Source organism: Pseudoalteromonas sp. MMG013 (genome assembly GCF_018100885.1).
GTDB classification, from domain to species: domain Bacteria; phylum Pseudomonadota; class Gammaproteobacteria; order Enterobacterales; family Alteromonadaceae; genus Pseudoalteromonas; species Pseudoalteromonas aurantia.
Window position 1 is genome coordinate 1 of record NZ_JAGJEE010000034.1, and the last position, 56,654, is coordinate 56,654.

43 protein-coding genes and 1 pseudogene are annotated in these 56,654 nt (G+C 40.1%); 28 read left to right on the top strand and 16 right to left on the bottom strand.

The window, feature by feature from the left end; all coding sequences use genetic code 11:
- Together J8L98_RS20665 and J8L98_RS20670 are read left to right on the top strand one after the other, a co-directional pair.
- Positions 1–292 (top strand): hypothetical protein (locus J8L98_RS20665; protein ID WP_210997992.1); only part of this gene is annotated, 292 nt, incomplete at its 5' end.
- Positions 293–648: 356 nt separating this feature from the next.
- On the top strand, positions 649–1,176 hold the full coding sequence (locus J8L98_RS20670; protein WP_210997993.1) for a GNAT family protein: 528 nt from the start codon (positions 649–651) through the stop codon (positions 1,174–1,176).
- A 135-nt stretch (positions 1,177–1,311) separates the two neighbouring features.
- Here the strand turns inward: J8L98_RS20670 and J8L98_RS20675 are convergent, their stop codons facing one another.
- Positions 1,312–2,442: a serine hydrolase domain-containing protein gene (locus tag J8L98_RS20675; protein WP_210997994.1), complete on the bottom strand. Its 1,131-nt coding sequence runs from the start codon at positions 2,440–2,442 to the stop codon at positions 1,312–1,314.
- Between the two features lie 404 nt (positions 2,443–2,846).
- Here J8L98_RS20675 and J8L98_RS20680 point away from each other — a divergent pair, with 404 nt between their 5' ends.
- From J8L98_RS20680 to J8L98_RS20700, 5 genes are all read left to right on the top strand, one after another.
- Positions 2,847–3,710, top strand: coding sequence for a PhzF family phenazine biosynthesis protein (locus tag J8L98_RS20680; protein WP_192509493.1), 864 nt, complete (start codon positions 2,847–2,849; stop codon positions 3,708–3,710).
- Positions 3,711–3,998: 288 nt separating this feature from the next.
- Positions 3,999–4,289, top strand: coding sequence for a hypothetical protein (locus J8L98_RS20685; RefSeq protein WP_210997995.1), 291 nt, complete (start codon positions 3,999–4,001; stop codon positions 4,287–4,289).
- A 197-nt stretch (positions 4,290–4,486) separates the two neighbouring features.
- Entirely contained in the window at positions 4,487–5,182 is a 696-nt protein-coding gene (locus tag J8L98_RS20690) for a fimbria/pilus periplasmic chaperone (protein ID WP_210997996.1), read from the top strand.
- Between the two features lie 8 nt (positions 5,183–5,190).
- Entirely contained in the window at positions 5,191–7,650 is a 2,460-nt protein-coding gene (locus J8L98_RS20695) for a fimbria/pilus outer membrane usher protein (RefSeq protein ID WP_247682648.1), read from the top strand.
- Entirely contained in the window at positions 7,647–8,513 is an 867-nt protein-coding gene (locus J8L98_RS20700) for a hypothetical protein (protein ID WP_210997997.1), read from the top strand. Before J8L98_RS20695 ends, J8L98_RS20700 begins: the two co-directional genes overlap by 4 nt.
- Positions 8,514–8,701: 188 nt before the next feature.
- On the opposite strand, the gene J8L98_RS20705 is transcribed toward J8L98_RS20700, so the two are convergent.
- Positions 8,702–8,890, bottom strand: a complete 189-nt coding sequence (locus J8L98_RS20705) for a hypothetical protein (protein ID WP_210997998.1) — start codon at positions 8,888–8,890, stop codon at positions 8,702–8,704.
- A gap of 321 nt (positions 8,891–9,211) precedes the next feature.
- On the opposite strand from J8L98_RS20705, the gene J8L98_RS20710 reads away from it, so the two are divergent.
- The 4 genes from J8L98_RS20710 (at position 9,212) to J8L98_RS20725 (ending at position 13,139) form a co-directional block, all read left to right on the top strand.
- Positions 9,212–9,718, top strand: a complete 507-nt coding sequence (locus J8L98_RS20710; RefSeq protein WP_192509497.1) for a hypothetical protein — start codon at positions 9,212–9,214, stop codon at positions 9,716–9,718.
- A gap of 554 nt (positions 9,719–10,272) precedes the next feature.
- A complete protein-coding gene (locus J8L98_RS20715) occupies positions 10,273–10,779 on the top strand; it encodes a hypothetical protein (protein ID WP_210997999.1) in 507 nt (168 codons plus the stop codon).
- A gap of 230 nt (positions 10,780–11,009) precedes the next feature.
- Entirely contained in the window at positions 11,010–11,969 is a 960-nt protein-coding gene (locus J8L98_RS20720; RefSeq protein ID WP_210998000.1) for a DUF4350 domain-containing protein, read from the top strand.
- 387 nt (positions 11,970–12,356) lie between these two features.
- Complete coding sequence (locus tag J8L98_RS20725) at positions 12,357–13,139, top strand: hypothetical protein (protein WP_210998001.1); 783 nt, start codon at positions 12,357–12,359, stop codon at positions 13,137–13,139.
- 340 nt (positions 13,140–13,479) lie between these two features.
- On the opposite strand, the gene J8L98_RS20730 is transcribed toward J8L98_RS20725, so the two are convergent.
- Positions 13,480–14,829, bottom strand: a complete 1,350-nt coding sequence (locus J8L98_RS20730) for a sphingomyelin phosphodiesterase (protein ID WP_210998002.1) — start codon at positions 14,827–14,829, stop codon at positions 13,480–13,482.
- Between the two features lie 396 nt (positions 14,830–15,225).
- On the opposite strand from J8L98_RS20730, the gene J8L98_RS20735 reads away from it, so the two are divergent.
- Together J8L98_RS20735 and J8L98_RS20740 are read left to right on the top strand one after the other, a co-directional pair.
- Positions 15,226–15,759 carry a hypothetical protein gene (locus J8L98_RS20735; protein ID WP_210998003.1) on the top strand — a complete coding sequence of 178 codons (534 nt, stop codon included), beginning with the start codon at positions 15,226–15,228 and terminating at the stop codon, positions 15,757–15,759.
- Positions 15,760–16,250: 491 nt separating this feature from the next.
- On the top strand, positions 16,251–16,484 hold the full coding sequence (locus J8L98_RS20740) for a hypothetical protein (protein ID WP_210998004.1): 234 nt from the start codon (positions 16,251–16,253) through the stop codon (positions 16,482–16,484).
- A gap of 68 nt (positions 16,485–16,552) precedes the next feature.
- Here the strand turns inward: J8L98_RS20740 and J8L98_RS20745 are convergent, their stop codons facing one another.
- From J8L98_RS20745 to J8L98_RS20755, 3 genes are all read right to left on the bottom strand, one after another.
- Complete coding sequence (locus J8L98_RS20745) at positions 16,553–17,443, bottom strand: sterol desaturase family protein (protein WP_210998005.1); 891 nt, start codon at positions 17,441–17,443, stop codon at positions 16,553–16,555.
- Between the two features lie 9 nt (positions 17,444–17,452).
- Complete coding sequence (locus J8L98_RS20750) at positions 17,453–18,028, bottom strand: hypothetical protein (protein ID WP_210998006.1); 576 nt, start codon at positions 18,026–18,028, stop codon at positions 17,453–17,455.
- A 70-nt stretch (positions 18,029–18,098) separates the two neighbouring features.
- Positions 18,099–18,686 carry a TetR/AcrR family transcriptional regulator gene (locus J8L98_RS20755; RefSeq protein ID WP_210998007.1) on the bottom strand — a complete coding sequence of 196 codons (588 nt, stop codon included), beginning with the start codon at positions 18,684–18,686 and terminating at the stop codon, positions 18,099–18,101.
- A 141-nt stretch (positions 18,687–18,827) separates the two neighbouring features.
- On the opposite strand from J8L98_RS20755, the gene J8L98_RS20760 reads away from it, so the two are divergent.
- The 4 genes from J8L98_RS20760 (at position 18,828) to J8L98_RS20775 (ending at position 24,572) form a co-directional block, all read left to right on the top strand.
- Positions 18,828–21,917 (top strand): hypothetical protein, encoded by a 3,090-nt coding sequence (locus J8L98_RS20760; protein ID WP_210998008.1) that lies wholly within the window; start codon positions 18,828–18,830, stop codon positions 21,915–21,917.
- 1 nt (position 21,918) lies between these two features.
- Positions 21,919–22,119, top strand: coding sequence for a hypothetical protein (locus J8L98_RS20765; RefSeq protein WP_210998009.1), 201 nt, complete (start codon positions 21,919–21,921; stop codon positions 22,117–22,119).
- 21 nt (positions 22,120–22,140) lie between these two features.
- On the top strand, positions 22,141–23,292 hold the full coding sequence (locus tag J8L98_RS20770) for a Rieske 2Fe-2S domain-containing protein (protein WP_210998010.1): 1,152 nt from the start codon (positions 22,141–22,143) through the stop codon (positions 23,290–23,292).
- A gap of 113 nt (positions 23,293–23,405) precedes the next feature.
- Complete coding sequence (locus tag J8L98_RS20775; RefSeq protein WP_210998011.1) at positions 23,406–24,572, top strand: murein transglycosylase domain-containing protein; 1,167 nt, start codon at positions 23,406–23,408, stop codon at positions 24,570–24,572.
- Between the two features lie 374 nt (positions 24,573–24,946).
- Here J8L98_RS20775 and J8L98_RS20780 read toward each other — a convergent pair whose 3' ends face one another.
- Complete coding sequence (locus tag J8L98_RS20780; protein WP_210998012.1) at positions 24,947–25,804, bottom strand: alpha/beta hydrolase-fold protein; 858 nt, start codon at positions 25,802–25,804, stop codon at positions 24,947–24,949.
- 313 nt (positions 25,805–26,117) lie between these two features.
- Between J8L98_RS20780 and def the strand changes: the two genes are divergently transcribed.
- The gene (gene def / locus J8L98_RS20785; protein WP_210998013.1) at positions 26,118–26,663 is read left to right on the top strand and encodes a peptide deformylase; all 546 of its coding nucleotides are present in this window, start codon (positions 26,118–26,120) and stop codon (positions 26,661–26,663) included.
- 104 nt (positions 26,664–26,767) lie between these two features.
- Here def and J8L98_RS20790 read toward each other — a convergent pair whose 3' ends face one another.
- A complete protein-coding gene (locus tag J8L98_RS20790; RefSeq protein ID WP_210998031.1) occupies positions 26,768–26,989 on the bottom strand; it encodes a GlyGly-CTERM sorting domain-containing protein in 222 nt (73 codons plus the stop codon).
- A 300-nt stretch (positions 26,990–27,289) separates the two neighbouring features.
- A pseudogene (locus J8L98_RS20795) lies at positions 27,290–28,217 on the bottom strand (S8 family serine peptidase); the annotation flags it as partial.
- Positions 28,218–28,545: 328 nt separating this feature from the next.
- Between J8L98_RS20795 and J8L98_RS20800 the strand changes: the two are divergent.
- Positions 28,546–32,166, top strand: a complete 3,621-nt coding sequence (locus J8L98_RS20800; RefSeq protein ID WP_210998014.1) for an amino acid adenylation domain-containing protein — start codon at positions 28,546–28,548, stop codon at positions 32,164–32,166.
- Between the two features lie 352 nt (positions 32,167–32,518).
- Positions 32,519–34,972: an ATP-binding protein gene (locus tag J8L98_RS20805; RefSeq protein ID WP_210998015.1), complete on the top strand. Its 2,454-nt coding sequence runs from the start codon at positions 32,519–32,521 to the stop codon at positions 34,970–34,972.
- Between the two features lie 4 nt (positions 34,973–34,976).
- On the opposite strand, the gene J8L98_RS20810 is transcribed toward J8L98_RS20805, so the two are convergent.
- Positions 34,977–36,191: a serine hydroxymethyltransferase gene (locus J8L98_RS20810; protein ID WP_210998016.1), complete on the bottom strand. Its 1,215-nt coding sequence runs from the start codon at positions 36,189–36,191 to the stop codon at positions 34,977–34,979.
- 26 nt (positions 36,192–36,217) lie between these two features.
- Positions 36,218–37,171, bottom strand: coding sequence for a tyrosine-type recombinase/integrase (locus J8L98_RS20815; RefSeq protein ID WP_210998017.1), 954 nt, complete (start codon positions 37,169–37,171; stop codon positions 36,218–36,220).
- Between the two features lie 339 nt (positions 37,172–37,510).
- Here J8L98_RS20815 and J8L98_RS20820 point away from each other — a divergent pair, with 339 nt between their 5' ends.
- The gene (locus J8L98_RS20820) at positions 37,511–38,212 is read left to right on the top strand and encodes a hypothetical protein (RefSeq protein ID WP_210998018.1); all 702 of its coding nucleotides are present in this window, start codon (positions 37,511–37,513) and stop codon (positions 38,210–38,212) included.
- 74 nt (positions 38,213–38,286) lie between these two features.
- On the opposite strand, the gene J8L98_RS20825 is transcribed toward J8L98_RS20820, so the two are convergent.
- Positions 38,287–39,411, bottom strand: a complete 1,125-nt coding sequence (locus tag J8L98_RS20825) for an FAD-dependent monooxygenase (protein ID WP_210998019.1) — start codon at positions 39,409–39,411, stop codon at positions 38,287–38,289.
- A gap of 252 nt (positions 39,412–39,663) precedes the next feature.
- Positions 39,664–40,197 carry a methylated-DNA--[protein]-cysteine S-methyltransferase gene (locus tag J8L98_RS20830; protein WP_210998020.1) on the bottom strand — a complete coding sequence of 178 codons (534 nt, stop codon included), beginning with the start codon at positions 40,195–40,197 and terminating at the stop codon, positions 39,664–39,666.
- A gap of 540 nt (positions 40,198–40,737) precedes the next feature.
- Here J8L98_RS20830 and J8L98_RS20835 point away from each other — a divergent pair.
- The 3 genes from J8L98_RS20835 (at position 40,738) to J8L98_RS20845 (ending at position 51,987) form a co-directional block, all read left to right on the top strand.
- Positions 40,738–48,216: an ExeM/NucH family extracellular endonuclease gene (locus J8L98_RS20835; RefSeq protein WP_210998021.1), complete on the top strand. Its 7,479-nt coding sequence runs from the start codon at positions 40,738–40,740 to the stop codon at positions 48,214–48,216.
- Positions 48,217–48,679: 463 nt separating this feature from the next.
- Positions 48,680–50,779 carry a TonB-dependent siderophore receptor gene (locus tag J8L98_RS20840; RefSeq protein WP_210998022.1) on the top strand — a complete coding sequence of 700 codons (2,100 nt, stop codon included), beginning with the start codon at positions 48,680–48,682 and terminating at the stop codon, positions 50,777–50,779.
- A 44-nt stretch (positions 50,780–50,823) separates the two neighbouring features.
- Positions 50,824–51,987, top strand: a complete 1,164-nt coding sequence (locus J8L98_RS20845; protein ID WP_210998023.1) for a heparan-alpha-glucosaminide N-acetyltransferase domain-containing protein — start codon at positions 50,824–50,826, stop codon at positions 51,985–51,987.
- Positions 51,988–52,034: 47 nt separating this feature from the next.
- Here J8L98_RS20845 and J8L98_RS20850 read toward each other — a convergent pair whose 3' ends face one another.
- Positions 52,035–52,472, bottom strand: coding sequence for a GNAT family N-acetyltransferase (locus tag J8L98_RS20850; RefSeq protein WP_210998024.1), 438 nt, complete (start codon positions 52,470–52,472; stop codon positions 52,035–52,037).
- A gap of 162 nt (positions 52,473–52,634) precedes the next feature.
- On the opposite strand from J8L98_RS20850, the gene J8L98_RS20855 reads away from it, so the two are divergent.
- Entirely contained in the window at positions 52,635–53,384 is a 750-nt protein-coding gene (locus J8L98_RS20855; protein WP_247682647.1) for a DNA alkylation repair protein, read from the top strand.
- 72 nt (positions 53,385–53,456) lie between these two features.
- Here the strand turns inward: J8L98_RS20855 and J8L98_RS20860 are convergent, their stop codons facing one another.
- Both J8L98_RS20860 and J8L98_RS20865 read right to left on the bottom strand, forming a co-directional pair.
- Entirely contained in the window at positions 53,457–53,903 is a 447-nt protein-coding gene (locus J8L98_RS20860; RefSeq protein ID WP_210998025.1) for a GNAT family N-acetyltransferase, read from the bottom strand.
- 889 nt (positions 53,904–54,792) lie between these two features.
- Complete coding sequence (locus tag J8L98_RS20865) at positions 54,793–55,185, bottom strand: hypothetical protein (RefSeq protein ID WP_210998026.1); 393 nt, start codon at positions 55,183–55,185, stop codon at positions 54,793–54,795.
- 292 nt (positions 55,186–55,477) lie between these two features.
- On the opposite strand from J8L98_RS20865, the gene J8L98_RS20870 reads away from it, so the two are divergent.
- From J8L98_RS20870 to J8L98_RS20880, 3 genes are all read left to right on the top strand, one after another.
- Positions 55,478–56,110, top strand: a complete 633-nt coding sequence (locus J8L98_RS20870; RefSeq protein ID WP_210998027.1) for a LysE family translocator — start codon at positions 55,478–55,480, stop codon at positions 56,108–56,110.
- Positions 56,111–56,150: 40 nt separating this feature from the next.
- Positions 56,151–56,324 carry a hypothetical protein gene (locus J8L98_RS20875; RefSeq protein WP_210998028.1) on the top strand — a complete coding sequence of 58 codons (174 nt, stop codon included), beginning with the start codon at positions 56,151–56,153 and terminating at the stop codon, positions 56,322–56,324.
- 107 nt (positions 56,325–56,431) lie between these two features.
- On the top strand, positions 56,432–56,654 hold a 223-nt coding region (locus tag J8L98_RS20880), incomplete at its 3' end, for a hypothetical protein (RefSeq protein WP_210998029.1).

Consider the following 56,654-nt stretch of genomic DNA (forward strand, 5'->3'; position numbering starts at 1 on the left):
TCAACAGACTATAACCGCAACCTTTAACGTGGATGTCAAAACGTCGGCTTGGTATCAACTAAATTACTATGGTAGCAGTTGGCAATCAGGAGAGTATTTTAAAGTCTGGCAAAATAATAAATTAGCAGGAATTGTTAACCATGATTCATCCCGTGATGATACAAACTCAAATTATCATAGGGTTTATCTGCAGGAAGGGAGCCATGCACTCCAAGTGAGTATCACTAGAGTTGGAATGGATTACTTAGGGTTAGGGTGGCTAGATTTGCGCGAAATAAAAAGCGACAGCTAATCGTTAAAAGGGTTTTGTTATAATCGAGCGTCACTGATTTAAAAGTCAGTGACGCCTTTTTGGTATGAAGTATTATATTGCAACAGGCAAAACCGTTGACATGAATAATTACGCTAAAGTATTTAAGAATTATAAGTCGTGCTTTTTATGTGAGTATGTAAAAGCAATAGATAATGGTTTTGAGATATTTGACGATCTTGGAATCATTTAGGTATATTGTGATTCAAGTTCGCCGAAGCTGTAAGTACTTATAGCAAGCTGTGAAACAAGGACAAAATACAGCTGATCTTTGCCACTTATATTACCAAGCATTATTTGCTTATTATGACGGACGCAACAAAGCCTAAGGAGGTGTTATGCAACTTTCAGATGACAGAATTGAACTTTTACCGTTTAAAGAGTCTGATTTTGAACTCTTTCTAGAAATTATTACTTGTCCACAGATGATGGAGCATGTTTATGATCCTTTGACTTATGATGAGGCTAAATTTTCTTTTGGAGAAAGATTACCACCTTGGAAACTTGAAAGTGATAAATGGCGCTCTTTTAGTATCAATGAAATCAAAAGTGGTGAAAAGTTGGGGTATATATCGCTTAGAATTGTCAATCATAACGCTAAAGTTGCTGAAGTAGGCTTTATGATTAAAGCGAGTGCTCAGGGGAAAGGTGTTGGTAGTAAAGCGCTTAAACTTATTAAGCAATACGCATTTGATGCATTAATGCTAAATAAACTCGTTGCTTTTTGTTCTGTACATAACTCAGGCTCATTTAATTTATTAGAGAAAGAAGACTTTTCCCGTGAGCGCTGTTTAAAACAAAATACTTTAATTAATAATCATTACAGAGATGATTATGCGTATGGCTTATGTAAGCCCACTTTATAACACATATGAACCCAGATTTTTGAACCCAGATTTTTTGAATCCAATAGGTGATAATAAAGATATCACCTATTAAGCATGTTGCGTGCATTGTGGCTCAGAGTTGACTACTCAACAAAAATATCAGCTCACTACAAGCTAATTATTGAGGACAACTTTTCTGATCATACTTGCATAATCTCTGGCATCTAGGTGTTCGCTATTACAAAACACGATACTAGAATACGCTTTGTCTGGAATACGCTCATAATTAGTGACTGTGCCTAACCAGCCACCACTATGGGTATATATTTTACCAAACTCACTGTCGAGCACCATTTGCCCATTAGCGTATTCAAATCGTTCATATCTTATTTCACTATTCGGGGTTAAAAACTGTCTAAGTAATGCTGTGGGGTTATTTCCTAAGGTTGGGTTATAGAAATAACGATCCCATTTAGCCATATCTTCTACATTCGTATGTAATCCACCATCACCTACCCAAAACAAATTGGTCATGCTGTTGATATAGCCACCTTGCTCAGATGGACGATATCCACTTGCTCGTCTTTTAACAATTTCGGTTGGCTGATCGCTAAAGAATGTATGGGTCATATTAAGTGGTTTGAAAATACGCCGTTCTGCATAATCTCGTAGTGACTCGCCCGAGACTTTTTCTACCAGCATCGACAATAAGAAATAGGCATAGTTACTATACTGCCATTTTTTTTCCGGCTCATGACGCAAAGGTACTGTTTTCACGTAGTCGTAGAACTCACTAATCGTCAAATAATCTTCGTTACCTAATCTAAATTTATTGCCAGCAGATGATCGCAACTTCATTGCGTCTGGATCTTCTAAATTATCAACAAAATCATAATCTCCCATCCCTGCAACATGGCCTAGCATGGCATTAATTGTAACCTCTGACCCATAATTTCTCAGCTTTGGTAAATATTGACGTATATCTGCAGATAACGATATTTTACCTTCATCAGCCAATAGCAAAACGGCCATAGCGGTAAACTGTTTAGAAACTGATGCAATTCTATGCACATGAGAGCCATCTAATGAATTATTAAGCTCTAAATTGGCGAGCCCGTAACCATCTTGATGAACTAGTTCACCATGCTTTATAACACCAACAGAGCAACCTGGACCATCCTCAGGCATATTAGCAAATATGGCATCTATTTTATCATCAAGGTCGTCGGATTTATTATCTGCCTGAACCGAAAGGGATGCCGCCCCCATGAATAATGCCAGTGAATATTTTAATGCCTTTTTCATATTAAGTCCTTTCCTATATATTTATTAGCTTTGCTATGATTAGTCTTTGCTTCTAATGTGGTTTAGTTAAAGAATAAATACCAAATGTTAAAAATTAAATGTACCTTTTTTATGTTCTAAAAAGCAAAGACAATTTAATTAATAATTGATTTTGAGCTATATGAAAAAAGTAAAGGCATACATTTTTTCATATAGCATTAAGGTGGTTACGCTTTTTTACCTTAAAATAGTTTTGCGATTAGTTTAATAACGCCAAATACAATGCTTAAACAGGTTAACGATTAGTGAGCTATAAAATCACTAAGTGATTGATTTTAAATATCAATAACGCTATGGTGGCTCATTAATTAGAACCAATTTTAAAATGAGTAATTCTACAGACTCGTTATAAGGAGAGGGAAGCTTTGGAGCGTATCGAAGTCACGTTAGTCAATTCATTTACCGACAATGGAACAGGTGGTAACTCTGCGGGGGTTGTTTTTAACGCCGATAAATTATCAAATACGCAAAAATTGAAAATCGCGCAGGCTGTTGGGTTTTCGGAAACTGCTTTTGTTTCAGAGGATAACGAAGCGGACTTTGAAGTCTCTTTTTTTACGACTACCAGTGAGGTCGACTTTTGTGGTCATGCTACGCTCGCTGCGTTTTCAACAATGTATCAAAAAGCTATTATCCCTGTTGGAAACTATGTTCAACGCACCAAAGCTGGAATGCTTGCTGTGTGTATTGATCCAAATGGCAAGATAGTTATGGAGCAACAATTACCACAAAAGTTGCGTGATTTTTCATATCAAGAAATATCAGATGTGCTTGGTATTGAAGTTGATATCCTAGAAAGAACGACATTGCCTATAGAAGTTATTTCAACAGGACTACCCGATGTCATTATTCCTGTGCCGTTAGGCTTTTTAGATAAAATAAAGCCAAACGATCATAATATTGCCGAATTTTGTAGAAAACATAAAGTGGTTGGCTTCCATGTTTTTGAACTTTACGAACAGCAAAATACATTAACCGCAAGCTGTCGTAATTTTGCACCACTGTTTGGAATTTCTGAAGAGTCGGCAACAGGAACTTCTAACGGTGCGTTAGCCTGTTATCTCGCCGAACATTTAGACATAGGGTGCGACTACGTTTTTGAGCAAGGTAGGGCAATGAATTGTACTTCAATCATTACCGCTTCTGTGCAAATAGAAGAGTCACAAGTAATCGATGTGAGAGTCGGTGGGTTCGCTGATGTTATTGATACTGTTGAAATCTCTATATAACAAGAAATAAGAACCCTGCTGGGTAGCTAGGAACGCTATTCTAGAACTGTGAAAGTGGCATAAAAAGATAATCATTTTATGCTTGTTTTATCAATCAACGACTACGACCTTTTTGATTCACAACCCCTTTGATTCGACACACTCGTATGGTGCTGGCTTACTTTTAAGCTACCTCTCGAAACCGGAGGTGAATACCAAGGAGAATAGTTTATGGTGCTAAATTAGCTTACTGTCGGCAGTATGTCGTGTATTTTTCGTCACCGACACTTATTAACAGCGGAAGTTACAGTGATAGATAAAAAATCTGAACATTGGAAAGCACAGCATTGGTTCTTTAGAATATCAGCTTTGGGCACTGCATCACGAAAAGCTCAAATTAGAATCGAATTGGTACTTTTAGGTTTGGCTATTTTGGAAACCATCATGAGCTACTTCGATCCTATACATACACCCGTAGCACTGATATTGATGTACAGTCTTTATAGCCACGTTGTTTTTATTAGGTATGGTGATAAGAATCATGCTTGGGACACGCAAAATACAAGGCATGTTAAAAGCTCTAAAGCGGTGGGGAGATGAATTAATGATGAGGTTGTTAGTACTGATTTAAATTGCAGTGTTAAATTATACCCCTTCTAAAAGTTGCGTATATTAAGACCCTCTGGCAAATTTAAAAGACGAAGTAAGACCGCTAAATTACAATTTACGCTTGTATTAACGAATAGGCAGGGTATCGTATAGCAAAAATTCTAGCTTGTTTTTAAATTGGAAGTCTGATGCGTAAACTGTTGTTATTGCTTTTATGGTTGTCGACCCCGGCTATGGCCTATCAAGTTCAGCCTATGATCGTTGATCTTGCATCACAGGGTAAAAAGTCACTCGTCACATATCGACTGCAAAACCCCAGAGACACTGCTCTGCCGATTGAAATTGAGGTGTTCAAGCGTACATTCGATGAAAACCAAAAAGAAGTGTTGGTACCTGCAGAAGAAGACTTTATTGTACTTCCTCCACAAGTAGAAGTACCTGCAAAGAGTTATCAAGTATTTCGCGCTAAATATTTAGGCTCCCCTGAGCTAAAAGAAACCAACTCCTACCGCATCGTTTTTAAACAATTACCTTTACCTAACGAAGATGAAGAATCCGGTGTTAAAATGGTATTCAACTTTGCAACCTTAGTTTTTGTCAGTCCCGATGGCGTCAATGCACAACAAAAAAGTACACTAAACTGTGTGCAACTAGACGACTGCACATTGACGATTAGTAATGAGGGCCAACGCGTGCTAAACCTTTCGCACTTTGATTACCATTTTCATCAGGGTAAAACCATTGTGAAATGGGCACAATTTCAATCTATCACACCTGGGCGCTTTATTATGCCAGGGCACAAAGTAGAGCTAGATCTCAAGTCTTTGTTAGGGGAAAAGCCTACGAAAAGCGCCGCACTTATCAACCTATTTAATAAAAAGTAAGATAAGTGATGATTAAACTGGGCTTTTTTACTCAGCCTGCTCAGTGTAAGTGTGTCATTTTTTCACTACTACTATTTTGGGCTTGCTCACCGTTTGCGGCAACTTTCAATATGGACTTTCCCGTGCGGCTAAATGCTGCCGAAGTGGGGCAAGTTTCTGCCGCAACTAATGGGGTTCAAATTACCGCTATTGTTGCCTCTGACTTTAAAAGCAGTTTGCAAACTGTACTTAGTGATAAGGTCAATGACTGGCTAACCAAAAAAGGAAATGTGCCCATTACGGTAGAGGAATATGCAGAACAAGGCATTACTCTAAAAATGCAGGCTCAAGACCTCACCATAGAGATGGCGTTAGCAGAAACTGCGATGGCCACGGGCAGTTTAACGTATGGTAAACAAAAGCACTTCGATAGACCAACTGGTGAAACTAGTTGGGCGATGTTAAACAATTTTAACTTAAACCATGAGCGCAGTAATAATAACCATGATTACAGGTCGCAGCTTGAATGGCTGATGAATGCCAATGTTGGCGGCAGCGACGGAGTTAATATGCGAGGTTCATTGTTTTGGGACAATAGTAACAGCCAAGCGAGTGATCTATATCGCGGTGATACTGCTTTATTTTATGACATACCTGAAGCGCCGCTGCGTTTTACGCTTGGGGATACGCAATTCAACAGTACAGGACACCTCTCAGGTGCTCAGCTTGGTGGGCTTAGCATTGAAAAAGCCTATTCTAGATTACAACCTCAACGCAAGATAACGCCGAGTAATAGTCAACAGTTTGTGTTGCCTCGTGCCGCCAACCTAGAAATTTATATTAATGATTTTTTGATTTCTAGGATCAGACTAAAAGCAGGACGCTATGACCTGAGTGACCTTCCACTTACGTCAGGCGTCAATAATATTCAAGTCGTTGCAACTTACGCCAACGGTGAAACGCAAGAGTTCTATTTTACCACTCATTACAATGCAAGGCTGCTTGCAAAAGGGTTGAGTGATTACGCGTTTACCATAGGCCGCCTTTCTTCTATAGAGCAGGACAGTTACAAGTATGACGACGACCTGTTTGTTTCCGGCAATTATGAGTATGGTGTAACCGACAGGCTCACACTGGGGATGAACGGCGCAGCGCATTCAACAGGCCATGTGGTGGGCACTATCGCGACCATAAACAACTTTGTAGGCAATCTTTCTTTTCGTTATTCACAGAGCAAAGTGAATCATGCTCAGTCTGGCAATATCTATTCTATTGAAACAGAACATAGTATTTTTGGCCATGGTAATTTTGGCTCACCCAACCTGCGACTCGGGTACGAAGCTAGGCAAGATTTTACCAATACACCGTGGCAAGAATTCAGTACTATCTCTAGTAGCAAAAGGGCATTTGCAGATTATAGTTACTTTATAAATGAGCACGTGGATTTTAACCTAAGTGTGTCTCGTGACCGAGGTGATGATCATATTGTTACCGATAATGCAGCTCTTGAGCTTAACTTGCGTTATGAAGATATGCGTGTTCGCACTGGTTTTTCGCATACTGATAGCACCGACACACGCATTGTGTCTGAAAACCAGTTTTTCTTAAACTTTACCTGGAATCATTATAATCGAGACACGAGTAATAGAGCGCGAGCACAATATAGCAGCAAAGATAAAGTCGCCAGCGCAAGTTATGCAAAAACAAACAATAACTTCGTCAACGACTATGGCTATGAAGTACGGACAGAACATGGAAGTGACTTTAGACAAGAGCAAGTGGATGCAAGCTATACCGGCGCATTTATAAGAGCAGATGTGAGTGCAACCAACTTTACTCGCGAGCAACAGCAGGGTGACAGCCGTTCCAGTATCAATATATCAACCAGTTTAGGGGTTGCTGATGGCCATTTTGGCATGGGCGCCACAACAACGGCGCCCTTTGCTGTTATTAGCAAACATAACACGCTAAATGACGCAGATGTTTTAGTAAACGTGGACCGCCATGGGCGAGCTCAAACTAAACCAAGTGACCATATGGGTGCGCTTGTGGAGCTTGGTACTGGTTATACTAGCGCACAGTTGAACATTGATGTGCCAAGCGCTCCACTGGGTTATGATTGGGGCCCTGGCGTGTATGTTTTGGTCGGCGGCGCCACAACAGGACACCATATTCAAATTGGCTCAGAACTTTCTTATACAGCAATAGGAAACTTATTGGATGACAAAGGCATACCTATTGCAATGAAACGAGGGACGGTGTTTAAAAAACAGCCCCTAAATAGTAAAGATAAAGCCCTAACAGGCATCGCAATATTTACCAACCGCACAGGGCGCTTTGTTGTCGAAGGCATTGGTGTAGGCAAGTATATTGTTGAAATAGGGGGTATGATCGGGCACTTTAGTATTACTGACGTAGAGCAACGTTTTATAAGGCTTGGGTCGCTTGAACTTGCGAAAAGCCAACTGAAAGGAGGTGATAACAAATGAAGTTTATAATCTTTACTATGCTAACTCTGAACTTTTTGTTGTCTGCACAGAGCGCATTCGCAAGAGGAAATGATTGCGATGGCAATATGTTTGCTACCTCAAACCCGTCAGACATTATTGAAGAGTACAACAATCGAGTCACGGTATACATTCCAATAAAAATACAAGTCTCAGACAGTTTATTGAACTGTGCGGATGAAATATGGGTTGAGGATGTTTATTACTACTCAATGGTGTTTTCAGGCCCAACTCAAGACAAGTATGCAAAGTTGTACAATTCGCAGTTTAAAAAAATTAAGGTAAGAAATGGCATTTGGCGATCCAACCTAAAAGATCGTGCAACACAAATGTGGGTTAGACTAAGACATTATAGTTTATTCCCTGCTGGTGCCTATACGGGTCATGTCGTTGTATCTGTTGTCAAAAACAATGAAATAATTGATCAACAATACTTAGACTTAAGCTATTACTCTGAACCACAGGTTGCTATTTCGCTGTCAAATTCGAGCAAAGGCAAAGTGTCGGGTAACAATGGCAATTACCATATTGATTTGGGTGAATTGAAAAGTAATATGCGCTTTAATTGGGGCATTAAAATATTGAGCAACAGCTCGTACGATATAGTCGTTGATTCTGAATATAATGGATTACGTCACGAAACCAACAAACAAGCGCTGATAGACTATTCAATTAAGTTTGATAACTCACAAGTCTCATCGTCTGAGCGGCTCTATCGCAGCTATAATTTCTATCCTGGTGTAAAAAACAAATGGTACGGGTTTGAGTTTAAGCTTGGCAACGTTGACCTGATGCCAGCGGGAACCTATCAAGATAACCTATCGCTGACGGTATATCCTAGGTAACCTCAGCTCTGGATAAGCGAATTTGCCCAATAAAACTATTTTTTCACTCTCGGCGTTGCTTTCATTTGTAATAGCCCGCTATGACTGCATAAAAGCGCCTTGATTTTGAACGAAATATCATCATTGGATTGTACGTAAGTTTGTTTTCAAAACATTTTCAATTCCAAAACTCTTATCCAAACCTGAGGTTAGGTGGATAGTGCTGAGTCGTTGAAGAGTTGCTCTGCATGCTGCAACTGTTGGTTAAATTGCTTCATGTCAAAGCTGTATTTTACAGGCCAATTCGTATTTACTTTCTTCTGTATTTCGCTGTGCACGTGAACAAACACAGCACCTGACATACTGAGCAACCGTACTCTGTTTTCTATATCCGTCAAAATATCGACATCTAAAAAGAGCCGCCCTCAAAAGTTAATTTCTCTGCGTCAAAAATACGTGATAGGGGCTTTGATCTTTAAAAAATTAGGCTGCGGCTAATGCTCTCAGAAATAGGATGATTATTTTATCTTTTTTAGAATACTTCTAAGTTGTTGTTATTCATTTATTTAATTGATTGTTATTGGCATAAATAAAAAATAATTAATTATTTTTTCATTCTTGGTATGGCTATTGCTTTTAAATAATCAAAAGGTGAGAACACCTCATCATCAAAAACCAAATAAAAACTAATCCAGTGTTTAGTTAAAAGGGAAAAAGCCATGAATACATTACTAAAATCGTTATTAGCTGCAACTGCAATCACTTCAATGGGCGCTGCGGCGGCAGTATTAGATACTTCTGGTACTGAAGCAAAATTTACTTTCGAAGGCACTATTGAACCACTGTGTAAAACAAGCAGCGGTAACAACAATAGTGTGACAAGTTTAAAATTAGATTCTTCACAACAAACACAAGAAATTGGTACCCTTGATGTTTGGTGTAACACTGGTGAAAATGCAACAACGGAATATACCTCTGCAAACGGTGGTTTCTTAGTCGCCAACAATACTCAGGGCAGCAAAATTGCTTACACTCTTAACATTGGTGACACAGTAGGTATTGATTTACAAACAGGTGCATACAAACACTCTAAAGCAACAGCAGCAGGTACTGGCAGCACAGGTGATACACAAGCGACATCACTTAAAATTACACCTCAGTCAAATGGTCTAAATGATGCAGGTACTTACTCAGATACAATCACTGTTACAGTAAGCCCTAACTAGTTTCAAATTTAGGCAGCACAGTTTATGGCTTAATCTAGACTGCCTGAACTATCAAAAGAGCTAACTATTGTTTGTAGTTGGCTCTTTTTAATACACGTGTTTGTACGACTGCTCTCACCTAAAAACCTTCTATTTTCAGCGTTCGCTTTAGACTATTTTTTATTATCATCACACACCTATTTTTGGATGCCATTATCTTTTTGAAGAGGCTATCTTCATTAAACCCATTACCATTTAACCGGTTACAATGTTAACGATGCTACGCAACTTAATTTATCGGTGTGAGATTCGTTGGGCCTTTATCGTTTTGCTGAATTGAAACAAGATAATTGCATGCGCTATGCTACACTAAGTGAGAGGCTGTTGTTTAAATATCAATAATGAAATAAGGTGAGATAGGGTGGGAGTCAGGTATGACGATATTAATATGTGCCCTAGATTACGTTATCGACAGCGATTGGTACTTGTTCTCCACTTCAGAAGTTGTTATAAGACCTTTAGTAAGTGGAATGAAATAGGTATAAGATGCCATTGATGGTTTAAGGGTAAAAGCGATGAGTACATTACTAAAATCACTGCTAGTTGCAACTGCAATCACTTCAATGGGCACAGCTGCGGTAGTATTAGATACATCTGGTACTGAGGCTAAGTTTGCTTTTGAAGGTACGATTGAGCCCTTGTGTAAAACAAGCAGCGGTAACAACAATAATGTGACAAGCCTGAAGTTAGACGCTTCACAGCAAACACAAGAAATCGGTACGCTTGATGTTTGGTGTAATACCGGCGAAAACGCAACAACGGAATATACGTCAGCAAATGGTGGTTTTCTAGTTGCTAGTAATACTCAGGGGAGTAAAATTGCTTATACACTCAACATCGGTGATACAGCTGGTATCGACTTAGAATCGGGTACATACAAGCACACTAAAGCAACTGGAGCCGGTACAGGCGACACAGGTGAAACACAAGCGACATCACTTAAAATTACCCCTCAGTCAAACGGTCTAAACGATTCGGGTACTTATTCCGATACAATTACGGTCACAGTCAGCCCTAACTAATCTTCAATTTATGCTGCCTAAATGGTATAAAGATCAAATCTTTTATATGGTGAGTGCTTTTTAACACTGTTACGCGTACTACCGCTTCAATCTAAAAAGTGTCCTATTTTCAACGCTGCTTTGTTAATATTTCTTGTTACAATTTAAACCCTTCTTGGGTATATTCGCTTTCTGTAGAGGTGTAATCTTAATTAAATCTGAAACGGGTGTATTCAATAAGGAAATGGAAAATGAGATCATTAAAGACCTGTTTTTTTGGTGTCACTCTGAGCGTATTACTCGGTTGCTCTGATAGAGCTCAACAAGCCGACTCAAACTTTGTTCCTCAAAATACCCAACAAACCTTTTCAAGTAAAAACAGCCCTATTGTATTTATAGACGAAGCTCACAATAATTTTTTAACAACAAATGGGCGGTTCAGGCCTTTTGCGCAAGTTCTTGAGAGTGATGGATATACTGTTCGACCTAATCAGGAGCGTTTTTCTGCAAAGAGTCTGCATCGCGCTGATATACTAGTGATTGCGAATGCGCTAGATAAAAATAGAAAAGACTGGGCCCCGCCATTTTCTGATGCACTGACTGACGAAGAAGTATCCATTGTTAAAATATGGGTACAACAAGGAGGCTCACTTTTTTTAATTGCAGATCATACTCCGTTTCCTAAAATGATTGAAAATCTAGCCGGTCAATTTGGTTTTAAATTTAGTCATGGCCATGTGAATAATGCGATGTTTTACGCTCATGACAAAACGCTCGGTGATCATATAATTACCGCTAAAGTTACTCAGAGTGAACAACTTCGTTATTTGCCGACCGGTGTCACTGAAACGGTAAAAAGTACGATTCAACCTAATCGCATAGAGCGGGTGAGAACATTTGGTGGTTCAGCTTTTAAAGCACCACCTGAGGCGACATCACTTTTAACTTTTGGTGAAGGCGCTTTTTCTATTGTCCCTGACATACCTTTTCAAGTAAACGCGGATACGCCTAGAGTGTCTATGGACGGGTGGAGTCAAGGTGCTGTATTAGAGATTGGGAAAGGTCGAGTAGCTGTATTTGCTGAGGGAATGATGTTTTCGTCTCAGTTAGATACTGAATCAGGAAGAACATTTGGTTTAGCATCTAAAGGCGCTGAACAAAATGAAATGTTTTTATTAAATTTGATGGCTTGGCTTGCTGGTGTGATTTAAAGGTGCAGCAAATACTATTTAATAAGCTATTTTATCTTTTTCAAGAGGTGTTGATGCAATGCTGCGTCTGTTGGGCACGTTAGCAATGATTTTTTATGGATCTTAATATACCTGCTCATAACTTTCTGATTTTGTTATCAGAAAGTAGCTTGTGTGTTTTAAAATAGACCCCTAATATAGACTGAGTATGCAGGGATAGCTTACAAAAGTTCAAATAGCACATTAGCGTTTGATACAGCGTACGCCATAAAAGCAAAATTCCCGTAGCATAAACAATATAATTCTAGGCACACAGGGCAAGTATCGCCTTTGTTTAGCATATAATTATGCGTAGCAAGCTAGGTGCCGATTGAATACCAAATTATGAACTTTTAAGGAGAGTATAAAGTGAATTGGGCGTCTTTTGGTGCATTTCTAAAAAGTGTTTTTATACCGCTTGTTACGGTTGCAACAGCGACGATGGTTGCTTTTTTGAATTCTTCAATTTCACAGGTAGACCACGAGCTGAAGCAGCGAATTGCCGCTGTAGATATTGCGATTAAGGAAGCGCGTGATGAACGTGAAAAAATAGATGCCGAGCGTGAGTTTAATTTTAAAATTTATGACCTAGTGCAACAATCTCTTGAAGAAAAAAATGAACGCAAGCAAGAAGTCGCAAAACAGTTTGTGCTAGTTATGGTCGATGGCGAGTTAAGGCGCCGTCTGTTGGGTGTTTTAGAAGAAGGTGGCACCCCAACAATTAAACAAGAAGCTGCAAACATAATTGTACAAGAAAAAGAGTTTCAACGTGATGAAAACAGTAACTTAAGAACCAATAGAAATGTTAAGCCTTCTTTTGATTGGGAGGATTGGGATTATGATATTTTTTGGTGTACGTCATCTGGAACTCATGCGAAAGAACAAGCTAATTTTATAAAACAAGAACTTGAGCGAGAAGGAGCGAAAGGTCGAATTAGAGTTCGAGAATTGTACCCTTCAGTCAATTCACGCACTGGGTATAAAGTATCAGGCTACGCAATTAGGCGAAGTGAAAATGAAACGACACAGGCTAATGCTTTAGAAAAGCTTGCGGAAACAGTGCTATCAGAAAAAGGCTATCCGGCAGTATTCAAACAGCAACTCACTAGCCAGAGTACTAGATGGTATATCAGCGCTTTCATATGCCCGTGACAGGTTAATGTATTTAGACTATCTATGCTTTACACTTGTTTTGTCGTAGGAAATTTAGAGCCTATTGTAAGGCGTACTTTTATTAAGTTTGCGTACTTTTATTTGTCGTTTGATTATAAAAATAGTGTGGTGTTGGCAAACAGTGAGTGACGACAAAAGCGCGATGGTAAATCTACGTATGGTCAATTCTCCCTTGTTTAAAGAGTGAAAATGCGGAAAATGCGTGGCCAGCCACTTAAAATTGATGCGTGTTCTTGGTCATGAAAACACCAAGAACACTTTACTAATGAAAGTTAAGGGCTTCAGTTAAGAAGCTCCGTTTTTAAGGTTATCTGAGGCTTCAATAAGGCATATACTCAGGAGGTAAGGGAAATGCAAAGCGCCCTTCTACTGGGTAATGATCAGACAAATCCCAGCTTTTCCAGTGTTGGCTATCGATACTGCGCGGTGTCAGCATTTTATTTTCTGATGCGTAAGGTGTCAGGTGGCCATTGCTATACAGCACGTAATCTAAATATTCATTGAATTTATCGTCTGCATATATATTAACTGGGCCAGCGTAAGAGTAAGGATAAGCGCCAGTGGCTTCTGGCTCTGTTGCATCTAATAATGCAAGGAAAGCCAAGTGCTCTTGTGGATAGTTGATTTTATCTACGTTAAAGTCACCCGCCATTATCACAGGCTCTTCATACGGAATGTGTTTGCTGTCAATGAAGCGCTTTAATTGTGCCAGTTGTTCAAAACGAACCGTTACATCTTGCTCACTGGTATAAGCGTGAGTATGGGTGCCAAAAATATGGAAAGCATTACTGCCTTTTCTTATTTTTGCATAGTTCATTCCCTTACCAGCCAAGCAGCCATCAGCTCGGCAAGCGTTATAAACAACGGCATCTTGGGTTTCAATGGGCCAGCGGCTGGCGATGAATGAACCACCTGTCAAAATCTTACCTACTTTCCATGGGATTTCGGTCATGTACGGATAGGTTTTTGCCACATTTGCTCTGAACTTAGCCGTCAAGATAGGGTCAAAAACTTCTTGAAATACAACTACATCGTAATTATCCATATACTGAGCTATGGTATCGAGCCGGTCGCCTGTATTTTTAGAGGCCAGTGGGGGTAATAATGCCCATGTGTTGTAAGTCAGTACATTTAATTCGTTTGAATACTCAGATTTTTCAGACTTGGCGAATTGGTTATGAATGACGTAGTGAATGTCATCTCCAGAGGCTCTGGCTGAAGATGATTTAAACGCCAAAGTTTGTTGTTGACCGTCAATCGAGACATAGTGAATATCGCGATCATCGTACCATGGGTCATTTTGAGCACTGAGCCACATGTTACTGAATGTCATGGTACCGAGCAGTTTCTGCTTTAGGTAAACCGGTTGTTCAGTACCATTAACCCTTGTTGTAAAAACATACTCTTTCCCCCACTTAATACCTTGGTCTCTGTTAAAGCGTAAGAATTTAACCGTGGCTAAAGGGGGAACTTCCGTTGTCAATTGTTGCCACTGGTCACCATGGCGAATATTGTTATGCCCCGTTTGCTGGGTATTGAGTGTGAGGGGGGCCATGGTGTTATTGGTTAAATACATATAGCTTTCTGCCAACGCTTGACCGGATAATAAGCCTGACAAAATACCTACGATGATTAAACCGAGTGCTCTGCACTGTTTAAGGGGGATCATGTATAGTTCCTTTTTTAATTGTTAGGTTGGTTGCTCTACTTCTTGCAGGGGTGACTTATATATTGTTGATTTTTAAAATCATAAAAAGGTTTTGCAGTAATAAAATAGAGCTTCATCGGAGGAAAGTAAACTATAACAGTTACATTATTATTACATTTCGGTGGTTTGTCGCGTGCATTCGTTATAAAGGGATAATTAACCAAGTTTACCAAACTTACTCATGACAGCATCATAACAACAAGGCTAAAAGTATCTTTGCTAAATTATTAACAAGTGTTTTAATGTTCCTTATAGCGGACGTCCCTAGTTTTGCTCTCATATATCTAATTTGCTACACATGTTCAGGAGGGGGCTTTCATTTCATTCGTCTAACTAGCACAAAGGAGCGTCAGGCTTATGGGTAAGTGGATATTGACTTTGATTCAATTTTTCCCGCTATCTATTTTTGCCACTTTTGCATTCTGGTATGGTCCACCCTCTGACGACCGTTGGCTTGACGCGTTCCAGCTAGGTGCCTTATTAGGCTTGCTTCAACTTCTCATTTTATTGCCTCAGAATAGTCCACTAAACCGTTTGGTTTTAGCCGGCAATATTTACTTGATGTTGGGTGGTTTAGCCGTTTTCTTCGAGCAATGGTGGTATTTACAACTTTACGGCTTATTACGCGAGTCAGCTATTATTATACTCATGGTTATTGTTGGCAGCTTAACAACTTTTGCGTCTTCTTCGGGGTTTATTGCTGTTAAAGGGAGTGCGCGTAAATTTTCTATTTATTTACTGTTAGCGTCTATTTCAATGATCCCACTAGCCATTATTTTTGCGGGTAATCGTACTTATGCGGCAGTGTTACCGATTGTATTTTTGGCAATTCTACAACGCTATTTGTCGCACATTGCGCAAAAAGTATGTGAGATAAAAAGTGCGAACTAACGCCCAGGAGCCTTAATTTAGTTGGTGGCTACTAACGCAGTAATGGGCTATTTTGCATTCATTAGAGAACAACTTACTCTCCTTAACTAAATTGGTTAAATTCGTTTTTCTTAGGTGGTTGTTAAGCGAAATAGTTGGGCAACTATATTTTTTACTGCAAGCTTTAATGTTCCTAGCATTTTTTGATAAGGTATAAAAATAACCCGTAAGACACTTTTTGCTCTATCTTTTTTGTGCCTCACTTGACAGCCAATGTAACTTATAATGCGCCAATAGTAAGGGCATTTCTTTTGCGCCCATCATTGTATCCTTGTCGAACTGAATATAAAGAGGTTACAAATGCTGCTTTGTTCCTTTTACATGTGCTCTGATATTTTGCAGCAAGAAACATGTGTTTTAATGGAGGTAAAAGTAAATGAGAGGTGGCTTGTGGGTTGAGTAAATATTAAATTTGGGTTAATTTTGTTGATGTAACTAAAAGGAGATAGTAAATGAAATTAAAATTTAACAAGAAACCGCTCAAATGCTTATCAACAAATACTAACCGTTTATCAATTGGTAATACCCCGCTGATTGCAGGTGGTACAGGACAAAATACCGGTAATACAGCTTGCTGTGATCAAGAGTCTAATCAAAACCAGTGTGGCCCCACGATTCCAATTGTTTTAACCGCTTATACAGCGTGTGACTGCCCAACAGCATTAAATGTATGTGGTCCGAACTAGATATTTTGTAAGCACTTACACTTTATATAAGTGCTAACATAATAATTTAGGGGAGACTCTGTATGAGTCTACTTTTTTTGTTTTTGCTCTTGTTGCCATGCCCATGTAGGCGATTTTACCAGTAAGTTTAGCCTGTAACCCCAAGTCGGCGCACGCCATAGCCTATTTATAAGTGTGAGATAACCCGAGAAAAACACTTTCAGTGGGTTAACGCTGTTTAACCTCGGATAAACCCCATAGGTTACGGGTTCATTTTCTTGTGCGAATGTGCCAAACATTTTGTCCCAAATGATAAATATACCGGCATAGTTTTTATCAAGATACTGTTTATTGGTCGCATGATGCACTCTGTGATGTGAGGGGGTATTAAAAATTGCTTCTATAGGACGAGGCAGTTTTTTTATCGTCTCGGTATGCAATAAGGTTTGAAACACTTGTACGACTATTTCGGCTAAAAATATTATAAATGGGTGAAAGCCCAACAGAGCCAAAGGTAAGTGAAAAAACAGTGGAAAAAACCAGTCCAGTGGACCATGGCGATAGGCTACCGAAATATTAAAATGCGGCGAACTGTGGTGCACAGTGTGCGTAGCCCAGCCAAAACCGTTTTTATGTAAAAAGCGGTGCTCCCAATAATAAGCGAGATCAGCAATTACAATACAACAAAGTATGCTCCAACCATTTAGTGGTAGGTCAGTAATACGAAAGTGATTGTAAGTATATAAAAATATGCCCGCATAAGTGGCTGCGACAACAGCGACGATGAGGATAAACATGCCCAATGTAACAAAGTTGGCCACACTGTCCCCGAAAAAATTTCTAGTAAACTGCTTTTTCACCACGTAGCGCAGACATTCAACAATAAATAAGCCGATGGCGATAACGAAAAACCAATCATCAATCCAAGCCTCTAGGCCCCATACTTCATTTGGTGTAAATAGTTGTGTTAAAAGTTCCATGCTCCGCTCCTAGTTGTACGACACGAACACTTGCGTTGATGTTGTTTTGCCAGATAGATCTAAAGCATGTACTTCAAGTACATATGCTACTTTTTTACTATAGTCTATTTCTTTCCAAGCGTTAGCCAATTGAATTTCAGTATATTTTTTTGCGGGTAATAACTCATTGTAGTGGCTTGTGTTAACTGTGTAGAGTTTATCAAACTGGCTTAAGTTATTTATGTCATAACCGATGACTACGTCAGCTTGTTGATAGTTATTTGAAAACGCTGAATATAAAACATAGACTTTTTTAGGCGTGGTTTTAAGGGCTTGGTGCAATGTACTTTTTTGATTAAATCGTTGCCACAGTTGCCCAATATTAATCAATTGGATGTGTTTATGTACGCCGGCAATACGAATCGTGTCTGGCGTAATTTTATCGTTTTCGTTATCAATAGGGGTTACTTTATTGAGCTCTATGGTGTGTGTGACAGGACTTATGTTGAGTTCTTGGGCAGCTACATTATTTCCCTGAAATAACGCAAGTCCCCAAAAAGCAGCAACAATAATAACACTCGTAATAATTGCATTAGATAGATTCATACCACACACCAACAGAAATAAGATAGGGTGTAATTTACGTTAAACCACAATAAATTGTCAATGTGAAAATTTACTGTTTATGCATTAATTGTGAGCAAAGTAATACAGATGCTTGTTTGAACTTATAAATCTCATCAAGCAAACCTAACGGTAATAAAGATTCAGCCATGAGATAATTAGCGTAAATACCATAAGCAATAAGCTCTACTTGATCTGACTCAGCATGAGGGTGTTGCGCTTTAAATTCATGAATTAGGTGCTGAATGAACTCCTGCATAATGTGCTGTTGGTGGACTTTAATAGGGGCAAGCCTTTTTGCTTCGGAAAATAAAGCCTCACCAATGATTGTGGTATTGATACTTTCTTTACTACGAGAAGAAAACAGCGAATCTATGAGAGCTTCAGCTCTGTTTGATGATGGTAGCCATGTTAATAACTCCTGCCATTGCTGAGTATATTTATCTCGCCACCGTTCACTTAACAAACAAATTATGTCGTCACGATTACCAATGTAATGCCTTAAAATAGTGCGTTTCATTTTGGCTGTCTCAGCAATGTTTTCTAGTGACGTTGCTTGAATACCCTTTTCTAAAATACAAACCTCAAGTGCATCGAGTATTTCTTCTCGACGTTGTCCTGCTACGCTCGGCCTTGCCATTGTTCTCTCCCATTACATTTATAACTCTACTATAACGATCCTGTTTTAAATTGTCATGTTGACAATTTAAAAGAGAGTAAGATAAGCTATAAATTGTCTAGTTGACAATTTATGATTCAATATGTCGAGGTAATCATCTATATGAATAGAATCACTCAGCTAATGGTGCCGCTATCACTCATGTTATTTATCGGGTGTGGCGCAAGTGAACAAACAAAAATAGTGTCAGTAGTTCAAGCAATGAATGCTTCTCCAAGTATTGTTGCCCCCCCTTTGGCAAGGTCTGAATTTATTGGTTTTGAGTCAGCACCGGTTAGACCAATCGCGAAAACAGCGGATGGCAAGCGTTTATTGGTCGCGAATACATCTAATAATAGCCTCGAGATATTTACTGTATCTGTTGATGGGGCGCTTACTCATCAACAATCGCTTACGGTTGGTTTAGAGCCTGTTTCAGTCGCTGTGATGCAAAACCAAGCATGGGTAGTTAATCATCTTTCAGACTCTGTGAGTGTGGTTGACCTTAGTCGAACAGTTGCACAAGTCACACGGACGTTACTGGTAGGAGATGAGCCCAGAGATATCGTGTTTGCGAATAATAAAGCATTTATCACCACAGCGCATCGTGGTCAGCAAAGGCTGTACCCAGCGTTAAAAAATATTGATGGGGCTGGTGATCCTGCATTGCATCAAACGGGACAAGGGCGCGCTGATATTTGGGTCTTTAACGTAAATGATTTAGGGAAAACACTGGGTGGGAAACCGATAAAGATAGTGTCCCTGTTTGGAGATACGCTACGTGGCTTGGCGGTTACACCAGATCAAAAAACGATTTATGCAGGAGTGCTGAATTCGGGTAATCAAACTGCGGCTGTCCATGAATCTGTGATGTGTGCTGGTTACGAAGATGATGAATATGGAGCTTACCCTTGCCAAGTATTGGATGGGTTAACCAGTCCCAACGGATTAGAGGACGGTTATTTACCTGGTGGAAGAACGGCGCCGGGCATTAATAAAGACGGGGTTGCTCAGCCTTGGACCAGTATGATTGTCAAATATGATAACCGCACAAAGCAGTGGTTAGATAGTAAAGGTCGAAACTTTTCAAATGGCATTCGTTTCAACTTACCAGACCTAGATGTGTTCGCAATTGATACTGTCTCCTTAAGCCAGCGTGCTGCGTATAAACATGTGGGAACAACCTTGTTTAATTTGGCAGTAAACCCCCAATCAGGCAACGTATATGTTTCAAATACACAAGCAAATAACGCTACGCGTTTTGAAGGGGCTGGCGCATATGCTGGATCAACTGTTCAAGGGGACATTGCACGAAGTCGTATTACAGTTATTACTCCAAGTACGCAAGAAGTGCGTGCAAGGCATTTAAATCGACATATTAACTATACTGACCTTAAAGGTAATGCTTTGGTTAAGCAGCATAGCTTATCGACGCCCATGCAACTGGCGGTATCACAAGATGGGAAAACGCTTTATAGCGCTGTTATTGGTTCAAACAAAGTAGCAGTATTGCCAACTTCGCAGTTAGAAAATAACCAGTTTTGGGATAACGAAGGCAAGGAGTTTGACCCTATGGTATTGAGCCTGGGATATCTTTCCGTTGAAGGAGGCCCAGCTGGGTTGCTGCTTGATGAAGCTCAACGTGCATTGTATGTATTTACACGCTTTGATAATAGTTTGGTTAGTATTGATTTAAATAGTAAGCGTGAAAAGCAACGGTTATATATGCCGACCTTAGAGCCACAAGATTTTAGTGCGGGCCGAGCAATGTTGTATGACGCCAACCGCTCATCATCAAATGGAGAGTCTTCGTGTGCTAGCTGCCATATTTTTGGTGATACCGATCATTTGAGTTGGAATTTAGGCAATCCTGATGCCTCAAATGGTAAAAATCCGCAACCATTTCCGACTCAAAACATATCAGAGCTAGGGTGTTCGCTCGTTGGACCAGCTGATGAAAGCTGTCAATTACTCGATATTATTAATGGCAATGGGGATTTACAGTCGTTTGCAGCGATGAAAGGCCCAATGGGAACACAAACCCTTCGAGGGATGCGTAATCACGGACATATGCATTGGCGGGGAGACCGTTCAGTGGGTTACTTCGGTGAGGATAGTAAACAAACGCTCGACGAAAAAAGCTCATTTAAGAACTTTATTGTCGCATTTGAAGGCTTACTCGGGTTAGATATTAGCTTGCCAGAGTCAGTAAATACGACTGAAAAATCGCCAGACGTGATTGCGCTTGAGAAAGATATAGATACATTTGCTGATTTTATGCTGCGAGTGGCATTACCACCGAATCCGATCCGCTATTTAGACAATACGCTGTCTTTGTCGGCCCAAAAAGGCGCTGGTTTTTTTCATGGTTCTCGACGGTCTGATGGTGCAGCAGAAGACACCTCTGTTAATGGTGAAAGTGCAGATGGGGTAAATTGTCAAGGGTGTCATGGCGTTGATCATGCACAAGGCTTTTATGGGACTCGCGGTGAGGTGGCTCACGGTGGCGAGATTCAAATATTGAAAGTGCCTCAGCTTAGAAATCTATATACCCGTGTTGGCATGTTTGGGCTGCCTGATAGAGAGGGGTTTTTACCATCACATACGAAAGAACATCAAGGTGATCAAATTCGAGGCTTTGGTTTTTTACATGATGGGGCAACTGATCAACTCGGAAATTTTTTAAAAGGCGCGGTTTTTGATAATGGCGAAAAAGGGTGCTTACCGGGAACAAATGAGCGTCATGGTTGTCATTTCAATTTTGGAAAAGTGGGGATCCCTGATGCCTCAACGCGTCAAGGTTTGGTGGATTATATGATGGAATTTGACAATGATTTGGCTCCCATAGTCGGCCAACAAATTACCCTATCGGCGCTGTCAGGAGCAGGTGTGCTCAACCGTATTACGCTATTAGAACAACGCGCGAAAACGCCGTTTATTTCTAAAATTTTAGGGGGGAAGGTGACAGAGTGTGACTTGATTGCATTAGGAACTATTAACAATCGCAAGCGAGGCTACTTATTTGAGAGTAAAACGCAAACATACCGGTCAGACTCGGCATATGAACAGCCGTTATCATCGATACAAATACGTTTATTGGCAAGGGAAGAGAACAATAACTTGACCTATACTTGTACTGTGCCAGGCAAAGGGTGGCAGTCAGCGCTAGATTATGATTTAGATGGCATTTTAAATGCCGATGAGGAGAAATAGTATGTGGCCTACATTACCGTGGAGTTATTGGTTAGGATTTGCGCTAATACTATGGCTGTTATTCGATTTGATCCGTGGCGAGGCGTATATTTGGCAGGCATATCGTAGAGAGAGTGAGCCAGGGATGTATTGGTTTACCATGCTTGTATGGGCTGTGGTGGCCGCAAGCTGCTTTATATTTCCTTATTGGCCTTATGATTAGGTCTGTTGTAAAGGTGTTGTTATGAATACACAAAATGGTTTACCGCTTGATGCTTATATTTCACCACAGTTTTTTGCGTTAGAGCAGCAGCATATTTTTTCAACTACATGGGCTTTTGCTGGGTTAGTTGAAGACTTAAACGTTGAAGGTGATTATCTGACAGTGCAAGCAGGGTTGAATAATATTTTGGTGATTAAAGGTAAAAGCGAGCAGCTTTTGGCTTTTCATAATATGTGTCGCCACAAAGGCACCAGACTCCGTGACGGGAAAGGCAAAGCAAGCAATAAACTTGTTTGCCCTTATCATGATTGGACCTATGATTTAGAAGGGAAGCTATTATCGCTGCCTAAAGCAAGCAGGGAGTTTCCCGACTTAGATAAAAGTTGTTATGGCTTAAAGAAAGCGAATGTGGGCATTTGGCGAGGGATGATTTGGGTCCACCCAGATCCCAACTCCCAATCAATTGAGCAATGGTTTTCGCCAATAGCACCTTATTTAGGGCCTCATAAAGTTGAGACATTAATTGAACCTGAAGACAGTATTATCATTGAAGATATAGAAGCGAATTGGAAGGTTGTTGTTGAAAATTATATTGATCACTATCATTTAGCTCACCTTCATGTTGGCACATTGAATATGTATGATCATAAACGTGCCGAGTTTGGTTTTGTTGGGCCGCACTTTCGGTTTTGGGAACCATTAACAAAAGAGTATCAACAAGACATCAAGCAAAACTCGCCTTACCCACTTATTTACGATACGAAGATAGAGAAACTAGGCACTTGGGTGCCGATGCTATTTCCTGGTATCGGGTTAGCTGAGTCTGAGTCCTCATGGTCTGTTTTTCTGATAGTCCCAGTCGCTGTCGATCGTAGCAAAGTGATCATTCGCACAAAAATGAAGAATGGTTCTGCATTAGAATTTATGAAGCAGAGTATTCGCTCAGCAAGTTACTGGAACAAAAAGGTTAAAGCGAAAGACTCTGGGTATGATGATAAGCATGGGCTTGGATCTGCGAACTTTTTGCAAGAAGATATTTATGTGTGTGAACAATTGCAAAAATCTTTTTCTAGCCCGTTTTTTGAGTTTGGGCCAAGCGCAGAATACGGAGAGTGCCCTGTGAGAGAACATAAAAAGCTTGTGTGGAAGTGGATTAAACCGCACTGGCGATGATTATCTTTTAAGACAGGTTGTTGTTATCTTTGATGTAATTGACACGCAATTTCATGCCATATCGATTACAATGAAAAAAATAAGGCATTTTGCAGCGCTAAGAGAGCAAATATATGCACAGAGGAGTTGTAAAGACACTGACAGCCGTGATGGTGTTGTTTTGGGTCGCGTCTTGTCAGTCAACGTTAGATCTTCAGTCTGCGAACGAAATTAAAAAGCTGACTAAACAAGTTAGTCAAGACCCAAATGATATCGTGGCGATAGTGCAAGGAGTAAAGCGCTCTCAGCAAGCAATTAGTCAAGATACAGCCAAAGTGCAGCAATTACTTGCTAATTTAGACACAATCATTGAGCAGGTGTGGGGTGAGGGAAATAAAGAATTGCCCAGTAATACCCGCTATGTGAAGTATTCAAATGACTATAAAGCCCGTGCTATTGTGGATTTTGATACAGGGTGGGTCAAAATTGAAACCATTGCCACCAAAAAAATCAGTGAAAAACTCTCACAGGCGGTATTTGAAACACTATTAACTTCTGATGACCCTAGTCAAACGGATATTTTTTCTAGCCAATCCCCTAAGGTTGCAGGTGAACCTTTTTTATATCCCCAAGTACGAGACCAAGATGGTCAGTTAGTCCGTTTCGAATGGCGGGCTCGGCGGTATGCTGATTATTTAGTTGCCAATAAGCTGAAAACGACGTTTGAAGGGGATAAAAAGATATCTTATGTCGGGTTTAACTTAGTGCGTGACCACAAACACTTGCGTCACTTAAAATACAGTGAATATGTGTTAGCGTCAGCTAAAAAATACAACATAGCCCCAGCACTTATTTACGCGGTGATTGAGACTGAAAGCTCTTTTAACCCTTATGCCGTGAGTCATGCAAATGCCTATGGGTTGATGCAGGTCATTCCGGCAACAGCGGGTCGAGATGTGTATAAAATAGAGAAAAAACGCACAGGGCAGCCCACAAAGTCAGTGCTTATGAACCCCAAACAAAACATTGATATTGGTACCGCGTATTTGAAAATATTAAACACACGTTATCTTGTGGGAGTAAGCCATCAGCAAAGCAGAGAGTATACCATTATTTCTGCCTATAACGGGGGGGCGGGTAATGTGTTTAAAACCTATCATTCGAACCGTACAACAGCAGTACAAAAAATTAATGCACAGTCTCCGTCTAGTGTGTATAAACGCCTTCGTCACCAGCATCCACGTGATGAATCGCGCCGTTACTTAGAAAAGGTGACCAAAGCCAAGGAAAAGTATTTATAGACGGTCACATTGCCTTTAAGGGTAGGAATTATGGCGTAAATAGTATGACAATAAACAAATATTAAGGCCTTTGAAACAACAAATATTAAGGCCTTTGAAACTAAAGTCTCATAGGCCTTCTAGGGGGGGCTTAATTTATGCTGTACACTGAATCGACGTTAATAGTTGTGCCTTTTATAACTTATACCTCAGCTCTGGATAGCGAATTTGCCCAATAAAGCTATTTTTCTCACTCTCGGCGTTGCTTTCATTTGTAATAGCCCGCTATTACTGCATAAAAGCGCCTTGATATTGAACAAAATATCATCATTGGATTGTACGTAAGTTTGTTTTCAAAACATTTTCTACTCCAAAACCCTTATCCAAACCTGAGGTTACTTACTTTGTTGGCCGCTGATGAGTGCTGATAGCCAGCTAATACTGCGCACGCCGAGCATAGGAAAGGAATCGCTATGGCTTGCGGACTCAATGACAATTTTTTGCAATTTTAAGCTTTTATCATTTCTTTTGTGCAGCAACTCCACAAACTCATTGACGTGAATACCTAACTTATCTTCCAACGCACCGTATGAGATGAATACATTGGCATTGAGTTGCTTATGTTGAGTGCCAAGCTCTAATAAGTGAGGAATATCGCGCCAAAGAGATGGACTGCCGAGAATATAGTTTTTGAACGTATCAGGCTGCGCCATTAAGATATAGCTACCAAATAATCCACCAAACGAAAAGCCGAAATAGGTACGATTATTTGGGTCAGCGTTATATTGGTTTTCGATATATTGAATGATGTCGTTTCGTATAAATGCTAGGTGATTATTTGCTTGACCCAGCTGATGTTTGGCTTGAACTTTGGGGTCGCTTGATGCTCTTATTGAGAAATCACGACCACGACTTGCACTGGCCTCTTTGTCTTTTAATGCCCCCTTGGTGTTTATTTGCCAGGAAATCCCAACTAAAATGGCATTTTCCATGAGAAATGCAGTCGCACCCGATAACAACTCCATATGCCACTGAGCGTCAGTGTAATAAATGACAGGATAGGCTGTATCTTTATGTTTGTCATATCCCTCAGGCAACTTTATATACAGTTCGTATTGCCTGTCTTGCTGTGTGTCTTTAATTGGTATTACGTGTGTATGGGGTAACGTGAAAGAGCTTGCGCTACTTACATTTGCCGTAAGTAGGAGGAGTATACAAGCCAAAGTGATTATCCAATTATTTTTAATGTTCATTATGTTACTTCCTTATCAATTGCTAAGCCATATTGAAGACGTTGTTTCAGGTTACAGACTTAAGCTCACTGTATCGGCATTGTGTTTAAAAGACCTGACGTTTAGCTGATTTGTATATGATATGATGCGTTAAATTTTATTGTATTAATTATCAGTAGGTTATATGTAAATATGTGATATATAGAGCCGCTTTTCCTGCGTATGTAACATCACTCACATGGCCTTGTTTCAGTGTTTATATAAGCGGTGCTTGCACTTTTGTATTGAGACTTTGATAATATATTTGTAATTACAGTGGTGAAAAGAGACCTGAATGAGTACAACTAAAAGCAGTACCTATTCTATAGCGCAGCTCGGACATGCAGTATTAAGGGCGCGAGCTGTTGAAGTTGAAGATATTCTCAGTGATGAATGTCAGCAACTCATCAATACAATGATGTTGGCGGTATCTGAAGCGGGTGGCGTGGGTATTGCTGCACCGCAAATACATCACAGTAAGCGTATTTTTATTATGTGCTCAAAGCCCAATACACGGTATCCACAAGCGCCACTAATGGCACCAACTGCGATTATTAATCCTGAGATTTTGCATTATTCAGATGAAAAGGTAAAAGATTGGGAAGGGTGCTTAAGTGTGCCAAGTATGCGAGGCTTAGTGCCAAGATATAAGCAGATAACAGTACGGTATTTGGAGCAACAAGGTCATGTGCGTCAGGAAACGTTGACAGGCTTTATTGCACGTATTTTTCAGCATGAGTTAGATCACTTAAATGGGCTCACGTTTATTGACCAGTTAGAGTCGATGCAAGATTTAATCAGCGAAAGTGAGTGGTATCGTCAGTTTGCTGACAGCAACTGAGCGAAACTTCAATGGAGAAGCAGCAGCCAATAAAGGCGAATGCCCTTGGCTAACTTACAACGGCAGATATTAACAGACGTTGTAAGTTAGTATTCATGTAAAGCTTATTTATGTTTGCGACGACGCAGCACCGCGAATGGTGCCGCTAAAAGTGCAAACCAAGCAAGAGAACCAGACGAAGACTCTGATGATGCTTGAGTCACTGTTGGCGTAGGAGTTGGCACAGGTGCAGGCTGCTCTGCATCGGTATCCACGACATTCTCAATATTTATTGTGATGGCAGCAGGGTCTGATGTATTGCCTAACTTATCGATAGCAATGACCATCAAAGTAGCGATATTGTTCCCCGCTTCGAAATCAAGGACTGCTGAATTAGCAACAACGATTTGGCCATTATTATTAACTGAAAAAGCGGTGTTAGTTGATGACTTTACTAAATACTCAGCAATTTCAAGGGTATTTTCTTGCGTTACCGATTCAAGTTGACCAATCACTGTACCAGTGGCTGTATTTTCCTTAACTGAAAACTCAGCAGCAATGAGTTTAGGTGGAGTATAATCCGCCGCGCTGTCAATCACATTCTCGATATTTACCGTTACTTTAGTCGCTTCTGATTCATTACCTAATGTATCACCGAACTCACCACCGAGAGACATGTTGATCACATCGACTCGGTCTGAAATATCACCATCTCCATTAGGATCCATCGCAGATTCTAGCGCCGCGGCTTGTGCTGCACTAGGACAACCACCGCCACAGACAGAATAAACATACAATTCAACGTCTGGTGCAATGCCTGTCACCAAGTGAGAAACCGATGTACCATGACTTGTTGGTGAGTCTTCTTCAGTAGGAACCGCTGGATCATTCTCAATGGGATCGGCATCGTTACGCATATAATCGTAACCGCCTTTGACTTGACCTTGAGGCCATGCAACCGTTGTTGGATCGGCTTGAGCTGCGTCATACGCTTCAACAGTACCGGCGGCTTCATTGAAGATTTTGTGTGTGTAGTCAATACCCGTATCTAGTACAGCGACCTTTTGGCCAGCGCCTGTTGCCACACCTTCAGTGCGTACTGGCGTTGCTTTAATGTAGTCAGATGACTCTGCAATGTGTAGTTCAGAATCAAACATAGGTAGCACGCGTTCTACGCGTGCGTCTTTTTCAATCGCTGCTAACGCTTCTTTTGACGCTTCAACAATGAGTTGTAGGGGCTAAAACACGTGTTTGACCAAGTACTTTTGCATTAAAGTCTAAGCTATTTAGTTCAAGCGTTAACGCTTCTTGAAGTTGTGAAATTTGCGCCATTGTTGCACGTGCATCACCCGACTGGTATGTACCCTGAGGATATAAATTTGCTGCGGACGTTGCTTTTAGCACAATTAAATAGGATGTTGGCGCATTCTTTTTCGTATCTTGAGCTGCAAATTTTACAGCCTCGAAATTGGCAAAATTACTGACCATATTGGCAGTGTTAGCAGAGACACCCGCTGTGAGTAATACACTACCTACTGCAGCTGCAATTGTTGATTTTTGTATAAGCTTAGACATACATTCCCTAGGAGTCATTGGGAACTGATTCTAACGATCGTTACTTTTGTTGTTAACAAATATGCGAGGATTTGTTTTTTTTGTTCCTAGTATTATACATGCGAAAATGGACATAAATATAGTGTAAAAATATCAATAAAGTTATTTTATATTTAATCCATACTTAATTAGTTTGAATTTTAACCAACTCTGCTTCCTCACTCGTTTTAATGTAACGGAATATTAAAGCAACTCATAAACTAAAAAATCAAAGTTTGCATTGCTATGCGAAATAATATGGCATGATTAATTTGTTCAATACAGAAAACAATAACAATAAGGAAAGTTCATGGAATTTGAAGTAGCAAGAGATACATCAAAAGCGTTGTGTGATATACCGCAGAAAACATTTTTACCCAGTGGAACCATTATTAGCTTGATTGCTGAGCAGGCAAAGCTCACACCAGAAAAAGTGGCGATCATAGAAGGTGATTTGTTGGTGAGTTATGAGCAGCTACTAGCACGCTCAGATGCTTTAGCAGCAGCGTTAGCTCAACGAGGCGTGAAGTCGGGTTCCTTGGTTGGGGTATGTATGAGTCGCTCATGGGAGCTAATTGCTACTTTATTGGGGGTTTTAAGGGCGGGGTGTGCTTATGTGCCCCTTGACCCAGCATACCCACAAGAACGAGTCCATTATATGTTGTCACATTCTAAAGCATCAGCAGCCATTGTTGAAAATGAGCATATGGCGCACCTATGCCAGATAGCACGCGAAGTCATTCATGTTGATACGATTAAAAATCAAGCCATTGATAATGTTCCGGGTCCAGTACCTACTGATTTAGCGTATGTGATCTATACCTCGGGGTCTACGGGGAAACCAAAAGGGGTTGCGGTTGAGCATCGCAATGTGGTGGCGATGAGTCATGCCATGGCAGAGCTGTTTAGCACTGAGGAGTTATCTGGGGTATTGGCTGCCGCTTCAGTGTGCTTTGATACGTCGGTGATGGAGATTTTCGGTACGTTGTCACTTGGTGGCACTATTCTGATGGCAGATAACGCATTGGCTCTACCTAAACTTCCTTATGCAGATAAAGTAAAAATGTGCGTTATGGTACCTTCATCGATGCAAACCTTATTGGGCACCGATACCCTTCCTGATAGTGTTCAGTGTGTGGTGTTTGGAGGTGAAGCTTTGAAAGCGCCGCTAGTGAATCAAATTCATAACTTGGCATTTAAACCAAGGGTTATGAATGCGTATGGTCCGACCGAGGATACTGTTTTTTCTACAATTAATGAAATTCCTGAAGACACTACTCGTATTACAATTGGTCGCTCTGTCGTAAATTCAAGGGCATATATTCTAAATGATGCAATGCAATGCACAGCGATTGGTGAACCCGGTGAATTATATTTAGCTGGCAGTAAACTCACTCGGGGTTATCTCAACGATGAGAATATGACAACGTCACGCTTTGTCACTCTGACGCCGACTGACCAGATACCTGAAACTCGCTTATATAAAACGGGAGATCTATGTCAGTGGAGTGAAAATGCAGAGATAGAGTTTTTAGGCCGTATTGATCAACAGGTTAAAATACGAGGTTTCAGGATAGAGCTAGGGGAAGTAGAGTCAGTACTTGAATCGATGAGTGAGATAGATATAGCAGCGGCGGCTGCGCTTGATAGTGGGACTGGTCAGCAAATTTTAGTAGCTTATGTGGTAAACCAAAAAGGTAGCGTAACGAGTAAGGCTGTGAAGGCGTTTTTGTCAGAACGATTACCAAAATATATGGTGCCTCAGTTTATTATGCAGATGAGTGCGTTACCTTTTTTACCAAATGATAAGTTAGATCGTAAAAGCCTCCCAGATCTTAATACTGTGCGCTTAGCAGCTCAGCATGAAGCAAGCGGTCAAGTGAGTAATAAACAGCAAGCGGGCTATGAGTACAGTTCAGTGTTATTAACGATTCAAACTGAAGTAGCGAGTTTGCTTAATATAGCAGAACCAGAGCAAGTGCTTTGCGACCTACCATTTGATAGTTTTGGTGTTGACTCACTAAGCTCGCTAGAGTTACTCAGTCGATTACGAGCGGAATTAGAATATAAGTTACCACAGAACAGCCTTGTTCTATACTCGACCCCTCGTGCTTTAACACACTTTTTTCTAGACCGAATGAATCAAAGTGTAAGTCAAGCATCCTCTGAATCTAGTTTAATGACAGATCATAACAATCCAAAACTTGAAACACTCTCCGGATTTCAGACGCTATTGCAATCTAGTCACCCGACTTTTCAATCAGCGAGCGCCCCATCTTGGAGTATCGCCGATAAAAGTGTATTGGTAGAGCAAGTTACTGACATGGTCAATAATAATCAACGTAATCCATATGGAAAAGTGCTCCGTACGGGGAGCTCTGCCACGGGGGTTATTGGTGATTCATATAATAAAGAACAAGATAGGAACGCTATTATATGGTCAACGAATTTATACTTCGGTTTAAATCGCGACCCAAAAGTAATCAATGAAGCCGTTCTTGCATTAGAACGCTTTGGTACTGGCATGGGGATTTCAGCCGCCGCGACTGGCATGACAGACCAACATGTTGAGTTTGAAAATGAGTTTGCAGAGCTTGTGGGTAAGCCTAGCGCATGCCTATTTCCGACAGGGTATACCGCTAACTTAGGGGCTATTTCGGGTATATTAGGAAAAAATGATACGGTCGTTATTGACCAGCTTTGTCATGCCTCTATTGTGGATGGTGCGCGCTTAAGTGGCGCTAAAATTAGAACATTTCAGCACAATAGTGCGAGTGACTTGGCGTCGGTGCTCGCCTCTGAAACATCACCTTATCATACAACTTTAGTGGTGTTAGAAAGTGTCTATAGTATGGGTGAAGGGACTGCGCCAGTTGCAGAGATAGTTCGAATCGCAAAACAATATGGTGCGTTGACTTTAGTGGATGAAGCGCACTCTTTTGGCTTCTATGGTCACTCTGGAGCAGGTGTTTGCTCACAGCAAGGTGCAACGGATGATGTTGATTTTATTATGACAACGCTGAGTAAAGCACTGGGAAGTATTGGTGGGGTAATAGCTGCGAGTAAAAAGCACATTGCACTGCTAAAGTCATCTTCACGGGCGTATATTTTTCAAGCGTCAATTAGCCCCGCTGATATTGCAGCTGCTCTGGCTTCTTTAAGATACTTACGTACTGATGATAGTTTGCGTGAACAATTATGGGACCGAACGCGTTATATGCGTAAGCGCTTTACAGAGGCTGGGTATGATTTAGGCACTGGCGATGGTCCAATAGTGACCCCTCACTTTGGTGATAAAGATAAGCTCTATGCGATCGTGCAAGGGCTATATGAGCGCGGTATTCAAACGCTGGCGGTCACGTATCCGATTGTTGAAATGGGGCGAGGACGATTAAGGTTTATTTGTTCAGCGGCACACACACATGCAGATATTGACCGCACACTTGAGGCACTTATTGAGACAGAGCAAGAGGTAAATCGGGCTTTTTCGGCATCAGAAGATACATTAGTAGCAGCGTGTGAAAGTAATTTAGACCCTCTATCTATGAGTACAGATATTCAAAACTGGGTAAATGATTTTTCAGCTTATTTGAAGCTTGTTTGTAAAGCATCAATAGAAACTGCACCTGAGTTGGTGTTATCGATAGTTGCTCATGAAAGTCAGGCTCCAATCTCGATTATGCTTAGGGGCGGTAAAATAACCTTAGAAACAGAGTATTCTGTTGATTTGCCGTATTGTACTGTGTCTATTGCAGATCCTCAGATGATAAAAGGTTTATGTGAAACTAATGTGCAAGCCTTGCTAAATAGCATTTGTAATGGTGTATGCGTTGTAAAGGGGCAAACGGAAGTCTTTATTTGGTTTATAGCGCGTTTGTGTGAGTATCAGGAATATAAGTATGAAAAGCAAGATGTAAATTGCATTGAGTGATATTTATCAGCGAAATTTTTACTGTATGGTATCGGCTAAAGTTATATTCAAAAATCTAACATTAATGCGGGGCAGCTCGCATTACTTACAATAACTCATTTGGCTAATAGTTTAGTTGAATGACTAGTATCATAAATTGTCATATATCGGAGCTGTACTTTGCAGGACTATAATCTTAGTGTGCTTTATATTATTGATGGGCTCTGAATGTGCAACTTGAAGAAGAAATTAAAGCGTTATATAAAACCTTTAGATTTTGTATAACGTTTTATTAGACGAAGTATTGACGTAATTTCTTATCTACGAGACGATAGAAGATATAAAAAGTAACGATAACTAGGAATTATTTGACATGTTATTTTCAGCCAAAGATCTAAGGCTTGATTTTGAAGGTAGGGATACAGAGCTTGAAGATTACAATGAGGCTTTAACTAAATCACCAAGTAACAAGTCAGTAGTTCATTTTTTATGTGGGGAGTCCGGAGTAGGTAAAACTAGGCTCCTCAATGAAGCAGCTAAGTCTTTATCTAAAGAAAACCTTGATCATTCCGTGACGTATCATGATATATCTGATGACACTAGAACAAAGGGAAAGCTATTTTCCAATTTGTTGCTAACCTTATGGGTATCATCTACAAAAACAACAAGGACTAATAAGAAAAGCTTTTCGGCTTTTTTAAAACGGCGGAAAATAACAGAACCTGCAAAAAAGGCTTTATACAAAGGCATTTATAACGCTCTTCAATCGTTACCCTCTTTCGGCAAAGCGGCCGCCGCATTATTTGAAAAGGATTTTAAATACGAAGAAAAAACTAAACCCATCGAAATTGATATTTTTCAGTTGCTAAAGGACTTTTTTGAGTTTGCAGTAGCTCCTAGTAAACACACACTGCAGATTGATAACTTTCAGCGTTCAACTGATAGTGAAAAAAGGGAATTATCTGCTTTGATAGATAGCTTACCTAACGAATTTTCTGTTTCACTTGTTATCCGACAGGATAGTAAAAATACGTTATTTGACCCATATTATTTGGAACACTTTCACCAATTTCATGCCGTTATTCAAATTCTTCCAAATTTGGACCATACCTCAATCCAAAACATTCTCAATAATTCTTTTCCAAACATGAATGGTTACCAAAGAGATCAGTTGTTTTTAGAGTGCTTAGAGTCGACGAAAGAAAATACTCGAGAAATTGAGCAGTTTATTATTAATTTTAAGTTGGCTAACCGGCTAAAAGAACAAAATAAAGCTTCAAATAAAAACAATCCTATTGCAGAAACAATCAATCAATTAGGTGAAATAGAGAGAGCATTGTTAATCATTACATCTTTATTTCCAGAGGGAATAGATTTTGATTACATTCGGCTGTTTGTCGAAGAGGATGTTAATGCAACTAGAACTCTCAATTTGATGGAGGTTGTTCGATTTCTAGTCGAGTGTAAGCTTCTTTCTATTTTGCCTGAGCAAATACTTCGAAAAGCAGGGTTTTCTAGTATCGAAATTGAATCGATTAAAGCTAGCCACGACAAAGTTATTAGTGCGGCACGAGTTACCATGAGCGATGAGGAAATAACAGAAGTGCGCGCTCGACTAGTAGATGTTATTAGCAGGTTTGCGTTCACATGTATGGACGACAACAAGCATATAGAGGCCATGCTTCTTATAATGCAAATAGCTACATCTCAGGAGTTGGCTAAGCATGTTGAATCCATGGAGCGAACAGTATCTATTTTACATGAACGAAATGGTTACTTTGATTTGAGTTTACTTACTGAGCAAGTTCTAGAGATATTAGATTCATCTAATAATTCAGCAAGTATTTTTAGTTTAATTACCATTACAAGATTACTAGATGCTTGTGTTAAAGAGTCCAATTTTAACACCGCTAATAGATTACTCGATAAGCTGGGGGAAGCTAGAAGTCCAGAGGTGTATAACTTATATTCGGCAAAAGTTTCTGCTCAGTTATATTTCTATGATATCGCATTAAGCCATACAGCTAACTTGTTACACTCTTCAGAGGCATTGTCAGTTCACTTAAATATTTTACAGCATCAAAGACAAGAAAGTGAAGCAAAATCAATTATTCAAGATAGAATTTTAGCTAACTTGAATTACCCTCGAAATGACTTTGAAGCAATTATATTGAGAAATAGTGCTCACTTATTTCCCTATGAGAAATCAGTTGGTTTCCTCAACAAAGCTCTTGATTGGTTTGAAAACAAGGAAGATATTTTCACGATTGCAACATTGCATAATAATATTGGCTTGAATGAGCTATATAATAAAGAGCCAAATATTCAAGTAGCCCGAGAACATCTGCATAAAGCCAGAAATACCTTGTTGGATATCAACTCCATAGAAGCTTACCAAGCAACTTTTAATTTAGGTGTATGTGATGTTTTAGAAGGTAAATATGATACCTCACTAAAACGATTGATCACCGCATACAACATGGTTCCTAAACCATTAGAGTATGACCGTTTGAAGTTTTTAGCGACAATTTTAATTGTAAAAGCAATGCAAAACAGTGAAGAATTAAAAACGACAATATCTAAACTAGAAACTATGAGAATAGATGCAAATGAGATTAGCGATCCTTGGTTATCTTTTATGTTAAAGAAAAACCTATTGATTTTGAAACGTTCTAAATTGAAGGATTGTGAAACTAACCAAATAGACAAAGAAATAATGGAGTGCGACAACTTATACCCGGGAGATTCCTCACAATACTCTGTTTTTACTAGAGGTGAGGGGGCAATACCTTTATTACTGGCTCCATCCCCTCATTGGCGATTTTAATATTTTATGAATAGCTTTCCAATATTTTTTTAGTATCATTTGCTAGGTTATTATATCCCTTTAAGGAGCGTAATATAATTGATGCTAAGTCCCGCACATGATTTTCAGAGAAGCCTAAGGTTACCATCATTAAAACACCAATTCTCAGTCCAGATGTAACTGAAGCAGGTCTAGGGTCATTTGGAATCAAATTTCTATTAGCTAAAATACCATTAATTTGAAGGTTCTCTTCAGCTTCTTTCCCTGAGATCCCTGATTTCGATAAATCTATTACAACTAAATGTGTATCTGTACCATCAGTATATAGCTTGAATCCAGCATCCTTTAGCTCAGTGGCAATGATTTTTGCAAAATGAATCGCTTTATTAGCATATTCTTTTACATCCATATTATTTAACTCTTCCAACATTATTGCTTTACCAATGATTTCAACAAACATCGGAGCACCTTGGGAAATAGGAAAAATGGAGCGTTTAGTTTGTTTTTCAAAATCTTGAGCCACGAACATCATTCCCCCTCTTACGCCCCTAGTTGTTTTGTGAGTTGTCATGGTAACGAAGTGAGCGTGGGAAAATGGCGATATGTGCAGGCCGGAAATTACGTAAGAAGCCGTATGAGATAAGTCCGCTAATAATAAAGAATTTACCTGTTTCGCTATATTTCCTAGTATTGCATAATCTATTTCTCTAGGGTAGGAACTCGCACCAGCAATTATTAAGTTAGGTTTCACTTCCTCTGCTAGGACTTTCAGTTCTTGGTAGTCGATTCTTCCATTTTTCACATTGTAATGCTCCACATTAAAATAACGATTAGTGAAACTCCAATGTGAAACATGTCCCCCAGAAGCTAAATCCAAACAAAGAATTGTATCCCCAGGTTTTAAAACTGCGTTGTAAACTATTTGATTGGCTTGTGTTCCAGAGTATGGTTGAGTAGTAAACCAGTATTTTTCACTGCCTTTAAAAAGAGCCTTTGCTAATTCTTCAGCATAGTTTTCGATTTCATCGAGGTTATCACAACCTGGAAAATATCGGCTGCCAGGGAATCCTTCGCCAGGGTTTGCATGAAAGGGTAACGTCCTAGAGTCGAGTACTGATTGAAAGGGCCTATTTGCACTCCCTATTAGGTTCAACACTTCAATTTGACTATTCTCTTCTGACTCAATTATTTTTTTAATTCTAGGGAATCTATCTCCCAAAAAGTTGGCTAATGCTTTCATTGATAACTCCTAGTTATCGTTACTTTTTATGTAATTGAACTCCTAGTGTTGGCTTTGGCTATTTTACGTTGTAGGACATTGTCATTTACGTGGGTATAAAGTTGAGTTGTTAGTATACTCTGATGCCCTAAAAGTCTCTGAACATACCTTATGTCTACTCCTGACTCTAAAAGCTGACAAGCGGCAGAGTGTCTGTACATATGAGGGGTGACTTTATCAACTTTTGCGGCATCAGACTCTTGCCTAAGTAATTTCCGTATGAAATGTGATGACGCAGGCTTTCCTCTGCTATTCACTAGTAAATAATCATGGTTTGGGTTGGTTATACCTCTAACTATAATATAGGCATTGACTAAGTCTGCTATTTCTTTGTTGGTTAAAAAGACAAACCTTTCACGCTGGCCTTTTCCGAGGATTAGGATCTTTTTTTCGACAATAGATATGTGAAGTAAGTTAATATTAACTAATTCACTCACTCTGATCCCAGTAGAAAATAAGAGCTCAACGACCAGTAAGCTTGTTAATTTGTTTAGCTGCTTAGGCTTAACTATTAGCTCTTTAAGTTTAGAAGCTGTGTAGCTATCTTCTTTTTCTAGGTTTAAAGCTGCTCTGGCTGATTTTAATATTTTACGTAGATTACTCTTGGGAATATTTCTTGGTAGTTGCTTTGGTATTTTGAGTGATATGTCAGCTTTGTGGAACGGGTTAACTATAATGATATCTTCTAGCTCCAACCACTTAAACATTGATTTTAAGCAAGCAACTCTTCGTTTGACTGTTCTAGCACCTAGTCCCATTTGGTGTAACTGAGAGACGTAATATTTTAGCTGGTTCTTGTCAAAGTTTTGAACCTCTTGAACTTTTGTTAATTTATTGAAGCACGCCAAATCTTGCTTATATGCTCTTATGGTATGTATAGAGAGTTGCTTATTGTATTGGCAGTGAGATAAAAATAGGTTACAAACTTCGTGAACTAACATGTGTTTTCCTGAATATAATAGCGACAAAAGGTTAAATAGCACCTTTTAGTGTGTAAGCGCAGAAATTTCGAAATGTTTAAGTCAATTGGCTTATTTAAAGAGAGAAATAACTCAATGTAACGAGCAGTGATTCTTGCTCAATGGCATTCTTATATGAGGTAAATCGGCCATTGTTAACCTGTATCAAACGGCTTTAACTGCGGGAAATCAGTATCACCAGTACATTCATCTAGTAACTTCTGTGCATTCTTAATACTTTATTGTTGTAATGTTCTGTAATTTAATAAATTTTTCATCCATGTAATAATCCCCCTATTATAAACATAATAAAATTTCACTATGGAACGTCGCACTTTCTTAAGAACAACCTCAGCACTATGCTCAGCTGGTTTATTTGGCCTTTCCATGCATGCTAATGCTAATGAAAAGACTATTTCAGGGGATGATAAAACAGAACGTATGTCTATCGCGAAGTTAAGAGACCTTAATATCGCTTTTCCTACAATGATTGCTGTAACCCCAACCGGTGAAACCATAGAAGTGCAGCGCAAACCGCGGATTATTCGTCGGTATGCACAACATATTTATGTTTACTTTGAGCAATCGAAAGAAATAAGTGTATTTTCTTTGGCGGGTGAACGTACAGGCAAACTTCCTTTAACTGACAATCTGCAGGCAATAAAAGATTTTGCAATTGATACACAGCTGCAATCACTGTACGTTATTGAATATGGCCATCACCAAATTACAGTGCTCGACTTTTATGGGCAAAAGGTGGGGAATATTGGTGAGTTCGGTATTGAGTTATTACAGGATTTAAATGGGCCAAAAAGTATCACCGTCGATGAGCGTGGTAAGGTGCATGTTTTAACGGGTAACGACAATATTATTAGAGTGTATTCAGCCAATGGCGCATATGTTTCGTCATACAATCATATTCGTCGTAGTAGCAGTAAGCTCAGGCAGTTAGATGGATGTAAGATGATCACTGGAGTGGGCGGCAAGTTCAATGATAGTGTGACCGTGTTATCCGGTTATTAACCTGTAAAATGTATAAGCACCGCCTTTTTATTTTAAGCGGTGCATGATTGATGGGGTCTAGGAGTTTACTTAGGTCAGTCATCAGTCAGCAGTTTTCTCCAACCAACCACATTTGCAGGCCCTTTACGGCGCAAGATAAAGTTTCTGACTAAACGGCCTATAAAGCTTTCCCCAAGCCCTGCAAGTTTAATTATCTTATTTGATTCATTGACTGTCCAAGCTATTCTGGCACCGCGTGCTTTTTCGTAATTAGACAGAGCTTGTGGCAAATTATCTAAGTGATTGATCATTTGGTCAGCCAAGCAATTAGCATCTTCCAGTGACATACCCGCACCTTGTTGTAAACTGGGCGGGCAGCCATGTAATGCATCCCCTATTAAAACGACACTTTGAAACACCGAGTCAGTTTTCATGACACTTTTTAGCTCCCCACGAATAATGTGTTCACTAGATGGCATGGTATTCAAGCAGTGTAAGACCGGCGCGGTATAGTTTGCGAAAAGGCTGTATAACGCTTCTTTCGTTGGCATGTCGTAATAGGTTTTGGCTGTGTCAGTTACATGCGCATAGCAGTACACTTCATCCTTACTGATTGGGTAAATCATGAATAGCGTGGTATTACCGACATAATACACGGGCTGAAAGTTGTCGGATGGTGTCGGTGCAATAAAGCGCCAATTAGTGACTTTATGCTTTAATAAAGGCGTATCAGGCTGCACCATTTGCCTAACCTGAGAATTAATGCCGTCGGCAGCCACTACAAGGTCGTAGGTTTTTGAGGGCCCGTGATTCAATGTGACGAACACACCATTTTCAGTTTGTTGAATATTTGTTGGCCAAGTATGAAGTTGAATCTTATCAGCGATACCAGCCCTTAATATACGCATTAACTTATCACGTTTTAATGCGACAAAAGGGCCCTTGCTTAATGGCACTTCCATGAGCGATGCTTTGGTCAATGTCTCGCCATTCGCTAAGGCATACTCAATGGAATTTACTTGATGGGCGCATTTGATAATTGTGTCTGATATACCTAATTTATCAAGCTCTATCATAGCGTTAGCAGGTAAACAAATTGCGGCGCCTTCATTGGTTAATACGGTCGATTTTTCGATAATATCAACATCAATAGTATGTGACTTTAAGCGGTGGAATAATGCGCTTCCCGCAATGCCAGCGCCAACGATGAGTACCCGCATAATGTGCAACCTTAATTTAGCTTGTATGTGGCATTATATTATTTATTTTACAACGACATACTAGCTGGTGTGTAGTGAAAAATATTATTCACCACATATGATGATAAAGGAATAGGTGGATATATGTTGCGGCTTATAATCTGGGAGTTGTGACGGTGGTACTTAAATGTGGAAGTTATCGTTATACACAAGTGCTAGACTATGACCTCACACAGAGCAGATGAGGGAGGTATAGTCTAAGTTATGTTTTTACTATTTTAAGTACTGTGTTTTTGATTGGCGTTTTGCAATGACATTTTTTATATCTAATTGTTGGTTCTCATTTGACGGTTTAATATTTATGCCTTCATGCTCTAACAGCCATAACTTTCGTTCGATACCACCGGCATAACCAGTAAGCGCACCATTACTAGCAACAACACGATGGCAAGGCACGATGATACTGATCGGGTTTCTGCCATTAGCACCACCGACAGCTTGTGCGCCTTTTGGGCGATCCACTTGTTTGGCAATATCTAAATAGGAGCGAGTTTCACCAAATGGAATTACGCCAAGAGAGGCCCATACCTGCTGTTGAAATGCCGTGCCGATGGGGTCAAGTGGTACGGTAAAGGCATTGCGCATACCGCTAAAGTACTCTGTGAGCTGCTGTATACTTGTTTGTGTTATATGGTTTTTATTCTTAGGTTTAATTTCATCCCCACAAAATATGACATGTCTTAGCCCAAGGTTTGATGATGCACATTCAATCATACCTAGGGGGGAATTAACGTAATCGATGAACATAAATGTATCTCCTAACAGATATAATATATGCGTTGCTTAAAGTGCTTTTGTTGGCTTATGTATATCGTGGTTAACATCATACTGGTTTTTGGAAGAAATACTGGCTGGAACTAGAACTAATTAGGAAAAATTGAAACTGGGTGTGTGCAAGTGGGGAAATAATCACAGGGAGTATGTATATGGGTAAAGCCTATTGAAGTTTTGTCTGATTTTCACTCTAAATGTAAATGTAAATGAATGTGAAAATTAAACCGTTCCATGGCGTGTGTAATTTGTTTCTAGTGTTTATTTTTTGTATTAATTTTGTTTTTTTAATTGTTGTTGATTTGTCTTTAATAGGTACTTAATCTTAGTTTTTTGTGCTGTGCTAATTTTTTGTATTTTAAATCAATTGCTTGTGGTGGTTTGGTCGTAAGTTTTTTCACTCAACGTTCTGTGTTTTGTTAACAGGCTTGGGTTGTTTTTGTTGCTAAAAACAACTGAGTAATTAATTTAATTTTAATAATAATTTCATAATAGATTATTATATTCCCAGCCCATTTGTCAGATGGGCTCGGTTGTTCTGGCGTTGCTGCATTTGGTGGTGATGGCAATATACCATCGGAAATTAGCGGTATAGCAAAAACAATCATCAATGCAGATAGTCGTTATGATTTTACGCCAAATGTCACTAATCTCGATAATGATACGCTGACATTTAGTATTGAAAACAAGCCAAAATGGGCTGATTTTGATACGAGTACAGGCAGGCTGTCAGGAGAGGTTAAGGCGGGCGATATTGGCAATTATAACAATATTGTCATCACCGTGAACGACGGCACTGCATCTGATGCACTTGCATCTTTTTCTATACTTGTTAGGCCAGCAGGGACAAATGATGTACCAAAAATTACAGGTACACCGTTGTCGTCTATTCAAGCGACTCGGTCATATAGCTTTATACCGAATGCCACGGATATTGAAAATGATACACTGGTATTTGCGATTGAGAACAAGCCTATTTGGGCCTCGTTCGATACGCAATCAGGTAAACTCACCGGTGCACCGAATGAGTCGCAAATGGGCGTGTACGCTGATATTGTCATCTCGGTTGCTGATGGTCACAATACAGCGCAAAGTCTTCCCGCATTTTCTATTTCAGTAACTGATAAGCCGGGCAGTAACTATGATTACAATCAATATTATGCGACTGCAATAGGTAAATCGGGCCCAGATCTTGAAGCGGCGCTCGCTTTGATTGCACGTCAAGGGCAAAAACAAATGACCTATACACAAGTATGGGATGCGCTTAAGTATACTGATGAAGACCCTGCAAATATCAATAATGTGATTTTGTTTTATACCGGTCGCAGTCAAGCCAAAAACACCAATGGTGGTGGCACAACTGACTGGAACCGAGAGCATAGTTGGCCAAAGTCACATGGTTTTCCGGAACAAAACCAATTTGGGTATACTGATATTCATCATTTACGCCCGACCAATGTGAAAGTCAACTCAGCCCGCAGTAATAAAGACTACGATGATGGCGGCGCGCCTGTCAGTAATGCGCCAGGTAACTTTACTGATGATGACTCTTTTGAGCCACGGGATGCCGTAAAGGGGGATGCTGCCAGAATGATGTTTTATATGGCGGTAAGGTATGATGGTACCGATGGCAATATGCCAGATCTAACGCTTGTAAATACCATTAGTGGCAGTAAATCTGCAACATTGGGGGTACTATGTAATTTAATGCAATGGCACCGTCAAGACCCTATTGATAGGTTTGAGCGTGAACGCCATCAGCGTATTGTGGAACAACAAGGTAATCGTAACCCATTTGTAGATAACGCTGAATTTGCCGAAACATTGTTTGCGAAAACGTGCCCAACTTTAGGGAAAACGGCCCCGGTTATCAGTGGGTCCCCGACACTTGAGATTGGTGCGGGTAGTGCGTATCAATTTACGCCATCAGCATCAGATGCAAACCGAGATACATTAATATTTTCAATCACTAACAAACCAAAGTGGGCCAACTTTAATAGTGTAACAGGTACGTTGACAGGCACACCTGGAATAGCTGATATTGCGACATACCAAAATATTCAAATCTCAGTGAGTGATGGTGCGTTAAGTGCAAACTTAGCTGCGTTTACCATTAATGTTGTTGATCCAAAGACCATTAAGCACCCACCAACTATTTCGGGCATACCGAATACCGGCGTATTAATTAATCAAGTCTATCGCTTTCTTCCTACAGCAAATGATGTAGATGACGATACGTTAACGTTTAGTATTGTTAATAAACCAAGCTGGGCAACCTTCAATACAACGACAGGTGAGCTGACAGGCACACCGACAAAAAGTGATGAAGGCAACTATGGCGGGATTGTGATAAGTGTTACAGATGGTAATACAGCCGCGGTTGAACTTGGCGCTTTTGCAATTTTGGTGAGTAATGATACGCCAGCTACGAATGTAATTTTTACTGAATATATTGAAGGCAGTAGCAATAATAAAGCGATTGAAATTACAAACTTCACTGGTAGCACGCTTGATTTAAGTCGAGTTAAAATTGTGCTAGCCGATAATGGCAAGCCTTTGTCAACAAGTGGCTTACGTACACAGAGCCTGTCAGGCTTGTTAGTTGATAAAGCAAGTCATGTGATTGTTAATAGTGGTGCGAATGATGAAATAAAAAGCCGCCAAAATAGCACGAGCACAGTGACTTATTTCAATGGTGATGACACCTTAGTCCTTATGGTGGATGATAAAATAACGGATGTGTTTGGTCAGTTGGGCACAGATCCTGGCAGCAGCTGGGGGGCTGGTGATACCTCGACAAAAGATAAAACACTGCGGCGTAAAGTGGGTATTGTTGCAGGTGACGTTAACGGAACTGATGCGTTTGATCCGAGTGTCCAATGGCAAGGTTTTGAAAAAAATGTGGCTGATGGCTTAGGATGTAGTGGGGTAGCTGCATGTAGTGGCAGTGGTACATCACCAATTGAACTTGGTCAATGTGGCGATAGGGCGACGCTGATAAGTGAAATTCAAGGTGCTAAGAGTACCAGTCCACTAGTGAATAAAGGTGTGATTGTTGAAGGCATTGTGGTGGCAAGTTACCAAGGTGCAGGTCAACATGGTGGCTTCTTTTTACAAGAAGAAGATAAGCAAAAAGACAAAAGTGACGCAACTTCTGAAGGTATATTTGTCGCGCATACCGCCACGCAAGTGACTCCTGGGCAGCAGATCAGGTTTACGGCTAAAGTAGCGGAAAAATATGATCTCACTCAATTAGTTGAGGTAGGAAATATTACGACTTGTGCTACCAATGCGCTAGCGATGGTAACGCCTACGGCCGTAAATTTACCGTTTGCTGAAAATTTTGATCAAGAGTCTCTAGAAGGCATGTGGGTGACGTTACCCCAGAAGCTCCATGTTACTTTGAGCCATAATTTCACCAGATATGGAGAGGTATTATTATCTAAAGGCCTGCGGATACAACCGACGAATAAGTTCCCGAAAAATGACCCTAAGCGTCAAGCGCTTGCCGATTTAAACGCCCGAAATGTACTCTTAGTTGATGATGATTCTACACAACAAAATCCGGAAAGTATCAGTTATTATCCAGAGTTTAGTGCAGACAAACCGCTTCGTTCAGGGGCAAATGTAGCCGGTATCAGCGGTGTTATCCATTATGGGTTCGGAAAATATAAACTATTGCCGAACAGCGTACCAAAATTTGAAAATGTGAATGCACGACGTAGTAAACCGTTTGACCGTAAATCATCAGAGCATATTCGTGTCGCAAGTTTTAATGTTTTGAATTACTTCCTTGACTTTAAAGGTCGAGGTGCAAGTAATGAGAAAGAGTTTAAGCGCCAGCGAAGTAAGATTATTCGTGCTATTACAGCAATGGATGCCGATGTTGTCGGGTTAATGGAAATTGAAAACAGTGGGTATGGCAGCAACAGTGCAATTCAAAATCTGATTGACGGATTAAATGAGCGAGACAAACAACACACATGGCGTTTCATTAACCCTAAATTAGAAAAGGTTGGCTCTGATGCGGTAACCGTTGGGCTTATTTACCGAAGTGATAGAGTCCTTCCTGTTGGTATACCAGAGGTCGTAACAGATGCCCCTTTTGATGAACAAACCAAAGCACATCGCCCACCTATGATGCAAAGTTTCAAACCGCTTAACGGTGGCAAAGAAATCAAAGTAATTGTGAATCATTTCCGCTCTAAAGGAGGATCTTGTGGTGCTGACATGGACGATGATGTGCAAGGGGCGTGCAATGGTCAACGAGTGTTGGCATCAAAAACACTATTGAAACGGCTTGGAAAAGAGGTCAAACCTAGTACACCAGATGCTTCTATCGCTATGGTGCAACGATTGGCAATACAGACTGTTGATGAGCCAATATACGCAATCTTAGGGGATTTTAATGCATACGCATATGAAGACCCAATGATGGCATTTTATGATGCAGGTTTTGCTAATTTAAGTGTTGAGAAAGAAACAGGCAATAATTATTCATATTATTATGGTGGTATTGCAGGCAGTTTAGATCACTTATTAACTGCAAATACAACACTTAATAGTGTGGCACAAGTGATGCACTGGCATATCAATGCTGATGAAGCGACCGCTCTTGATTATAACACTGAAAATAAAACGGATGCCCAGCAAACAAAGTGGTTTGCTGAAACACCTTATCGCTCATCGGATCATGATCCTGTTATTGCAGACTTTGATTTAGCCGCGGTTGTGTTACCGGTAAATCAAGCACCGATAGCAAACGATGATAAAACATCTATAAAGCAAGGGGAAACGGCGAGTGTTAATGTACTCGAAAATGATATAGACCCGGATTCGGATGTATTAAGAGTGACTTCGGCAACGCTTGTATCGGGTTCTGGCAGTGTGAGTTTCTCTGGGCCGGTTGTTTCATTTATCCCGATTGATAACTTTCTAGGTGAAGCCGTTATTAACTATAGTATTGGTGATAGTAATGGCGCAATTTCAACGGCGACTCTAACAGTAACTGTTTTAGCAAAAAATGCACCGCCAGTTGCCAATGATGACAATGCAAGTACCTTAGAAGATCAGCATGTTATATTATCTGTTTTGGATAATGATCAGGACGAAGCGAAGGCGTTATTGCAAATTACCGGTGTCAATGTATTGTCAGGAAAAGGAGTCGCAACTCATTCAAAAACAGCAATTACCTTTACACCAGAAAACAACTTCCATGGTGAAGTGCGACTTAGCTATGATGTACAGGATGTTGAAGGAGCCTCTGCGACGGGGAGTGTGACGATAAATGTTGCGGCTGTGAATGATGCCCCAACTGCAAATGATGATATTGCAACAGCATCAGCACGTAAGGAAACTGAAATTGATGTATTGGCAAATGATGTTGATGTGGATGGAGATGCGTTAACGATTACTTCAGTAATCGCTGATACCGGTACTGTGCGTATTGAAGGCAGCAAGCTAATTTATCAAGCGAGCGCATTGAATACGGGATCCGCGACTATTCGTTATGATATTTCGGATGGGACCGAGTCAGCGTCTGCAAATGTTAAAGTGACTATTAGCACGCTCAATATAGCGCCGATTGCTCATAACGACGTGGCGACGCTTAATTTGGGCGAGCAGTCAATTTCTGTTTCTGTACTTGCTAATGATACCGATGCGGATGGTGATACGCTGACAATTGCAGAAGTGCGCACAGATGTGGGTACGGCTGTGATAGAGAATAACCACATCTTGTTTACAAAAACCGACTCGTTTAATGGTACCGCACAAGTAAGTTATGTTGTGTCTGATGGGTTTGGTGGTCAAGATAGCGCCATTTTGGAAATCACGCTAGTTCAGGACTTAACCCCAACAATTATAGTCCCTGCCCCCATGACAGTGAATGCTGTAGGGCAATTTACAGAAGTTGACACTGGGGTTGCAACTGCAGTTAACTCAAGCGGTGAGGCAATAGGAGTGCAGCGCCTCGATAGTCACTTTTTACGTTCAGGTGCAAATCAAATAAAATGGCAAGCATGTGACGCTGACAATGTCTGTTCTGAGGCGGTGCAACATGTGAATGTGAGGCCATTGTTGAGCTTTGCGTCACCAAGTCAGGTAACACTTGAGGGGACAAAGGCTGTGATCCCTGTGTTATTGAGTGGTACACATTTTGAGTATCCAGTCACGGTTAGCTACACATTGACAGGTACTGCTAACGAGGATGATTTTAATACAGTTGCGACTGAGGTCATTATTACTCAGGGCACGCAAGTTGATATTGAAATAGATGTATTACCTGACGAATTGGTTGATACTGATGAAACCATTGTTATTACACTCGATGCCGAAAATGCGAATCTAGGTGCGCAAATAGCACATACAATTTCAATTTCAGAGTCAAACCTTTCGCCTGTTGTGACTTTGAGTATGGTGCAAGCAACGCAATCGCGTACAGTGATGTCTCAGCAGGATGGTATTATTCGCGTTCAAGCACTTGTAAAAGATCAAAACCCTGACGATACCCATACTATTACTTGGAGTCTATCGGGTGGATTAGCGGGCGATACCTCTGTCCTTAATGAAGTCAGCATTGATCCTACATCAGTTCAGCCTGGTACCTATCAAGTAGATGCGGTTGTAACGGATAATGGTGGATTGTCTGATACACAAAGTGTGTATTTTAAAGTTGTTGCTGCAGCGCCTGCACTTGATGCGTCGAAAGACTCTGATGGTGATATGATCAATGATGCGCTGGAAGGGTTTGCAGATGATGACCGAGATGGCATTCCTAATTATCTAGATCCGATTGATGCTCCGTGTAATGTTTTACCAACGAACACAAGTGACTGGCAAGCGGGTTTAATCGAAGTGGAAGCTGGAGTATGCATCTCTTTGGGAAGCGTCAGCCTTGGTAGCGCCAGTGCCGCGTTAACGGATGAGCAAATTCAAAATAGTCCACAAATATCCATTGATGAAACGATGGTTAATCATGGCGGAATTTTCGACTTTGTGGCAAATATTGCTTCTGGCATGCAGCAAGTTAAAATCGTGCTACCTTTACAGTCGGCTATCCCGGCCAATGCGCAATATCGAAAATTCTTACCTGAACAAGAGTGGATTACCTTTGTATCTGAAAGGGGGAACGAACTGCACTCGGCACAAGGTCAGCAAGGGTATTGTCCAGCAGTTAACGATGGCAGTTGGCAGCCTGGGTTAGTTGAAGGCGCTTGGTGTGTGCGTTTAACTTTGGTAGATGGCGGTCAATATGATGCTGATGGTGTTGTGAATGGTAAAGTTGTCGACCCAGGAGGTGTTGGGGTTGTATTGAACAACAACGCAGCTCCTGTCGCTATAGATGACAAGGCTGACGTAAAGGTTAACGAGCATACAAATATTATGGTACTGAGCAATGACACAGATATCGACAATGATGTATTAACTGTCATTAGTGCCAGTGCAAAACTTGGCACTGTTCATATTAATAGTGATTCAAGTCTTCAGTATCAAAGCGCACCTGATTTTATCGGCAATGATACAATTTCTTATACGGTAAGTGATGGACAAGGTGCGATTGCAAGTGCACAGGTGCTGGTAACCGTGATCGCTGAGACGCTTTCGCAGAATCATGCCCCAACGGCTGTGAATGATAGTATTACAGTGTTTAATGATGAAATTTCAACCATTGACGTACTGCTAAATGATACTGATGTAGATGGAGATCGGTTAGTGCTGAGCAGTGCTAAGACGGGTACGGGTTATGTCTCTATTGTGGCCAATAAACTGCGCTATCAGCCCATTGCTGGTGGTGCGGGGCAAGTACTCATTAGCTACGTTGTCGCGGACTCCCTTGGTGCGCAAAGTACAGGTAGTGTTGCTGTTTTGGTAAAAAGTAGACCAATTGAGTTACCTGTAACGGGACAAGTAAAATCAACAGCCAGCAGCGGATCTACACCACTGTTAATTTTGATATTACTGTTTCCTGCATTATTACGACGAAGAACTAAGTAACGAAGAACCAAGTAACATCGTAATATAGGCAACTGCATAAATTAAAAAACCCTTGCTAGGTAACCCTAGTAAGGGTTTTTTTATCGCTAATTTATGATTGCAATTGGTTGTTGCATTGAGTAATGATGGAGATAACAAAAATAAGTTTTCAGAATTAAATACCTAACTTCAGGTTTGGATAAGGGTTTTGGCATAGGAAATATTTTGTAAACAAACTTACGTACAATCCAATGATGATATTTTGTTCAATATCAAGGCGCTTTTATTCAGTAATAGCGGGCTATTACAAATGAAAGCAATGCCGAGAGTGAGAAAAATAGCTTTATTGGGCAAATTCGCTTATCCAGAGCTGAGGTTACTAACACGGGTGTACCGTGCATTGATGGGATAAAGTGAAAAACTTGAAATGTTATAATGTAGCGATTAATATGTCGCGATAATATAACATAGCAGTAATTATACAATGAAAAAACGGTTACCCTCTCTTATCGTAAGCATGCTTGTTTCTGGCGTGGCGTTTGCAGAAAATGAGACCCAGTCAATGGAGTTGATTGAAGTCATAAGTAAGAAACAAGCGTACCGTGGCAACGTGGATATTGCGCAGTTACCTCAATCAGTGTCAGTGGTCACCTCTGAGCAATTAGACTCTCTCGGCATTAATAACTTTCAGCGTGCGCTTAATCAGGTGAGTGCTATTTCGACACAAAATAACTTTGGTGGCTTATGGGAAAGTTTCGCAATACGAGGCTTTGCTGGCGATGAAAATTTACCATCGGCTTATTTAATTAATGGTTTCAGTGCGGGTCGCGGCTATAGTGGTTTACGTGATGTGTCAAACATACAAGCGATTGAGGTGTTAAAAGGCCCTGGCTCTGCGTTATACGGTAGAAGTGAGCCTGGAGGCACAATTAACGTGATCACAAAGAAGCCATTATTTGATCAAAGTGGCTATGTACAGTTGTCACTGGGTGAGCATGATTATCAACGTCTCGAAGGTGATTATACAAATGGGGTTAATGATAAAACGGCATTCAGAGTAAATGGTGCATTTGAAAAATCAGATAGCTATCGAGATACGATTACCACTGAGAAGGTGGCACTAACACCGTCTTTTTTAATTAAGGTCAGTGAAGGTACACAACTGACTTATGAACTGGAGTATACAAATCAAGCCATTCCTTTTGACCGTGGTATACCTGTTCTTCCTGATTTAGACCTCCCGTCGAGCCGGTTTTTGGGTGAGCCACATGATGGGGCAATGAATGTTGATGCCATTGGTCATCAATTAGAAATATCACACCAGGTTAATGCAGTTTGGACAGCCAATGCCGGTGTAGGTATAAGAGAGTCGTCTTTAGAGGGATACTCATCAGATACTGAGTTGTCTCCTGGTAGACAGCTACTCTATGTCGATGGTCAAACGGTTAATCGACAGCGCAGATATCGAGATTATGATGCGACTGACCTTTCAGCCCGTGCGGAACTAAGTGGTGCTTTGACAGTGTTAGGTTATACCCATAACTTAATGTTTGGTGCAGATGTATATGACTATGAGCTCGAGACACACCAGCAACGATATAGAGTGGCATGGGGTTCTGGAGAAACTACATATAGTGTGAATGTGTTTAACCCAGTCTATGGTCAAGTGGCGCCGGAGCTAGCTGCAACGGTCAATTATGTAGAGCAGCAAGATGCATGGGGGGTATACTTTCAAGATCAAGTGAATATGACGGACAAACTTCAGGTATTACTGGGTGCTCGATTTGACCGATTTAAACAAACCGTTGAAAACCACTTAGCGAGTACGCACAGTGAACACACTGAATCTGAGTTTAGTCCAAGAGTTGGGGCCGTCTATAGCGCATTCAATAACCTCGATGTATATGCGAGTTACTCGTCAGGGTTTAGGCCTAACTCAGGTGCTGACTATTTAGGCAATACATTTGCACCAGAAAAAAGTCGATCTTTTGAAACAGGCATTAAGTGGCTAAAAAACGATAAAGATGTTGAGCTGACGCTGGCACTTTTTCGGGCGACAAAATCGAATATTCTAACGGCCGATCCGGTAAATTCAGGTTTTAGTGCCGCCTTAGGTGAAGCGCAAAGTCGTGGTGTCGAGTTAGATTTTATTTGGAAATTGACGAACAATACAGAGCTCACGAGTAGTTACGCTTATGTTGATGCGCATACGGTAAACGATATGGTGAATACTGATTGGGGAGTGAGTATTCCAGCCGACAGTCAACTTATTAATGTGCCTCAGCATAGCTACAACATGATATTGCGTCACTACACGCAGTTTGCAGGTTATGGTGTTGATTTTGGTGTGAATGTACAACATGTAGGAAAAAGGTTAGGAGAAACAATTAACCCAGACTATGAATTACCAGCTTACACATTAACCAATCTATTTGCGAATATAACGTTATCAAGTGCGTTTATGTTGCAGCTGAACATCGATAACGCACTGAATAAACACCATTATACCAATTCATATTCAGCGTTGTGGACTATGCCAGGTCAGCCTTCGCAGTTTCGGGCGAGTATAACCTACCAATTCTAAATTATTACAGGATCAGGGCGTACTAATACTGCGCCTTTACAGTTATGACAAACAATACATTAAATAAACGGTTAGTATCGATTGATATACTGCGTGGCTTAGTGATAGTAATTATGTTAATTGATCATGCTCGGGAGCGGTTCTTTTTACATCACCAAGTGGCTGATCCGATGGATATTCAAACCACGGATCCAACGTTATTTTTTACTCGATTACTCGCACACTTTTGTGCGCCCATTTTTATCTTTCTGACTGGTTTATCAGCATTTTTGTACCAAAACCCCTTTAATCAACCACAGCGAGCCGTGCAGAGCTTTTTGTTAAAGCGCGGTGTGCTATTGATATTACTTGAAATGACAATCATTAACTTTTCGTGGTTTGCTGCCTATAACACATTATATTTGCAGGTTATGTGGGCGATTGGCGTCAGTATGATATCTCTGGCCGTATTGAGTTACCTACCTAGAATATGGTTAATAGGGCTGGGAATCGCAATTGTGTTTGGGCATAACGCGCTCTCACCAGTGACATTTTTACCTGATGAAATGGGCTATACACTTTGGACCATACTCCATGATAGAGGTTATTTGCTAACTGATGGGTTTATAAAAATCAAAGCATCGTATCCAGTGTTGCCTTGGATTGGTGTGATTGTGCTTGGTTATGTATCAGGCCCGTTATTTACTAAATCTGTTGATGTTGCAATGAGGCAAAAAACTTTAATTGCTGGAGGTATTGCGTGTTTGATTTGCCTATGTATTTTAAGGTCACTTAATGTGTATGGGGAAGCAATAGACTGGCAAATACAAGATACCTTGGTGATGTCGGTTATGTCGTTTTTAAATTACACTAAGTACCCACCTTCATTACCTTTTTTACTCTTTACTCTGGGGGGGGGCGCGCTGTTACTTGCATACCTAGAAAATGCACAAAGTAAAGTAAGTGAGGTATTACGTACATTTGGATCTGTGCCATTATTCTTCTATATAGTGCATTTGTATGTATTGTTATTGAGCTATTTTGTGCTATTTAAAATTTTTGGTCCGACGTTACATTTTGGTGCCAATAATACCCCATACTTGGCGTTTCCTAATATCGAGCTGATATGGTTAACTGCCGCGGTTCTTACAGGGTTACTTTACAAGCCATGCAAAGCGTTTGCTAAATTCAAACATCGCAGTGAACTGCGGTGGGTGAAGTATTTATAGACATATTAAAAGTAGAGAGGGCTTTATTGATATGGTCCTCTTTTCCTTTAAGTTGGCAGATGAAGTTCAAACAAATACGTCTCATGCTCATAAGTTTTATTACACCACTGGTGCTTTTCGATTATCGCTTTTGGGATCTGTTGGCTGGTGGTTAAATGGAAACCAAAACGTTGATAAAAGTCTGCCAAGTGAGAGAATGGCAAACAATAAATATGCTCGTACTGCTTCGTATGTTTCAATAGAAAACGCACTATACTTTCTGCGAGTTTACGCCCTCTGAAATGTTCATTCACATACATCCCACCAAGTTCGGCATTGTTACTATCGATACGCTGTAGCCGACCTAACGCTACTTTTTTTCCATCTAAGAGTGCAATCGCAATCACCTCGCCATTAAACTGAGAGGGCCGAAACCCGATCCTCTCATATTGTTTATTGACCCACTCTAATTCATCTAGTTTGGCTCGTCGCACAGTGATATTCATAATGGTGTGCCTTTATATTGGGTTAGTAATGCATAAAAATCGTTCAAAAGGAGCGGTGTTATCTGTTGTTGCGCATTGATGCCGCGACGCTGATTATTACATTGATAATTCAATGTGCTACGGTATGGTTTAGATTATCATTGACTCAGATGGAAAGCTAATATGGCCACCGATAGTATGCACGCGTATATTTTGTACGTGAAAAGTGCATTAATGCGACGCGCTACAGCGGAAAAAGCGCGCGCGAGTGAACGCTACTTTCCAAATGGCGCTGTATGCTTAGGCGTAAATGCTGCAGACATAAAGTATACGATTAATGAGTTTCATCAAGCTTATGCCGATCTTACCGCGAATGACATGTTAGCCATAGTTGAAGCGCTTTTAGCGGATGCAAAGTACAATGAGGAAGTGCTTTGCGCGTTCGGGTTGCTCAATAAATTTGTAAAGCGTCACTATGATGACCGCCTGTTAGATAGGTTTAAATATTGGTTAGAGCATTACGCGAGTAACTGGGCTATGGTCGATGATTTATGCATTAAAACCATTTATTTATTTTTGTTGTCTCGGCCTCACTTGATAGAGCAAACACAGCATTGGGCGCATTCAGAGGTCTGTTGGTGTCGTCGCGCGAGTAATGTGGTTTGGGTAAAGTTCATCGAAAGAAAAATAGGTAAAGAGGTATATCGATTAGACAAAGGGCTAGTGTTTAAAAATTGCGATATCTTGTTAAGTGATCCGGATGAATTCGTGCAAAAAAGCATTGGGTGGTTATTGAAAGTAACGGCAAAATATCACCAAAATGAGGTAATTGGTTATATACAGCGTAATATTACCCAATTCCCTCGTGCAACACTGCGCTATGCAATCGAAAAAATGGACATCAATGTTCGCCAACGACTTTTGTCATGTTAGCGGAGGGCTCACTTTGTACAGAGACCATGAAAGAGTCGAATAGTGTAAAGTGAGACATTTAATCAGGCGTAATTATAGGTCTAAATAGAGCACCAGCATGTCTTTATGTTGGATCCCATTTTCAAAAATGGCTTCTTGATAATGTGTGAGGAAATGGTTTTTTACGACACTGTCGACACGAAACCCCAGTTGCTGGTAGTAACTTAACTGATAACCGAAACTACCAGTACCTAACTCAATGCGCGTCACGTTTTTCGTACGTATCTGTTGCAATGCAAAAGAAAGTAACTCAGAGCCAATCCCTTGTTTTTGATAGTCGGGCTCGACTGATATATTGAACACTTGAGCGGTGCTTTGTGATGTCAGCTTTGCTAAGCAAGCTGCTACCACTTGGCCGCGTTCCTCATAAACAAAGCACCATGAATCATCGCGGTATTTGCGAATGCTTTGTTCACATGGATCAGCTTCTAATAAAAGTGATATAGGTACATCATAGCCAGAAACTTCGCTAAATTTCATGGGATATTTCCTTTGATCAAATCTCACTAAAAATAGTATTGTTAAATTCAGCACTTAAAGCGATGAGTGCTGTGTGTCGTTTTACGCCGTACGTAAATTACATTACCTCAAGCTATGACACATGTACAATAATAGATACCTCATAATGAACTATCATTCCAGCTAGTTAGTAGGTAACCTCAGCTCTGGATAAGCGAATTTGCCCAATAAAGCTATTTTTCTCACTCTCGGCGTTGCTTTCATTTGTAATAGCCCGCTATTACTGCATAAAAGCGCCTTGATATTGAACAAAATATCACCCTTGGATTGTACGTAAGTTTGTTTTCAAAATATTTTCTATTCCAAAACCCTTATCCAAACCTGAGGTTAGATAGTTATAATTTATCCGCTTTGTTTATTGTCTCGATCCTTATTGCGACCGTCACTTATGGCAAATGGTGAGTACTCATCATTGATATTCTGGGCACTTGGTTAACTGGAAGAGAAATAACTCATAAAAATGACAACGGTTTTTTGACATACTGGAGTGTTTTATCTAGCTTACCACGGAGTCAAATTTATGTTTAATTGGACTTGCTTAAACGCCTGCGTAGTGAAGATTACCAACAATACTCATTACTCAAGAAAATGTCAGCATTAAAGCGGCTTCACTCTTTAAATAAGACTGTCGTTTAATATGACATAAATGTTCAGAGAAATTGGGCACAATTGGTCATGGATATTCAAGTTCTACGTGAATAATATCTCGGTAGTGTGTGAATGCATACTACTATGCGTATTTATTGGGTCAGTGCGGAAAATTAAAATGTTATCTGCTGTTACAAATACAGCTGATTTGTAATATCAGGTAGTGCATCGCGTTGATGCACTACCTATAAATCGTGAGTGGTTAATATACAGTAAAGTAGCCTACAGTGACGTCACCTTCATGGTACAGCGCGTTACCTTGATGGTAGTAGACTTTCATGGACAGCTTGGCATAGTCGGTTTGCAAAGACATGCCGCCAGTATCTCTAGGTATAGAATACATACAGTGGGTTTCACTATAAAAATAGTATGGATCACTTGGTTGAACAAAATAGTTGACTTGATTTTCGGAGCAATTTTGCAATACGTAGCCAGCATTGGCCAGCTGTTGTTGGACTGCCCGTACTTGCCGACCATATTCAAGTACCTCGGAAGTACTATTATAGCCTGATGCTAAATCTACATTTGTTGCCATAGACGATAAACTAAACACACAAGCTAAGCTTGTCAACGCTGCAGTAACTAAGTTTTTCACAAAAATATCCTTCTAATTTTCATTGCGTGAAGGCCAGTTAACATTGAAATAATGTTAACTATGGCGCTAAGCATTAGACGATTTAAATATTAAAGTTTTCTTAAATCAGCACCTAAAGTTAAAACTCTAAAATTTGACTTTTGTAATTTTAATTTTGCAAGTGTAAATATTATGATGCTTTTTCACTGTGAACGACTTATGAGCATAAGCTTGTATTTGTCATTATTTATCTGTAGATTCCTTCGCTTTTTTTGGTAATTAGCTACCATAATTTATCTAGTAAGGAGTATATGTGTTGGATGTTTCGGTGTTGCCTATGTTTTTAGGGGCTTGTCTGTTATTGGCAGTATCGCCAGGACCTGATTTGTTATTATTAATGAGTTATTCATCAATTAAGGGGTTTAAAGCGGGCACTGCCATTGCCGGTGGTATATTTTTAGCAGGGTTGCTGCAAAGTGTTTTAGTTGTGGTCGGGTTAGCTAAGCTGTTGCAGCTTGTTCCTGTTTTAGCTGTTATGATTAAGCTTGTTGGCGCGTTGTATTTATTATGGTTAGGGATAAAACTCATTAAAAATTGGCATAATGCTGGAATATCGTGCACAAACGTATCAAAGCATGCTGATAAAAGTATGAGGCAGCTATTTTTACTGGGCATGTTAAATAATCTATTGAACCCTAAAGCGCTGTTATTTTTTGCCTTATTTTTACCTCAATTCATCAATGCTCAAGCACCGATATTGACGCAAATTATGTTATTAGGTGTATTACTTAGTATGGTTGCGTTAATGATTAACGTAATGGTGAGCTGGGTGGTGAGTATAGCCACTAATCAATTTACAGCGAAGATAAAGCCAGGGCGTTATGTTGATGGTATTTTGGGTATATTGTTTGTTGGTTTGGCTGCTCGACTTGCTTTGAGTAAATAAATAATGGCAGTGTGCTGCAACTGGCAAGGGGCTTTACAGTATGGTTATTAGTTTGGGGAATCAAAATCTCATTGATAACCAACTATGGCAGGTTTATTGTGATATTTACTTTTCTGGCTATTTGAGAAGGCAGCCTTTATCACATTCACTCAATAATAAAAAAGGGGCTGTTATCAGTATTTGGGATCCGTTGGGGGGCATTTTTACCAACTAAAAAACAATCAATTAGGACGGGCTAAACGAACGTTATTGAGACATGTTAATCACGCACATTTTTTGCTGTGGGGTTGCTCTAAAGATTTCACTTATAGAGAGTTAAGTGTGTTTATAGAGGTTAATCAAAACGAAGCTCAACGGTTTGCAAAGTTAGCGCAACAATTGGCGTACTATTATATTGAAGATGGTATGCTGGTACTAAAAAGTACTTATCAAGTAAATACCCAGCAGGAGTTGGGGAAATTATCGAAACACATACTAACAAGACCGAATTCATTAGGTTTATCTAATTTAACCTCAGGTTTGGATAAGGGTTTTGGAATAGAAA

Bases quoted from the DNA above. Each gene is read 5' to 3' on its own strand.
- J8L98_RS20800 (WP_210998014.1), top strand. From the start codon at position 28,546: ATGGAATTTGAAGTAGCAAGAGATACATCAAAAGCGTTGTGTGATATA.
- J8L98_RS20710 (WP_192509497.1), top strand. From the start codon at position 9,212: ATGAATACATTACTAAAATCGTTATTAGCTGCAACTGCAATCACTTCA.
- J8L98_RS20695 (WP_247682648.1), top strand. From the start codon at position 5,191: ATGATTAAACTGGGCTTTTTTACTCAGCCTGCTCAGTGTAAGTGTGTC.
- J8L98_RS20810 (WP_210998016.1), bottom strand. From the start codon at position 36,191: ATGAAAGCATTAGCCAACTTTTTGGGAGATAGATTCCCTAGAATTAAA.
- J8L98_RS20730 (WP_210998002.1), bottom strand. From the start codon at position 14,829: ATGATCCCCCTTAAACAGTGCAGAGCACTCGGTTTAATCATCGTAGGT.
- J8L98_RS20715 (WP_210997999.1), top strand. From the start codon at position 10,273: ATGAGTACATTACTAAAATCACTGCTAGTTGCAACTGCAATCACTTCA.
- J8L98_RS20755 (WP_210998007.1), bottom strand. From the start codon at position 18,686: ATGGCAAGGCCGAGCGTAGCAGGACAACGTCGAGAAGAAATACTCGAT.
- J8L98_RS20760 (WP_210998008.1), top strand. From the start codon at position 18,828: ATGAATAGAATCACTCAGCTAATGGTGCCGCTATCACTCATGTTATTT.
- J8L98_RS20790 (WP_210998031.1), bottom strand. From the start codon at position 26,989: ATGGTCATTGCTATCGATAAGTTAGGCAATACATCAGACCCTGCTGCC.
- J8L98_RS20670 (WP_210997993.1), top strand. From the start codon at position 649: ATGCAACTTTCAGATGACAGAATTGAACTTTTACCGTTTAAAGAGTCT.
- J8L98_RS20825 (WP_210998019.1), bottom strand. From the start codon at position 39,411: ATGCGGGTACTCATCGTTGGCGCTGGCATTGCGGGAAGCGCATTATTC.
- J8L98_RS20750 (WP_210998006.1), bottom strand. From the start codon at position 18,028: ATGAATCTATCTAATGCAATTATTACGAGTGTTATTATTGTTGCTGCT.
- J8L98_RS20700 (WP_210997997.1), top strand. From the start codon at position 7,647: ATGAAGTTTATAATCTTTACTATGCTAACTCTGAACTTTTTGTTGTCT.
- J8L98_RS20875 (WP_210998028.1), top strand. From the start codon at position 56,151: ATGGTTATTAGTTTGGGGAATCAAAATCTCATTGATAACCAACTATGG.
- J8L98_RS20830 (WP_210998020.1), bottom strand. From the start codon at position 40,197: ATGTTCATCGATTACGTTAATTCCCCCCTAGGTATGATTGAATGTGCA.
- J8L98_RS20745 (WP_210998005.1), bottom strand. From the start codon at position 17,443: ATGGAACTTTTAACACAACTATTTACACCAAATGAAGTATGGGGCCTA.
- J8L98_RS20775 (WP_210998011.1), top strand. From the start codon at position 23,406: ATGCACAGAGGAGTTGTAAAGACACTGACAGCCGTGATGGTGTTGTTT.
- J8L98_RS20765 (WP_210998009.1), top strand. From the start codon at position 21,919: ATGTGGCCTACATTACCGTGGAGTTATTGGTTAGGATTTGCGCTAATA.
- J8L98_RS20770 (WP_210998010.1), top strand. From the start codon at position 22,141: ATGAATACACAAAATGGTTTACCGCTTGATGCTTATATTTCACCACAG.
- J8L98_RS20820 (WP_210998018.1), top strand. From the start codon at position 37,511: ATGGAACGTCGCACTTTCTTAAGAACAACCTCAGCACTATGCTCAGCT.
- J8L98_RS20720 (WP_210998000.1), top strand. From the start codon at position 11,010: ATGAGATCATTAAAGACCTGTTTTTTTGGTGTCACTCTGAGCGTATTA.
- J8L98_RS20860 (WP_210998025.1), bottom strand. From the start codon at position 53,903: ATGAAATTTAGCGAAGTTTCTGGCTATGATGTACCTATATCACTTTTA.
- J8L98_RS20850 (WP_210998024.1), bottom strand. From the start codon at position 52,472: ATGAATATCACTGTGCGACGAGCCAAACTAGATGAATTAGAGTGGGTC.
- J8L98_RS20815 (WP_210998017.1), bottom strand. From the start codon at position 37,171: ATGTTAGTTCACGAAGTTTGTAACCTATTTTTATCTCACTGCCAATAC.
- J8L98_RS20780 (WP_210998012.1), bottom strand. From the start codon at position 25,804: ATGAACATTAAAAATAATTGGATAATCACTTTGGCTTGTATACTCCTC.
- J8L98_RS20675 (WP_210997994.1), bottom strand. From the start codon at position 2,442: ATGAAAAAGGCATTAAAATATTCACTGGCATTATTCATGGGGGCGGCA.
- J8L98_RS20845 (WP_210998023.1), top strand. From the start codon at position 50,824: ATGACAAACAATACATTAAATAAACGGTTAGTATCGATTGATATACTG.
- J8L98_RS20855 (WP_247682647.1), top strand. From the start codon at position 52,635: ATGGCCACCGATAGTATGCACGCGTATATTTTGTACGTGAAAAGTGCA.
- J8L98_RS20690 (WP_210997996.1), top strand. From the start codon at position 4,487: ATGCGTAAACTGTTGTTATTGCTTTTATGGTTGTCGACCCCGGCTATG.
- J8L98_RS20840 (WP_210998022.1), top strand. From the start codon at position 48,680: ATGAAAAAACGGTTACCCTCTCTTATCGTAAGCATGCTTGTTTCTGGC.
- J8L98_RS20805 (WP_210998015.1), top strand. From the start codon at position 32,519: ATGTTATTTTCAGCCAAAGATCTAAGGCTTGATTTTGAAGGTAGGGAT.
- def (WP_210998013.1), top strand. From the start codon at position 26,118: ATGAGTACAACTAAAAGCAGTACCTATTCTATAGCGCAGCTCGGACAT.
- J8L98_RS20735 (WP_210998003.1), top strand. From the start codon at position 15,226: ATGGGTAAGTGGATATTGACTTTGATTCAATTTTTCCCGCTATCTATT.
- J8L98_RS20740 (WP_210998004.1), top strand. From the start codon at position 16,251: ATGAAATTAAAATTTAACAAGAAACCGCTCAAATGCTTATCAACAAAT.